Consider the following 56,486-nt stretch of genomic DNA (forward strand, 5'->3'; position numbering starts at 1 on the left):
GATTCGCCTCCGAGCTCGCCGTCGTGCACTCGCGGTACTCGACCAACACGTTCCCGTCGTGGCCGCTCGCGCAGCCGCTGCGGATGCTCGCGCACAACGGCGAGATCAACACCGTCGGCGGCAACCGCAACTGGATGCGGGCACGTCAGTCGCAGCTCGAATCGGAGCTGCTCGGCGACATCCGTCCGCTTCTCCCGATCTGCACCCCCGGTGCGAGCGATTCGGCCTCGTTCGACGAGGTGCTCGAACTGCTTACCCTGACCGGACGCAGCCTGCCGCACGCGATCATGATGATGGTCCCCGAGGCATACGAGAAGCAGACCGACATCGACCCGGAGCTGCGCGCGTTCTACGAGTACCACTCCAATCAGATGGAGCCGTGGGACGGCCCTGCGGCGCTCATCTTCACAGACGGCACGCTCGTCGGTGCGACCCTCGACCGCAACGGGCTTCGCCCTGGACGGTGGACGGAGACCACGGACGGCCTCGTCGTCATCGGCTCGGAGACGGGTGTGCTGGAGTTCGAGCCGGAGCGCATCAAGCGCCGCGGTCGCCTTCAGCCGGGCAAGATGTTCCTCGTCGACACGGCGGCTGGTCGCATCGTGGAGGACGAGGAGATCAAGCAGGATCTCGCGCGCCTGCACCCCTGGCAGGAGTGGCTCGACGACGGCGCCGTGCGCCTGGCGGATCTGCCGGAGCGCGAGCACATCGTGCACCCGCCGGCATCCATCACCCGCCGTCAGCGGACCTTCGGGTACACCGAGGAGGAAGTCCGTCTGCTGCTGACCCCGATGGGGCAGACCGGCGTCGAACCGCTCGGCGCCATGGGCTCCGACACGCCGATCGCGGTGCTCAGCGAGCGCCCGCGGCTGCTGTTCGACTACTTCACGCAGCAGTTCGCCCAGGTGACGAACCCGCCCCTGGACTCCATCCGCGAAGAGGTCGTCACGAGCCTGCGTTCATCGCTGGGCCCTGAGCGGAATCTGCTGGCCTGGGGCCCGGACCACACCCGAACCGTCGCCGTCGATTTCCCCGTGATCGACAACGACGAGCTCGCCAAGATCCGCCACATCGACAAGGCGCTGGCCGGCCGTTCGGCTGTGACGATCAGCGGCCTCTACCACTTCGACGCCGGCGCCCACTCGATGCAGGAGCGCCTCGAAGAGATGTGCGCAGAGGTGGATGCCGCGATCGACGGCGGCGCGGAGTTCATCATCCTGTCCGACCGCGACTCGAACAAGGACCTCGTCCCGATCCCGTCGCTGCTCATGGTCTCGGCCATCCACCACCACCTGATCCGCCGCGAGAACCGCATGAAGGTCGGTCTGCTCGTCGAGGCCGGCGACGTCCGCGAGGTGCACCATGTCGCGACGCTCATCGGCTACGGGGCCTCGGCCGTCAACCCGTACCTCGCGATGGAGACCGTGGAGCACCTCGTTCGCACCGGCTTCATCACGGGCGTCACGCCGGAGAAGGCCGTCCGCAATCTGATCTACGCGCTCGGCAAGGGCGTGCTGAAGATCATGTCGAAGATGGGCATCTCGACGGTGTCCTCCTACGCCGGCGCGCAGGTGTTCGAGGCGATCGGCCTCAGCCAGGAGTTCGTCGACGCGTACTTCACCGGTACGGAGACCAAGCTCGGCGGCATAGGCATCGAGGACGTGTTCGCCGAGAACCAGGCACGGCACGACTTCGCCTACCCGGAGGACGCGGCTGCTCGCGCACATGAGCGGCTATGGACCGGCGGCGAGTACCAGTGGCGCCGCGACGGCTCCCCGCACCTGTTCAACCCGGAGACCGTGTTCCGGCTGCAGCACTCCACGCGCAACCGCCGGTACGACATCTTCCGCGAATACACGAAGCTCGTCGACGATCAGGCTGCTGAGCTGAAGACACTGCGCGGGCTGTTCACGCTGCGCACCGGGGCGCGTCCTGCCGTACCGCTCGACGAGGTCGAGCCGGTCAGCTCGATCGTCAAGCGCTTCTCGACCGGCGCGATGAGCTACGGCTCGATCTCGCGCGAGGCCCACGAGACGCTCGCGATCGCGATGAACCGCATCGGCGGCAAGTCGAACACGGGGGAGGGCGGCGAGGACGTCGACCGTCTCCTCGACCCCGAGCGCCGCAGCGCGATCAAGCAGGTGGCCTCAGGCCGGTTCGGCGTCACGAGCCTGTACCTGACCGAATCCGACGACATCCAGATCAAGCTCGCGCAGGGCGCGAAGCCCGGAGAGGGCGGCCAGCTGCCGCCGACCAAGGTGTATCCCTGGGTCGCGCGGACCCGTCATGCGACGGCTGGCGTCGGTCTCATCTCGCCGCCGCCGCATCACGACATCTATTCGATCGAGGATCTCAAGCAGCTCATCTTCGACCTGAAGCGCGCGAACCCGAACGCCCGTATCCACACGAAGCTGGTCAGCCAGTCCGGCATCGGCGCGGTGTCGGCCGGTGTCGCGAAGGCGCTCAGCGACGTCATCCTCGTCTCGGGACACGACGGCGGCACCGGCGCGAGCCCGATGAACTCGCTCAAGCACGCCGGCACCCCGTGGGAACTCGGCCTGGCCGAGACGCAGCAGACGCTCATGCTCAACGGCATGCGCGACCGCGTCGTCGTCCAGGTCGACGGTCAGCTGAAGACCGGTCGCGACGTGATCATCGGTGCGCTGCTTGGAGCGGAGGAGTTCGGTTTCGCTACCGCTCCGCTGGTGGTCAGCGGCTGCATCATGATGCGCGTCTGCCACCTCGACACCTGCCCCGTCGGCGTCGCGACGCAGAACCCGGCCCTGCGGGAACGGTTCACCGGCAAGCCGGAGTTCGTCGTGAACTTCATGGAGTTCATCGCCGAGGAGGTGCGTGAGATCCTTGCCGAGCTCGGATTCCGATCGCTCGACGAGATCATCGGCCGCGCCGACCTCATCGAGGCGAACGCGGCGATCGAGCACTGGAAGGCCGACGGGCTCGACCTGGCGCCGATCCTCGAGGGTCCGGATTTCCCGGCATCCGAGCCTCGCCGCCACGGCCGCGAACAGGATCACGAGCTCGATGAGCACTTCGACGTGCAGCTCATCTCGATGGCGCAGGACGCGCTGAGGGAGCGGGCTCCCGTCATGATCGAGCTTCCGATCCGCAACACCGAGAGAGCCGTCGGTACAATGCTCGGCCACGAGGTCACCTCGCGCTTCGGCGCCGAGGGGCTCGCGCGAGAGACGATCGATGTCATCCTGCACGGCACGGCCGGGCAGTCCCTCGGGGCCTTCCTGCCCGCGGGCATCATGCTCCGCCTGGAGGGCGACGCGAACGACTACGTCGGCAAGGGGCTCTCCGGCGGTGATATCGTCGTGCGCCCGCACCGCGACTCGCACATGGCCCCGCATGAGAACGTCATCGCCGGCAATGTGATCGGCTACGGCGCCACGTCGGGCTCGATGTTCATCTCCGGTGTCGTCGGCGAGCGGTTCCTCGTGCGCAACTCCGGGGCGACGGCCGTCGTGGAGGGAGTGGGCGATCACGCGCTCGAGTACATGACCGGCGGCCTCGCCGTCATCCTCGGATCGACGGGACGCAACTTCGGAGCCGGCATGTCCGGGGGCATCGCCTACGTCCACGCGCTGTCGGCCGACAAGGTCAACCAGCAGTCCCGCGACAGCGGTGAGCTGCGACTGGAGACGCTGGACCGCGCGGATCTCGAGGTGCTGCGGAGCCTGCTGGCCGAGCACGTCGAGCGAACCGACTCGCCGCTCGCCACGGGCATGCTGGCGGACTTCGACACCGTCGCGGCCGAGTTCGTGAAGGTGCTGCCGCGAGACTTCGCGGCCGTTCAGACCATGCGCCAGGAGGCCGAGGCCTCCGGCATCGACCCGGACGGCGACGCCGTCTGGACCCGCATCCTGGAGGTGACCGGTGGCTGATCCCAAGGGCTTTCTGAAGGTGACCGAGCGCGAGCTGCCGGCTCGCCGCCCCGTCCCCGTCCGCATCATGGACTGGAAAGAGGTCTACGAGCCGGGCGACAAGAACGTGCTGCGCCGACAGGCCGGCCGCTGCATGGACTGCGGCGTGCCGTTCTGTCATCAGGGCTGCCCGCTCGGCAACCTGATCCCGGAGTGGAACGACCTGACCTGGCGCGGCGAAGACCGCTCGGCGATCGAGCGCCTCCATGCCACGAACAACTTCCCCGAGTTCACCGGGCGGCTCTGCCCTGCACCGTGCGAGAGCTCGTGCGTGCTGGGGATCAATCAGCCGGCCGTCACGATCAAGCAGGTCGAGGTGTCGATCATCGACGAGGCCTTCTCCCAGGGATGGGTGGAGGCGCAGCCTCCTGAGCGGCTCACCGGCAAGACCGTCGCCGTCGTCGGATCGGGCCCGGCCGGGCTCGCCGCCGCGCAGCAGCTCACTCGGGCGGGGCACACGGTCGCCGTGTTCGAGCGCGACGACCGGATCGGCGGTCTGCTGCGCTACGGAATCCCTGACTTCAAGATGGAGAAGAGCCACCTCGAGGCGCGCCTGCGTCAGATGCAGGAGGAGGGCACCCGCTTCCGCGCCGGCGTCGAGATCGGCAAGGACATCAGCTGGGCAGATCTGCGCGCACGCTACGACGCGGTCGTCCTCGCCACCGGTTCGACAGTCCCGCGCGACCTGCCGATCCCCGGCCGCCACCTGGACGGCGTGCACTTCGCGATGGAGTACCTCGTCGAATCCAACAAGGCCGTCGCGGGGGACTCCGTCCCGAACCAGATCACCGCACAGGGCAAGCACGTCATCGTGATCGGCGGTGGCGACACCGGAGCGGACTGCATCGGCACCGCGCACCGTCACGGCGCACTGAGCGTCACAAACCTCGCGATCGGCAAGCAGCCTGGCCTCGACCGCCCGGAGCACCAGCCGTGGCCCATGATGCCGACCGTCTTCGAGGTGCAGTCCGCGCACGAAGAGGGCGGGGAGCGCCACTACCTGGCATCCACCGTCGAGTTCCTCGCGAACGAGGCCGGTGAAGTGCGTGCGTTGCGCGTCGCCGAGACCGAGTACGTCGACGGCCGCCGCGTCCCCAAGAGCGGCACGGAGCGTGAGATCCCCGCCGACCTGGTCCTCATCGCCATGGGCTTCACGGGTCCGGAGACCGACAGCTTCGCAGCGGATGTCCGTCCCGAGACCGCTGATCGCGGTGCGTTCCTGCGCGATGACTCGTACGAGTCCACCGTCCCCGGCGTGTTCGTCGCCGGGGATGCCGGACGCGGGCAGTCGCTCATCGTGTGGGCGATCGCGGAGGGCAGGGCGGCCGCAGCGGGCGTCGATCGCTATCTGATGGGGACGACGGTGCTGCCGGCGCCGGTCGCCCCGTCCGATGTCGCAATCGGTCTGCAGCCCGCGTAGGCTGGCGACGGCACTGTCGCCATAAAATTCCCCCACCTCTTACCCTGGAGATTCTGTTGAGACGCGCGAAAATCGTCGCCACCCTGGGCCCGGCAACCTCGAGTTACGAGAACGTCCGAGCCATCATCGAAGCGGGGGTCGACGTCGCTCGACTGAACCTCAGCCACGGTGACTACTCCGTCCACGATGCCAACTACGCGAACGTCCGCCGCGCTGCGGACGACGCGGGGCGTGCGGTCGCCGTGCTCGTCGACCTGCAAGGGCCGAAGATCCGGCTGGGCAAGTTCGAGGCCGGCCCGTACGAACTCGCCGAGGGCGACATCTTCAAGATCACCACCGAGGACATCATCGGCAACCGCGAGATCTGCGGCACGACCTTCAAGGGCCTTCCTCAGGACGTGAAGCCCGGTGACTTCCTGCTGATCGACGACGGCAAGGTCCGCGTCGAGGTCGTCGAGACCGATGGCACCGTCGTGACGACCAAGGTGATCGTCGCCGGCGCCGTGTCCAACAACAAGGGCATCAACCTGCCGGGCGTCGCCGTGAACGTGCCCGCACTGAGCGAGAAGGACGAGTCGGATCTGCGCTGGGGCCTTCGCACCGGTGCCGACATCATCGCGCTGTCGTTCGTGCGCAACGCAGCCGACGTCGATCGCGTCCACGAGATCATGGCCGAAGAAGGTGTCAAGGTCCCCGTCATCGCCAAGATCGAGAAGCCGCAGGCCGTCGACGCGCTCGAGGAGATCGTCGACGCCTTCGATGGCATCATGGTCGCTCGCGGCGACCTCGGCGTCGAACTGCCGCTCGAGGCCGTGCCGATCGTGCAGAAGCGCGCCGTCGAGCTGGCCCGTCGAAACGCCAAGCCGGTCATCGTCGCCACGCAGATGCTCGAATCGATGATCTCCAGCCCGGTCCCGACGCGGGCTGAGACCTCGGACGTCGCCAACGCCGTCCTCGACGGTGCAGACGCCGTGATGCTCTCGGGCGAGACGAGCGTGGGCGACTACCCGATCGTCGTCGTCGAGACGATGGCCAGGATCGTCGAGTCAACGGAGGAGCACGGGCTGGAGCGCATCGCGCCCCTCACCAGCAAGCCGCGCACTCAGGGTGGTGCGATCACGCTCGCCGCTCTCGAGGTCGCGGAGTTCGTCGACGCGAAGTTCCTCTGCGTGTTCACGCAGTCCGGCGACTCCGCTCGCCGCCTGTCGCGCCTGCGCTCGCGCATCCCGATGATCGCGTTCACGCCGGAGCCCAGCATCCGCCGGCGCATGGCGCTGACGTGGGGCATCCGCTCGACCCTCGTCGAGATGGTTCAGCACACCGACCTCATGTACCACCAGGTCGACGAGTACCTGCTCGGCAACGGTCTCGCCGCCGAAGGGGACAAGGTCGTCGTGATCTCCGGTTCCCCTCCCGGAATCGTCGGATCCACGAACGACATCCGCGTCCACAAGGTCGGGGATGCCGTGAACGGAGCGGCGCCGATCTACAAGGCCGGCGCGTAAGAGCTGCCCCCTTACCGAAGAAGGACCGTCCCACCGGGGCGGTCCTTCTTCGTCACATCCACTTCTGGCATTTGAAGATCACATAGAGCACGAGCGCGAACACGATCATCGCGCCGACGGCCAGCGGATAGCCGAAGGCCCAGTGGAGCTCGGGCATGTTGTCGAAGTTCATGCCGTAGATCGCGCCGATCAGCGTCGGGGCGAAGAGGATCGCGGCCCAGCCGGAGATCTTCTTCATGTCCTCGTTCTGACGCTGAGCGACCAGCGTGCCGTTGACGGTGAGGATCTGCGAGAGCGAGTCACGGAGTTCTCCGACCCGCGTGTCCGCTCTGCTGAGATGGTCGGCGACGTCCTGCAGGTACGACTGGAGCGCGTCGGGGATGTCGTAGCGGTGGAAGCCCGCACGGAGCGCCGCCAGCACCTCTGTGAGCCCGGACGTCGCCTGCTGGAGGTCGATGACCTCCTGACTGAGTCGGTAGATGCGCTCGGTCACCGACGCGTCGCCGCTGAACACTTGACGCTCGATCTGCTCCCGGTCGATCTCGAGACCGCGGAGGACGGGGGAGTAGCCGTCGACGATCGCGTCGAGGAGTCGATAGACGATCGCCTCGGGCCCGTGCTGCAGCAGTCGCTCATCGTCGAGGAGCGTCCGATCCCCCGCGGTCCGCGGCGCCGGAGGCGTCATCGGCGTCGACGCCGTCGATCCATCGGCCGTCCTGACAGAAGACCGCGACCGCTCGCGGTCGCACGAGGATGTGGAACTCGGCGAAATCGACGTCCTCAGCGGCATCGACGTACCACGCGGAGCGGACGACGAGGAAGAGAGCGTCGTCGTAGCGTTCGAGTTTCGGGCGCTGACCTGCGTGCAGGAGGTCCTCGACGACGAGCGGATGGAGGTTCCAGGTGCTTGCGAGCTCGGCGATGTCCTCCGGCGACGGCTTGGGATAGAGCAGCAGCGCCGTCCGCCCCTCGCCCGCGTCCGTGAAAGTCATGGTGTCCGCGACGCTCGTGTCGCGCGGCGCCAGCACCAGATGTCCGTCGTCGACGTATCGCGTGCGGCGCGTGGCGCCGAACGCAGTGTCGGACTCCGTCGCCCAGCGGCGGCGGAAGACCCCGCCGCGTCTGGCGTGCACCTCGTCGCGTCCAAGCGGCTGCACCATGGCGGTTCCCTTCCCTATGCGGAAGGGCCGCCCGTTTGCCGGACGGCCCTTCCGCGATGTGCCGGCGGTGGGACTCGAACCCACACGTCCTTTCGGACAAAGCATTTTGAGTGCTCCGCGTCTACCATTCCGCCACGCCGGCGCGGTGGTCGCGCCTTCGACTTTAGCGCAGCGCACCGTGCCCTCCCGTCCACACCTGGGGCGGATGCGGCGGGCTGCGAGCCGCCGTCCCCTAGAATGGAACCTGTGACCGAGCAAGAACTGTCTGAGCAGCCCACGGCATCCGCCCCGCGACGCGTCGTCGTCGCCGAAGACGAATCGCTGATCCGACTCGACATCGTCGAGATCCTGCGCGACAACGGCTTCGACGTGGTCGGCGAAGCAGGTGACGGTGAGACGGCGGTCGCCCTCGCAACCGAACTGCGACCCGACCTCGTCATCATGGACGTCAAGATGCCGCAGCTCGACGGCATCAGCGCCGCTGAGCGCCTGCACAAGGCGAACATCGCACCCGTCGTCCTCCTCACCGCCTTCAGCCAGAAGGAGCTCGTCGAGCGTGCCAGCGAGGCCGGCGCTCTGGCGTACGTCGTGAAGCCCTTCACGCCGAACGACCTGCTGCCCGCCATCGAGATCGCCCTCGCCCGCCACGAGCAGATCATCACGCTCGAGGCCGAGGTCGCCGACATGGTCGAGCGCTTCGAGACGCGCAAGCTCGTCGATCGGGCCAAGGGTCTGCTCAACGAGAAGATGGGACTGTCGGAGCCCGAGGCGTTCCGCTGGATCCAGAAGGCGTCGATGGACCGCCGACTGACGATGCAGGACGTCGCCAAGGCCATCATCGAGCAGCTCGCACCGAAGAAGTCCTGATCGAGTTCGGAACGGACGTCCGGCTCCGTCCGCTCGAAGCGCACGACGGGGAGGCTCTCGCCGCGGCGTTCGCCCGCAACCGCGCGCATCTCGCGCCGTGGGATCCAGAGCGGGACGAGTCGTTCTTCAGCGAGCGCGAGCAGCGGCGACTGATCGTCGCGCTGCTGGCGGATCGGGATGCCGGACGCAGCGACCCGTTCGTCCTCATCCGCGCGGACGACGACGCGATCGTCGGCCGCGTGAACCTCAGCAACATCGTTCGCGGCGCGTTCCACAGCGCCGACCTCGGCTACTGGATCGACTCAGCCCTGGCCGGTCACGGTCTGATGACCAGAGCGGTCGCGGCGGTCGTCGAGCACGCGGCGTCCGCGTTGGAGCTGCACCGCCTGCAGGCCTCGACGCTGCTTCACAACGCCGCATCGCAGCGGGTGCTCGCGGCGAACGGCTTCGAACGCATCGGCATGGCACCTGCGTATCTGCGGATCGCGGGGGAGTGGCAGGACCACTACCTCTTCCAGCGGATCCTCACTCGAGACGGACTCGTCAGGCCGGCAGCGGTCTGATCATGTTCGTGATCCGGATCGTCGAGCAACGCCTGCCCTGATCGTCGCTCACGACGATCTCATGCACCATCATGCTGCGTCCGAGGTGGATCGGTGTGCACACGCCCGTGACGATGCCCGATGTCGCCGAACGGGTGTGCGTGGCGTTGATGTCGACGCCGACGGCGAGCTTCCCCGGGCCGGCGGCGAGGTTCGCCGACATCGAGCCGAGGGACTCGCCCAGCACGACGTACGCGCCGCCGTGCAGCAGCCCGACCGGCTGCGTGTTGCCTTCGACGGGCATCGTGGCGACGCTGCGCTCGATCGAGAACTCCGTGAACTCGATGCCCATCTTCTCGGCAAGGGCCCCCATGCCGCGCTGCGTGGCCCACTCCAGTCCGGTCATCCGGGTCTCGGTCACGGATCCTCCTCAGCGGGTGTCTGCCGTCCTCGTTAGGCTGTCAGAGTGACGGACTCCGCAAAGCCTACCCTCATGGTCGTCGACGGCCATTCGCTCGCATACCGGGCGTTCTTCGCTCTTCCGGTCGAGAATTTCACGACCAAGGACAACCAGCACACGAACGCCATCTACGGGTTCCTGTCGATGCTCGTGAACCTCATCAAGGCAGAGCAGCCGACGCACATGGCGATCGCCTTCGATACGTCACGGCACTCCTTCCGTACCGACGAGTACCCCGAGTACAAGGCGACCCGCTCCGAGACCCCGCAGGAGTTCCGCGGGCAGATCCCGCTGCTGCAGGACTGCCTCGCCGCGATGTCGATCCCGGTGCTGACGAAGGAGGGCATCGAGGCTGACGACATCCTCGCAACGCTCGCCAAGCAGGGGTCGGAGCAGGGTTTCGACGTGCTCGTCGTCTCGGGCGACCGAGACACCATCCAGCTCGTCAACGACGAGGTGACGCTGCTCTACCCGTCCGTGCAGGGCGTCTCGCAGCTGAAGCGCTACGACCCGACGACCGTGCAGGAGCGCTACGGCGTCCGCCCGGAGCAGTATCCGGACATCGCAGCACTGGTCGGCGAGACCAGCGACAACCTTCCCGGCGTTCCGAAGGTGGGTGAGAAGACCGCGGTCAAGTGGCTCACGCAGTTCGGGTCGCTCGATGAGCTGCTCGATCGCGCGGAGGAGATCAAGGGCGTCGTCGGCGGCAACCTCCGCGATCACATGGACGACGTGCGCCGCAACCGCAAGCTCAACCGCCTCCTCACGGACGTCGAGCTGCCCGTCGCCCCGGCTGACCTCGTCGTGGTTCCGGCCGATGTGCAGGCGATCCGCGACATCTTCGCCCGTCTCGAGTTCCGCACCCTCCTCCCACGCGTGTTCGACGCCGTCGGCACCGGCGAGGATCCCGCCGAGTCAGAGCCCGCTGTCGCTCTGCCCAGTCCCGTCGAAGCCGACGTGACCGCCCTCGTCGCCTGGCTGCAGGCACAGCAGGGCGAACTGGCGGTGACCGTCGTCACGAACGGCGGCCTCGCCACTCGGATCGGTGTCGCGAGCCTCTCCGAACTGCGCGAGACGAACTGGTCCGACGACGCAGCCGACGCGCTCCGGCCCTGGCTCGAATCGGATGCCGCGAAGGTGTTCAACGACGCCAAACCGCAGGTGAAGGCACTGCTGCGCGCGGGGATCCGCCTCGGCGGGCTCGCCTACGACACGCTGCTGGCCGGCTGGCTGCTGCGCCCGAGCCTCCCCGACAAGACGCTCTCGCACCTGGTCGAGCGCTATCTCGGCGAGAAGCTCCCGGTCGCAGATCCGACACAGCTCGTCCCCGAGACCGACGGCGCGACGCCGTCGCAGGAGGCGTGGTTCACGCTTCGCACCGCCGCCGCACTCCGCGAGGACGTGCCAGAGTCGGTGGCATCCGTCCTCCTCGACATCGAACTGCCGACACTGCTGACCCTCGCCGACATGGAGATGGCCGGCGTCGCTGTCTCCCACGACGTCCTCTCGACCTTCTCCGGCGAACTCGCGACGCGCACAGATGGCCTCGCGACCGAAGCGTTCGCGCTGGTGGGCCGCGAGTTCAACCTCGGGTCGCCGAAGCAGCTGCAGGAGGTGCTGTTCGAGGATCTGCAACTGCCCAAGACACGCAAGACCAAGACCGGCTACTCGACGGATGCCGCTGTCCTCGCCGACCTGCAGGAGAGCCACCCGCATCCCTTCCTCGACCTGCTTTTGCAGCACCGCGAGGCGACGAAGCTCCGGCAGATCATCGAGACCCTGGACACCGCGATCAAGGATGACAGCCGCATCCACACGACGTACGTGCAGACCGGCAGCCAGACAGGACGCCTGTCCAGCACAGATCCGAACCTGCAGAACATCCCGGTGCGCACCGAGGAGTCGCGTCGCATCCGCAGCGCCTTCGAGGTCGGCGAGGGGTACGAGACTCTGCTGACGGCCGACTACTCGCAGATCGAGATGCGCATCATGGCGCATCTCTCAGGAGATGAGGGGTTGATCGAGGCGTTCAACAGCGGTGAAGACCTGCACCGCTTCGTCGGCGCCCGTGTCTTCGGCGTCGAGCCGGCCGACGTCACATCGGCGATGCGCACCAAGGTCAAGGCCATGTCGTACGGCCTGGTCTACGGGCTGAGCGCATTCGGCCTGTCCAAGCAGCTGCGAATCGAGCAGTCCGAGGCGAAGCAGCTCATGGTCGAGTACTTCGCGCGGTTCGGAGCCGTGCGCGACTATCTGCGCGCTTCGGTGATGAAGGCGAAGGAAGACGGGTACACCGAGACGATCTTCGGTCGTCGTCGGCCGTTCCCCGACCTGTCCAGCCCGAACAGGGTGCTGCGCGAGAACGCCGAGCGCGCCGCGCTCAACGCACCCATCCAGGGCAGCGCGGCCGACGTCATGAAGATCGCCCTGTTCCGCATCCACGCCGACCTGCGCGCCGCGGACATGCGCTCGCGCGCCCTGCTGCAGATCCACGACGAACTCGTCGTGGAGGTCGCACCGGGCGAGTGGGATGCCGCCGAGCAGATCGTCCGGTCTCAGATGGCGGGCGCCGCGGACCTGACCGTCCCGCTCGATGTTCAGGTGGGCCGTGGCCGCGATTGGAACGAGGCGGCCCACTAGACGTTGCGAGCCGGCGCGGCGCTACGCTGAACTTCATGACGCAAACCCCGCGCACACCCACAGCCATCGACAAGGTCGCTGACAAGTGGGTCGACACCCTCGCAGACCTCGACCCGACTCTCGGCACCTATATCGGCCGCGACGAGGGGAACGACCGCTACGGCGACCTCAGCCCCGAAGGGCACGAGCGCTACATCGCCGCCGTGCGGCAGACCCGCGATGAGCTTGCCGCGCTCAACCCGTCCGACCCCATCGACGAGGTCACGAAGACCGATCTGCTGAGCGAGCTCGACCTCGAGCTGGAGTTCGACGACGCGCAATGGCACCTGCGCGATCTGAACGTGATCGCCTCCGCAGCCCAGGACGTCCGTCAGGTCTACGATCTGATGCCCACGGCGACAGCCGATGACTGGGAGACGATCGCCAAGCGCCTCGCGGCGGTCCCTGCTGCTCTGCGCGGCTACGCGGCAACGCTCCGTCAGGGCATCGACAGCGGCGTGGTCCCTGCCCGGCGGCAGGTCGTCGAAGTCGCGGGTCAGATCGTCCGCTACACCGCGGATGACGGATTCTTCGCCTCCTTCGTCGCCGATGCCGCACCGGCCGAGGGCGGGCTTCCCGCATCCCTCGCCCGTGATCTCGCCGACAGCGCGTCGGCCGCCCGCGTCGCCTACGACGAGCTGCGCGACTTCCTCGTCGGAACACTGGCACCAGCGGCATCCGACGTCGACGCGGTAGGTCGCGACGTCTACGCACTGCATTCCCGGCGGTTCCTCGGAGCGAAGATCGACCTCGACGAGACGTACGAGTGGGGTCGAGAAGAGCTCGCACGCATGGTCGCAGAGCAGACCGCGATCGCGAACGAGATTCTGCCCGGATCCACCGTCGAGGAGGCCGTCGCTCATCTGGAGGCCGACCCGTCGCGCAAGCTGCACGGCACCGAGGCGCTCCAGAAGTGGATGCAGGAGACCAGCGACCGGGCCGTCGCCGAGCTCGCAGCGACGCACTTCGACATCCCCGAGAAGATCCGCACGATCGAGTGCATGATCGCTCCCACGCAGGAGGGCGGCATCTACTACACCGGCCCGACAGACGACTTCTCGCGTCCAGGGCGCATGTGGTGGTCCGTGCCGGAGGGCGTGACCGAGTTCGACACCTGGCGCGAGCTGACGACGGTCTATCACGAGGGCGTCCCGGGCCATCACCTGCAGATCGCGCAGGCGGTGTACAACCGTGCGGAGCTCAACTCCTGGCGGCGTCTGCTCGCCGGAACCTCGGGTCACGCAGAGGGCTGGGCCCTGTACGCCGAGCGGCTGATGCAGCAGCTCGGATACCTCGACGACCCGGCGGATCGCCTCGGCATGCTCGACGGCCAGCGCATGCGAGCCGCTCGCGTCGTGCTCGACATCGGCGTTCACCTCGGCAAGGCCCGGCCTGACGGGGACGGCATCTGGGAGGCCGACTACGCTCTCGACTTCATGCGCCAGAACGTGAACATGTCGGATGAGTTCGTGCAGTTCGAGGTCAATCGATACCTCGGCTGGCCCGGACAGGCGCCGTCGTACAAGGTCGGCCAGCGGATCTGGGAGCAGGTCCGCGATGCGTACCAGGCCGAGCAGGGCGACGGATTCGACATCAAGAGCTTCCACAAGCGCGCGCTCGACATGGGCGGTGTCGGGCTGGACACTCTGCGCACGGCTCTGCTGAAGAAGTAGGCATGGACATCGAGTTCGGTCTCGACACGTTCGGCGACATCACCCGTGACGCTGACGGGCAGCTGCTGACGGCCGCGCAGACGATCCGGAACATCGTCGCACAAGCGGAACTGGCGGACAGCGTTGGCGTGGACTTCTTCGGAGTGGGGGAGCACCACCGCACCGAGTTCGCCGTGTCGGCGCCCGAGATGGTCCTCGCCGCGATCGCATCGAAAACGCAGCGCATCCGTCTCGGAACAGCGGTGACGGTGCTCTCCTCGGATGATCCGGTCCGCGTGTTCGAGCGTTTCGCGACGCTGGATGCCGTGTCATCCGGTCGTGCGGAGGTCGTGCTCGGTCGCGGTTCGTTCATCGAGTCCTTCCCGCTGTTCGGATTCGACCTGCGCGACTACGAGGCGTTGTTCGAGGAGAAGCTCGAGCTGTTCGTCGAGCTTCTGAAGGAGCAGCCGGTAATCTGGTCGGGCACGATGCGGCCGAGCTTGGAGGGGGCGGACGTGTTCCCGAAGACCGAGAACGGTCTTCGCACATGGGTGGGTGTGGGCGGCAGTCCGGAGTCGGTCGTCCGCGTGGCCCGGCACGGACTGGGGCTCATGCTCGCGATCATCGGCGGCCCAGCGGCGCGCTTCAAGCCGTTCGTGGATCTCTACCATCGCTCGGTCACGACATTCGGGACGACGGAGCATCCGATCGCCGTCCATTCGCCCGGCCATATCGCTGCAACCGACGAAGAGGCGTGGGAGGCCGCGTACCCGGGGTTCGAGTCGATGAACAGCACCATCGGCAAGGAGCGCGGGTGGCCGCCGTACAGTCGCGCCCGGTTCCAGAACGACGTCGGCGAGGCGGGGGCGATCTACTCCGGTTCGCCCGAGCGCGTCGCGGAGAAGATCGCGGGCACGATCCGCACGCTCGGGATCGGCCGCTTCGACCTCAAGTACGCGACCGGCACACTCGGCCATGATCAGATGATGCGCAGCATCGAGCTGTACGGCACCGAGGTCATCCCGCGCGTGCGAGAGCTGCTCGCATGACCGAGGCCGTGCCGAGCCGGGCGACGCTCGCACACCGGCTCGATGACCTGCCGTTCACCCGCCGCCACCTGCGCCTGCTCACCGGCTCCGGCCTCGGTTGGGCCCTGGACGCCATGGACGTCGGGCTCATCTCGTTCATCCTCGCAGCGCTCGCCCAGCACTGGGACATCACGAAGACCGAAAGCGGCTGGATCGCATCGGTCGGCTTCATCGGCATGGCGCTCGGGGCGAGTCTCGGCGGACTGTTGGCAGACCGGTTCGGGCGTCGTCAGGTGTTCGCGATCACCCTGCTCGTCTATGGCCTCGCGACCGGCGCGAGCGCCCTGGCCGGCGGCGTGGCGATTCTGCTGGTGCTGCGCTTCTTCGTCGGACTGGGCCTCGGCGCCGAGCTGCCCGTCGCATCGACGTACGTAAGCGAGTTCGCACCGGCCAGGATCCGCGGCCGCTTGATCGTGATCCTCGAGGCGTTCTGGGCGGTGGGCTGGACGGCTGCCGCACTGATCGGCTATTTCGTCATCCCGGCATCCGCCGACGGCTGGCGCTGGGCTTTCGCGCTCGGCGCGGTCCCGGCGCTCTACGCTCTGATCGTGCGCTGGGGCCTGCCGGAATCGCCGCGCTGGCTCGCCTCGCGCGGCAAGTTCGCAGAGGCGGAGCGGATCGTCGCGAAGTTCGAGGCCGACGCCGGCGTCGTGGCGAGCCCGGCACCGCGTTCCGGACCGACCAGGGTGATCGCCGCGTCGGCGGCGGCACGGCTCAGCACGCTGTGGTCCACCGAGTTCCGCGTGCGCACGCTGTGCATCTGGCTGGTCTGGTTCTGCGTGAACTTCGCCTACTACGGCGCCTTCATCTGGATCCCGAGCATCCTCGTCGATGCCGGGTACGACCTCGTCCGCTCCTTCGGGTTCACGCTCATCATCACGCTGGCGCAGCTTCCCGGCTACGCGGTCGCGGCCTGGCTCATCGAGGTGTGGGGGAGGCGGGCGACCTTGTCCGTCTTCCTCGTCGGGTCGGCCGTGTCCGCCATCCTCTTCGGAACGGCGAGCGGCGAAGCCGCAATCATCGCCTCCGGCATGGCGCTGTCGTTCTTCAATCTCGGAGCCTGGGGTGCGCTGTACGCTGTGACGCCGGAGATCTATCCGACGTCGCTGCGCGGCACCGGGTCAGGCTGGGCGGCAGGCGTCGGCCGGATCGCGTCGATCGTGGCGCCACTGCTCGTTCCCTCGTTGCTCGTCGCCGGGGGAGCGCCGCTGCTCTTCGTCGTGTTCGCCGCGTTCTTCGTGGTCGCAGCGCTTGCAGCATGGGGACTCGTCGATCGCCGTGGACAGGCGCTCGACGACCGGTGACGCGCGGCCCCCCGAACGGGAATAGGCTGGCTGAGTGAGTGGTGTGAGGTTCGTGGCGATCGGTGATTCGTTCACCGAGGGCGTCGGTGATGAGCTGCCGGATGGTCGCGTACGCGGTTGGGCCGATATCGCAGCCCAGGGCTGGGCGGATGCTGTCGGCCACCCGATCCAGTACGCGAACTTCGCCATCAGAGGCAAGCTCGCCTGGCCCATCGTAGAGGAGCAGCTCGAGCCGGCGCTCGCACTGCGGCCGACGCACCTGTCGTTCAACGGCGGGGGCAATGACATGCTGCGGCCCCGCACGCGTATAGAGCACATCGCCGATACCTTCTCGCGCGTGCTCCGGCGCTGCGACGAGGAGGGCGTCACCCTGATCCTGCTGTCGGGCGCCAACCCGGCGGGCCAGCTTCCGATGGGATCCCTGATCCAGCGTCGTGGCGACGAGCTGTCTGCCGCGGTGCTGCGCAGGGTCGCCGACCGTGACGACGTGATCCGCGCCCTGAACTGGCCCGATCGCGAGCTCTCGACCGGCGCCTACTGGTCGGAGGACCGGCTGCACATGAACGCCAACGGGCACCACCGCGTCGCCGCGCGCGTGCTCCAAGGGCTCGGCTACGAACCGCCGGCGGCGTGGTGGTCCCCGGCGTCGCAGATCGGCGGCGCCTCTGGACTGGCGTACTACCGTCAGCACGTCGGACCCTGGGTCAAGCGCCGGCTCACGCGCACCTCGTCCGGCGACGGACGAACACCCAAGTATCCGACCTGGGTGGAAAGAGCTCCGCAGTGAGCCGCGTGCGCGGCCGTCGGCTCCCTCGTCGGATCGCGCAGCTGCTCATCGGCCTCTTCCTGTACGGCATCGGCATCGCCTTCATGGTTCGCGGCGAGATCGGTGCCGCCCCGTGGGACGTCCTTTCGCAGGGGATCGCGCGCCACGTGCCGTTGACGTTCGGGGTGATCACGATCCTGACGAGCGTCGTCGTGCTGCTGCTGTGGCTGCCGCTGCGGCAGCGGTACGGCATCGGCACGCTGCTGAACGCGCTGCTCGTCGGGCCATCCGCTGACGTGGGCTTGTTCCTCATCCCCACGGGGCAGCCGCTCTGGCTGCGCGTCTGCTTCTTCGTGATCGGCCTGCTCGTCCTCGCCGCTGCGACCGGTCTCTACATCGGGGCTCACTTCGGGCCAGGACCGCGCGACGGCCTCATGACCGGCCTGCACAGGCGCACCGGGTGGCCGATCTGGATCGTGCGCACGAGCCTCGAGATCGTCGTGGTCGCGGTCGGGTGGTCGCTCGGCGGCAATGTGGGGATCGGAACCCTGGCGTTCGCCCTGCTCGTAGGGCCGCTCTGCCAGTACTTCATGCGCGTCTTCGCCGTGCGCGTCCCTGCTCGTACCGAGAGCGGCGCAGCGTGAGCGACTTCGAGATGGCACGCATCCCTGCGGGCACGGTGACATTGCACGATGCGCGCACGAGGACCCGGCGGACCGTCGATCTCGAATCCTTCGAGATCGGGGCGTACGCGGTGACCGAGGAGCAGTTCGCCGAAGTGCTCGGCATTACGGCCCAGCATCCGCGGCGCCCGGCATCCGATCTCAGCTGGCTGCGCGCGATCCGCTTCTGCAACGCGGCATCCGAGTGGGAGGGCCTCGACCGCGCCTACTCGTTCGACGGCGAGCAGGTCACGTGGCACGTCGACAGCGACGGGTACCGACTGCCCACGGAGGCCGAGTGGGAGTACGCCTGCCGGGCGGGCTCGACAGCACCGCACTACGGACCGTTGACCGATATCGCATGGACCTCGGCCGATGGCGTCAGCAGCCCGCAGAATGTCGGTGCGCGGCTACCGAATCTGTTCGGTCTGTTCGACACGCTCGGCAACGTGTGGGAGTGGTGCTGGGACCTGCTGGATCCGGCCCGCTACGACGAGTACCGCGTGTTTCGCGGTGGCGGGTACAGCGACGACGCGTGGAGCGTGCGAGCCTCGGTCCGCCGTGGCGGAGCGCCGCGCATGCACCACGAGGATGTCGGGATGCGTCTCGCGCGTGGCGGCTTCGACACGGTCGATGCCGCACAGGGCTGGTCCGCATCGGTGGATGCTGAGCGCGGAGACACGGACGGTGCGCTGCCCTCGGGGTGGACGCCACGCGGACGATGACGGGTTCGCAGAAGGAGAGAGCATGACGCAGGTGAATGATTCGACACGGAACTTCGGGCTCATCGTCTCGCAGGGTCGCGTCGCCGACCGCACGGACGGTGCGCTGCTCGGAGCGCGAGCTGCGGCGGACGCGTTGGAGGAGTATCTGGGCACGACCGCAGTCGTCACCGGATCGCCGGAGGCGGGCCGCATCGACGACTGGACGGCCGCGCTTCCGGCCGCTCAGGACACGCTGCACGGCCTTCGCGATGCCGTCGCGGATTCATTGGATGCCGGCGACACCCCCGTGCTGCTCACGAACACCTGCGCCGCGAGCCTGGGGACGCTGCCGACCGTGGCTCAGCGTTTTCCGGATGCCGTCGTGCTGTGGATCGACGCGCACGGAGACTTCAACACGCCCGAGACCACGGAGTCCGGATATCTCGGGGGCATGGTGCTGGCTGCGGCGTGCGGCCTGTGGGACAGCGGTCACGGCGCCGGGCTGGATCCTGAGCAGGTCATCGTCGTCGGCGGACGCGATATCGATGAGGCCGAAGGCGAGCTGCTGTCGTCCGCCGGTGTGCGCGTGCTCGCCCCCGCAGAGGTGACGGCGGCGCGCGTCGCCGAACTCGTTGCTGGTCGGGACGTCTGGATCCACGTGGACTGGGACGTTCTCGAGCCGGGGTACATCCCCGCCGCCTACCGCGTGCCGGGCGGCCTCCGCCCTCACCAGATCGCGGATGTCTTCACGGCGCTGCGTGATCAGGTCAGGGGAGTGGAACTCGCGGAGTTCGAGTACGGCGACACGGATGTGCCCTCACCCGTGAGCGTCGAGCTGATCCTCGAGACCTTCCAATCCCTCGTGCGCTGACTGACCTATGCCGTACGTCGCGATACCCTGTCAACCCGTTGCCGCGTGAGCGGTCTTCCTGCCAGTATCGAGGTCTCACAGGGGCGTGGCCCCTGGACGTGTGCCGAAACGCGGCACCGGAAGGGAAGACCATGAGCATCGGTACAGGAATCGTGTTGTTCGTGATCGGCGCCATTCTGGCGTTCGCGATCAACGTCGAGGTGGAATGGGCGAACCTCGACATGATCGGCTACATCCTCATGGGTGCAGGAGCCGTGATCTTCATCATCGGGCTGATCCTGGTCGCCCGGCGTCGGCAGAGCAATTCCATCAGCCAGACGACCGTGGACCCCGCTTCCGGGTCGCAGACGACCCGTCGCACCACCAGCGCGCCCGACGATGCAGCAGGGCTCTGAAGCGGCCTGACCCCTCTACTGGACCCGTGAGCGCCGAGTCCGCTCCGGGTCCAGTCCCATGCGGATCCTGGTGTGCTTGCGTTCGATGAGGATGAACGTCATTCCGAGCAGCCACAGCGGCACCTGCATGAGGAACGCCAGGCGGAACGCGTCAAGCGAGTAGGTGTCGGGGGTTCCGGCCCCCTGCAGGTCGAGCGCTATGCCGATGAGGAAGACCGCGAGCAGCGCCGCGATGAATCCGCCCGCGTTCGTCAGCCCGGTCGCGGTGCTGAGCCGATGCGCAGGGTTGTGCGTGCGGGCATGATCGAAGGCGATCATCGACGCGGGGCCGCCCGACGCGAGCGCGACCGCGAGCACGTAGAGAAGCCACAGCGGCGCCGGCCCTGGGTAGCCGATGACTGCCACCCAGGCGAGCAGCTGAACCGTGACCGTGGGGATCACCAGCGCAAGCGATCGCCGATTCGGAATGCGCCGCGAGAGCTCGCCCAGGATAGGGCCCAAAAGCATGCCGACAGCGACATATACCGAGATCAGGGTCGCTGCTTCAGTGGGGGAGAGCCCTTCGCCGGCGGTGAGGAAAGGCATGCCCCACAACAGGACGAACGCTGTGCCGGCGAACGGTGTCGCGAAGTGCGACCAGAACGCCAAGCGGGTGCCAGGGTGCGCCCAGGCCGCGCGGATTCCGATGCCGGTGTCCACGGCTGATGTGACGACGCGCACGACACCGGTGTCGGTGTTGACGGTGACGTCGGCGGCGGCCTCGGGAGGGCGGTTGCGGATCACGGCGAACACGAGGATCGCGAAGAGGATGCCGAGACCGGCGATGCTGCCGAAGGTGATCGTCCACGTCGTGGCGTGGAGGAGGGCCGCGACCGGGATCAGCGCGACGAGCTGCCCGCTCTGCCCGAGCACGCCGGTGAGCTGCACCATGAGCGGACCGCGCTGCGCCGGGAACCATGTCGCGACCAGACGCAGGACAGCGGGGAACACCATGGCGTCGCCCGCGCCGAGAAGGACCCGAGCGAGGATCGCGATGCCGATGCTGGGGGAGAGCGCCATCGTCAGCTGACCTGCGGCCATGAGGACCATGCCCAGGGTGATGATCGGCCGTGCTCCGTAGCGGTCGAGGGCGACGCCGATCGGGATCTGCATGCCGCCGTAGACGGCGAGCTGCACGACAGCGAATAGCGAGAGCGTCGCAGCATCCGCCTGGAAGCGCTCGGCGGCGTCGACGCCGACCGCCCCGAGCGAGGTCCGGTTCGCGATGGCGAGCACATACGCTGCGACGCCGACCGACCAGATCAGCCAGCTGCGCCACCCGGGTGTGGAGACAGGGGAGCGGGTGACATCGGGCACCCTTCCACGCTACTCGTGCTGGGCGCTGCCCAATCGCAGGCCATACAGACAGAGTTCGGGTGATTCGCCCAGATGCAGCGCTGTCGCGACCTCCGCCCAGCCTTGCCGGACGTAGAACTCTCGCGCTCGGCTGGCTTCGGAGTAGGCGGTCAGAACCGCGGTGGAGTAGGGGAGGCCATGGGTGAGTGCGCGCAGGAGCGATCGTGCGACGCCCGCCCGACGATGCTGCGGCGCGGTCGCGAGCTCGACCACGGCGAACGCCGATTCCCCGAACCAGGTCGCGGCGGTGGCAGGCGGCAACTGCGGGGTGATGCGGTCGCGCCACCAGTCGCCGGCGCTGATCCCGCTGCCGAGCGCGAGTCCGGCGATCTCGTCGTCACGCGTGGCGAGAACCAACCGGAAGTCCGGCTTGGTACGCCCGTACGTGTCGACGCGAGCCAAGAACGACGCACGGCTGGCAGCGGGGTCCTCATCGTACGGCGCCTCGGAGAACACAACGGCGTAAAGCTCGGCGGCCTGTGCGAGCTCGTCGGCATCGCCGGCCCACGTGCGCACGGTGACCTGGTCTGGCTCAAGTGTCATCGGGGGTCCTCCCATACCGCGGTGTACCGCCAGAACAGACGCCGTCGCATCCGGATGCTGGGGAGCAGGCGATGCGCGACCGCTTGGATCTGGTCGAAAGTCTGCCGCGCGTCGACGGTGGGTGCCTGCATGTGCAGGGGAGTGGCCGGCGCGCGTCGCGGGTGTCGGATGAATCCGACCAGCGGATTGAGGACGAGGGATGCTGCGCTTCGGAGCCTGTCGGATCGGGTTTCGCTCGCGACACCGACGATCACGATACGACCTCCTGTGCGCAAGGATGCTCGTGCATCGAGGAGTGCGTCCTCCAGCCGCATGTGGTGCAGGGACGCGACGAACACGATCAGATCGTATGCGCCTTCCGCTTCGCCGCCGAACGGGCGCTGCTGGATGGTGACGGCATCCGTCATCTCGAATCGATGGGCCGCGGCCGCAGCGACGTCGACGTCGAGTTCGATGCCGATCACGTGCGGAAAGATCGCCGAGAGCCGCTCGACGAGATTGCCGGTACCGCATCCGACGTCCAGCGCGCTCACACCGCCGCGCCGTCGAACGGCCTTGGCGTTTCTGAGCACAAAGGCTGCGTACGCATCGTTGTGGGACCAGGGGTGGGCGGCGTTGAAGCGCGCGAGCGAGGTCAGGATCCGCACCAACTCATCCTACGGATGCACGAGGTCGCGCTACCGTCGACTCATGGACGCGATCCCGGATCGTCGGCTAGGGCCGGCTGCGAACGCGCGCAAAGCAGCGGAACTGTTCGGGCGGGACGTCCTCATCGACTGGTGTGAGGCGCTGTTGCGGGGTGACGCACTGGATGACGATCCGCGCTATCCCGACATCGCGTGGCTGTGCGGCACAATCGGCTGGCCGAGTCACTGGGCGCGTGTGTGGGGTGCTCGAGGACTTCTGCATCTCGGTCCGCCCGCGAACTCAGTGTTCTGCACGCGCTGAACGACGAGGCGTGGCGAGTTCGGGAGATGGCGCTCAAAGTGATCATCCGGCATGAACTCGACGATCCGCACGGCGCTGTCGCTGCGCTCGTCGCTGACACGAACGAACGGGTGCGCTTTCAGGCTCTTCGCGCGCTGGGGGTGCCCCCGTCGGACCGCTGTGGCCTGTGATGACGCGCACCAGGGGAGCGGCGCGATGAGACTGGATGGCTCTTCCGAGCCCACGCCGTGAACGCGTCCTGCACCTCATCGAAGAACACCGTCTTCGCGCGGGTGTAGTCGTCGTAGTCGGGCTTTCCCGCGTTCGCCTCTGAGAGTCGGACCTTGAGGTCTTCGTAGCGTTCGCGCTCCTGCGGATGGGCACGCACCCAGTCGCGGAACCAGACGGTGTACCGGCCCCAGGGAGAGTCGGCGCGACGGATGTGCACGATCGCCTGCACATCGTCGTTGGTGAAGATGCTCTTGTCCCAGACCTCGTCCGGTACCGCCTCGTCGCCGCGCGGGACGTCGCGGTAGACACCAGGGGAGTCGGGCCGCGATCCGTGGGCCTGCGCGTAGCCGAGTGGACCCAGCCGGTCAGAGAGCTCCCGAACGTCCGGCATCGCAGCAATCGAACCTGCAGATCGATGAATGGCTTCGCCCGTAGACCGGTACGGATGTCGATCCGATGTGGTCGTAGATCGCGACATCCACGCCGGGGATTGGGCAATCGCTTCCAGCTGCCCGGATGCGCGTGTCAGCCACGCAGAATCGTGCGGGTGCAGCTCTGCGGCATTCTTCGGCATGCGAGGAAGACTACGGGACGGAAGGGAGGGGTGGTCGTTCTCGTGTACTGACATAATGTGCATTATCGGCGTTACCGCGATCAAGCGGGCACTCGTTACGGAACGCGACCGATCGCCAACAGGTGGGCGCTCATGTCTCTCACACCGGCGTGCTCGGACGCAGCATCCGCCAGACGCGCCGCGGCACTCTGCAGCTCCGGATCGACGTCCACTGGCAACTGCTCCATGAACACGCCGGCCGGTCCTTCGACGCCATGGACATGCACGTCGACGACGCCCGCCTCCAGCAGCTCCCGCTCCAGCGACTCCGCCGTGTGGAAATGTCCGGCCGGAAATCGCAGTCGCCTCGACGGAGCACCATCTCGCAGCAGAGCGACCCATTCCTCGACGTCCGCTTCAGCGGGATCCCGCGTCAGAAAGATCTGACCAAACGCGACATATCGTGAAATCGCCCCCGCGAAGATCCACCCACCGGAGTCGGTCACACGGCGCGCTTCCTCGATCGCGCGACGCCGGTCGGATGCGGCGCGCAGGTGGTACAAGGGCCCCAGCATCAGAGTCGCGGCGAACGAAGCATCCTCGAAGGGAAGATCACGCGCGTCGCCCACCTGAGCGTCGAGACCCGCTTCCCCGGCGACGGACACGTGCTGCGCAACAGGATCGATGAGCGACACGGCGTACCCACGACCCTGAAGGGTGATCGCATGCGCGCCGGTGCCGCCGCCGATGTCGAGGATGCGCGCACCGGCTGCGACGCGGTCGCAGACGAGCTCCTGCACCCGCCGATGCTCCAGTCGTCCTTGCGCCGAGCGGGAACGAAGCCTGGCGTGCTCATCGAACGCGCCGCCGTAGTACGCCTGGATCCGATCGTCGAGATCCTGTTGATCTGCCACTGTGTCCTCCGCCTCTGCTCGCTCAGGCGCCGACATATTCCGCGAGGTGCTCCCCCGTCAGCGTCTGCTTCGTAGCGACGAGCTCGGCCGGCGTGCCCTCGAACACCACACGACCGCCGGCGTGGCCCGCGCCGGGGCCGACGTCGATGATCCAGTCCCCGTGGGCCATGACCGCCTGGTGATGCTCGATCACGATGACCGTCTTGCCCGCATCCACCAGTCTGTCGAGCAGCCCGAGGATCTTGTCGACGTCCGCGAGATGCAGGCCGGAGGTCGGCTCGTCGAGAACGTAGACATCGCCCTGACCGCCCATCTGGATGGCCAGTTTGACGCGCTGACGCTCGCCGCCGGACAGCGTCGACAGCGGCTGCCCGAGCGACAGATACCCGAGCCCGACATCGTCGAGGCGTTCCAGAATCGCCACGGCAGCCGGGATCTTCGAGTCCGGCTGCGAGAAGAACTCGCGCGCCTCGGCGACAGACAGGTCCAGCACCTCGGTGATGTCCTTGCCGCCGAGCTTGTATTCGAGGACCGCCGCTTGGAACCGCTTGCCGCCGCAGTCCTCGCACGGCGTCTCGATCGTGTCCATGAAGCCGAGCTCGGTGATGATGACGCCGGAGCCCTTGCACGACGGGCACGCACCCTCGGAGTTCGCGCTGAACAGCGCCGGCTTGACCGAGTTCGCCTTGGCGAACGCCTTGCGGATCGGCTCCAGCATCCCGGTGTAGGTCGCCGGATTGCTGCGACGCGAGCCCTTGATGGCGCTCTGGTCGATCGACACGACGCCATCGCGCTTGGACACCGACCCATGGATCAGCGAGCTCTTACCGGAACCGGCGACCCCGGTGACGACCGTGAGCACACCGGTCGGGATGTCGACGTCGACGTCCTGCAGGTTGTTCGTGGACGCGCCGCGCACCTCGATGGCACCTCTCCCCTGCCGGACCGTCGTCTTCACCGTCGCCCGATCGTCCAGATGGCGTCCCGTGATCGTCTCGCTCGCACGCAGACCGTCGACGGTCCCCTCGAAGCAGATCTCCCCTCCCCTGCTTCCCGCGGCGGGACCGAGGTCGACGACGTGGTCGCCGACCGCGATGGTCTCCGGCTTGTGCTCGACCACGAGCACGGTGTTGCCCTTGTCGCGCAGCTTCAGCAGCAGCGAGTTCATCCGCTGGATGTCGTGCGGATGCAACCCGATGGTCGGCTCGTCGAAGACGTAGGTGACATCGGTCAGAGACGAACCGAGGTGGCGCAGCATCTTGATCCGCTGCGCCTCTCCCCCGCTGAGCGTGCCGGACGGTCGCTCGAGGCTGAGGTATCCGAGTCCCAGCGTCACGAACGCGTCCAGGTTGGCCTTCAAGGCGTCCAGGAGCGGACCGGCTCCCGGCAGATCGAGTCCGTTGACCCAGGCAGCGAGATCGGTCACCTGCATCCGGCAAGCCTCGGCGATGCTGATCCCATCGATCTTGGACGACCGCGCGCCTTCCGTCAGGCGCGTCCCGTCGCACTCGGGGCAGGTGGTGAAGGATGCCACGCGCTCCACGAACGCGCGGATGTGCGGCTGGAGGGCGTCGAGGTCCTTCGACAGCATCGCCTTGGTTATCTTCGGGATCAGACCTTCATAGGTCATGTTGATGCCGCTGATCTTGACCTTGGTGACCTCGCCGTAGAGGAAGAGATGGCGCTGCTTGTCGCTGAACTCGCTGATCGGCTTGTCTGCCGGGTAGAAGCCGGATGCCGAGAAGCCCTTCACCATCCAGCCGTCCGCGGTGTAACCCGGCACCATGATGGCGCCCTCGTCGAGGGACTTCGACTCGTCCACGATCTGGGCGAGGTCGAGATCCGATACCGCTCCCCTGCCTTCGCACCGCGGGCACATACCGCCGAGGTAGATCGCATCCTTCACGATCTTCTTCTCGCCGCCCGGGCCCGTCATCACCCCGCTCGCCCGCTGCGTCGGGATGTTGAACGAGAAGGCGGTCGGGCCGCCGATGTACGGCTGACCGAGTTTCGAGAACAGGATGCGAAGCATCGCATTGGCATCCGTCACAGTGCCGACCGTCGAGCGAGGGTTCGCACCCAGCCGCTCCTGGTCGACGATGATCGCGGTGGTGAGCCCTTCGAGCACATCCACGTCGGGCCGCGGCACCGAGGGCATGAACCCCTGCACGAAGGCGCTGTAGGTCTCATCGATCATGCGACGCGACTCAGCTGCGATCGTGTCGAAGACGAGCGAGCTCTTGCCGGAGCCCGAGACGCCGGTGAAGACCGTGAGCCTTCTCTTGGGGATGTCGACACTGACGTCCTTGAGATTGTTCTCCCTCGCTCCCCTGACGCGGATCAGATCGTGCGAGTCGGCGGGGCGTGGCGCGTCGGTCATGAGGAAGATCCTGCCACGCACCTCCCCCATCCAGAACCTTCAGCGCGCTACGCTGAGCACATCCTCCGCAGGATCGTCAGAGAGAGGCGTTTCTCATGTCTGAATCGCTCACGGAAGCGAAGTCGCTGTTCAAGTCCATTCGGGTCACGCTGGCGGTCTCGGGCGCGATCGCTCTCATCGCCGGAATCGTGGTGCTCGCCTGGCCGCTGAAGACCGCATTCATCGTCACCGGGATCATCGCGTCATACCTGGTCATCGCCGGCCTCGTCTACATCGGCCTGGGGATCTTCTCGGGCAAGAAGGGCGGGTGGGCCCGCATCGGCCACATCGTCCTCGGTCTGCTCTACATCGTCGCCGGCGTGGTCGCGTTCACCAATCTCGCTGCAGCCACGGTCACACTCGCCGTCGTCACCGCCGTCTTCCTCGGCGTCAGCTGGATCTTCGACGGAATCGTCGCCCTGACGCTGCTGAACAAGGACGGATCGAAGGCGTGGACGATCCTGTACGCGATCCTGAGCATCGCAGCCGGCGTCATCGTACTGTTCGCTCCGCTGCTGGCCGCCGCAGCGCTCTGGTGGGTCCTCGGCATCGCGATGGTCGTGCTCGGCATCATGCAGATCGTTCGAGCCATCACGCTGGGCCGTGACGAGGCCGCGGTGGCTGCTGCGGCCCCGGCAGCCTGACGGACCGACTACTCCGCGACGAAGCCGCTGGTGTCGCCGACAAGACGGGTGTTGTCGGCGGGAACCGCGTCGAGTGCGGCCTTGGCGACCTCGGCCGCGAACTCCGACACGTTGTAGAGGCGCCCGGCGTCCTCACGCCGAGCGGAGATGGCGCCGGGGTTGGCGCGCTCGAGCAGCGTCGCCGTGATCGTGCCTTCGATCATGTCTCCCGAGACGACCGTGAAGCCGATCCCCTCCTCCTCGAGCGACGGGATCAGCTCCCGCAGGGCATCCTCGCCAGCGCGCTTGGACAGCGCGACCGGCTCGTACTCGGGCATGGTGGGCGTGGTGCGGATGAAGTGCGCCTGGTGGCTCGTGACGAACACGACCCGCGATCCGTCGGCGAGAAGCGGGCGGGCCGCATTCAGCACGTTCAGCTGCGCGTCGCGGTTCAGCGTCAGCGCGTAGTCCTCGGCCATGCCGGACTCCATGCCGCCCGATGCGTTCAGCACGAGGATGTCGAGACGGCCGAACTCGGCACTGACCTGCTCGAACATCGATCCGACCGAGGCCGGGTCGGTGAGGTCGGCGCCGACGACGAGCGCACGCACTCCGTGCTCGCGCAGCTGCGACGCGAGCTTCTCGGCACGCGGAGCCTTGTTGCGGAAGTTGATGACGACGTCTGCACCGGCCTCGGCGAAATAGCGGACGGTGTCCGCGCCGATGCCACGGGACGAGCCGGTTACGAGCGCGACCTTTCCGGCCAGGGAACCTGCGGGCAGAACGTCGGTCACGGTGACTCCTCATGCGGTGGTGAACGCCGCGGAAAGCACGGCCCGTTCACTTTACCAACCGCCCGACACGGGCCGTCTGCGCGTCACTGCTGCGTGATAGGTTGACCGCAAAGGAGGGCGCCATGAACGACGCATCCGTCTTCATCGAGCTGGTCACGGAGTGGGCGTGGATCGGCTGGCTGGTTCTCATCGCGGTATTCCTCGTGATCGAGATGCTCACTCTCGACTTCACCTTCCTCATGCTCGCCCTCGGCAGCGCGGTCGGCCTCATCATGGGCCTCATCGGCCTGCCCCTCTGGGCGCAGCTGATCATCGCCGCAGCCGCCGCCGCGCTGTTCATCCTGATCATCCGGCCGCCGCTGCTGCGGCGTCTGCATCGCGGCGAAGACCCGACCAAATCCAACGTCGACGCTCTCATCGGCCTCCGTGGCACCGCCCTCGCAGACGTGACCAACGTCTCAGGGCAGGTGAAGGTGAGCAACGGCGACACGTGGACGGCACGTGCTGACGGGAGCGTGACCATCCCGGTCGGCGCACCCGTTCTCATCACCGCGATCAACGGGGCGACGGCGATCGTCCGCCCCGCCAACGACTAGCACCATCGACGACTAGGAGAAGCAGTGGACGACTCATCGTTCATCCCGACAGCGATCGGATGGATCCTCGCGATCGCCGTCATCATCTTCGTGGTGGTGACGGTCGCGCGATCGATCCGCATCATCCCTCAGGCCACGGCGGGCGTCGTCGAGCGCCTCGGGCGCTATCACAAGACCCTCACGCCCGGTCTGAACATCCTGGTGCCCTTCATCGATCGTCTGCGGCCCCTGATCGACATGCGCGAGCAGGTCGTCTCGTTTCCGCCGCAGCCGGTGATCACCGAGGACAACCTCGTCGTCTCGATCGACACGGTCGTCTACTTCCAGGTCACAGACGCCCGCGCCGCCACGTATGAGATCGCAAACTACCTCGGCGCCGTCGAGCAGCTGACGACCACCACGCTCCGCAACGTCGTCGGTGGCCTCAACCTCGAAGAGGCGCTCACGAGCCGCGACAACATCAACGGCCAGCTGCGCGTCGTGCTCGATGAGGCGACCGGCAAGTGGGGCATCCGCGTCGGACGCGTCGAGCTGAAGGCGATCGACCCGCCCCTGTCCATCCAGGACTCGATGGAGAAGCAGATGCGTGCCGAGCGCGACCGTCGCGCAGCGATCCTGACCGCCGAGGGGACCAAGCAGTCCGCGATCCTGGAGGCAGAGGGTGCGCGTCAGGCTGAAATCCTTCGCGCAGAGGGTGACAAGCAGGCAGCCGTCCTCCGCGCTCAGGGTGAGGCGGAGGCGATCCAGAACGTGTTCGCCTCGATCCACCAGGGCGCGCCGGACGACAAGCTCCTCGCGTACCAGTACCTGCAGATGCTCCCCAAGATCGCCGACAGCGAGTCGAGCAAGCTGTGGATCATCCCCAGCGAGCTCACCGAGGCGCTCAAGGGCATCGGCGGGGCGTTCACTCCGCGCCCGGGCGGCCAGCCGCCGGCTGGTACGACGGGCGCGTGACGCACCCGTACTTCGCGAAGGCACGGCATCCGCGGGTTCTCGCACACCGCGGACTGGTATCGCTCGAGGGCACAGGGCCCGTCGTCTGGGAGAACACCGCCGGTGCGTTCGCTACTGCACACGCGGCCGGTGCGGAGTACGTCGAGACGGATTGTCAGGTCACCGCCGACGGCGACATCATCCTCTTCCACGATGACGATCTCGAGCGCCTGGTCGGCGACGCCCGCCGGATCGATCAGGTGCGCACCGCCGAACTCGTGGAGATCTTCGCACCGCACGGTGGCCTGCTGACCGTGGCCGAACTCCTCGAGACGTTCCCGGAGACGCGATTCAACATCGATGTGAAGACGGATGCCGCTGCCGCTCCCCTGGGCCGCATCGTCGCTCCGCACGCGCACCGCGTGCTGCTGACCAGTTTCTCGGACGCGAGGCGCAGGCGGGCGGTCGACGCCGTGATGGATGCCGGTGCGAGCGTGCGACCGGCGACGTCGGCCGGCCGGTCGAGCATGATGCGGGTCAGGCTGCTGACGGCGCTGCGCCTCTCCCCCGCTCGTGTGCTGCGCGAGATCGATGCGCTGCAGATCCCCGAGCGGTACGGGCCCGTACGAGTCCTCACGCCGTCTCTGCTGCGCGCGGCGCATCGGCACGACGTCGAGGTCCACGTGTGGACGGTCAACGATCCGCAGGACATGCGCCGGCTCGTCGACACGGGGATCGACGGCATCGTCACCGACCGCGCCGACGTGGCCATCGAGACCGTCAACTGACGCCCTACCCTCTAGGGCTGGGATTCGACTGTGAATACCCGCGCGATCATTGGTGCGTTGAGCGCGCGCACAGGCGAGAGCGGTATACCTGAGGTCGACGAGAGGACCACAAAATGGCAGATCGCAGCCTGCGCGGCATCCGACTCGGCGCCCAGAGCCTACAGAGCGAAGAGGGCGTCGTTTTCATGGAACGCCGCGAGACCACCTACAAGTGCGACACGTGCGGAAGCACCAGTACCCTGATGTTCGCCGCTGACGCAGAGCCGCCGCAGAAGTGGGAGTGCCGCACGTGCGGTGCCGAAGCCGTGCTCAGCGTCGACGGCAAGACCATCACGCCGGACGCGACGGACGAGAAGATCGCCCGCACCCACTGGGACATGCTGATGGAGCGCCGCACGCGCGCCGAGCTCGAAGAGCTGCTCGAGGAGCGCCTCGCGTTCATCCGCGCACGCCGCGGAGCGGGTGAAGACCCCACTCGGGAGAAGATCGGCGCCTAACGGCCCTGGTCACTTCCCACCACGGGCGCGCCACCACCCGAACAGGAGCGCGCCCAATCCGCCCCACATCAGCACCTGCTGAATCCAGGGGCCGAGGATCACACCAGCGGTGAGGCCGGAGCGAAGCTCGACATCGTCGAGCAGGGCTCCGGCCTCATCTGCGTCCAACGAGGCGATCGTCCGGCCCTCAGGGGTGATCATCTGGCTCGTGCCGACCGTGGAGATGTTGACGACGCTGCGTCCGGTCTCGATGGCGCGCATGCGGGCGAAGGCGAGCTGCTGCAGATTCTCGTCGGTGCCGCGGAAGTCGGCGTTGTTCGTCTGGAACACCAGCACCTGAGCTCCGCCGGTGACGCCCTCGGCGATGACCTGGTCGTAGATCACGTCGAAGCAGATGGCGAGGCCGATCTTCACACCGTCGACATCCATCACGGGTGCGTTGGTTCCGTGAGAGTACTCGCGCCCGATCAACCCGATGAGGTCGGGGACGATCGCGTAGTAGAAATCACGATCGGGCACGTACTCCCCGAAGGGAACGGGGAAGCGCTTGTCGTGCGTCTGCTCCGCGATGCCGGAGGGCTCCCAGAGCATCGACGTGTTGAAGAACTCGTCGCCGCGCGCCGTGGCGGCGTTCGCGAGCAGCGGCGCATCCACCCGGTTGGCGACCAGGGTCATCCGGCGAGCCAGCGCACTGTCCTGGAACGGGTCGCCGCCGAGCCCGCCCTCCGGCCACACGAGCAGATCCATATCCTCGCCGTACAGGGGCTCCGTGGCGTCCGTCTGCGCCTGGACGACCGCGTAGGGCTCCCGATGATCGAAGTACCCCGTGGGGCCGTTGCCCTGCACGGCGCCGATGCGCATGGTGCCGGCATCCGTCGTGGGGAACGCCGGGGTCACGAACAGCAGAGCGATGATCACCACGGGTGCGACGAGTCGCAGCGGACGGCGCCAGAGGCGAAGCCTCACGCTCTCGATCAGCATCGCGACCGCGAACACCATCAGGAAGCTCAGGCCGCTCACGCCGACCCAGGAGGACAGCGTCGCGAGAGGACTCTCGGACTGCGTCATCCCCAGGCGCGCCCAGGGGAACCCGGTGTACGGCCACGAACCGAGGAGCAGCTCTCTGAGCACCCAGAGCGCTCCGACGACGGCAGGGAGCAGCACCAGGCGGCCGGCCGTGCCGGGGAACGCGCGCGGCAGCCAGCGATAGGCCAGCGCGATGAGCGTGACCGCGACAGCCGTGAGCGCGGCCTCGAGTGAGGCGAGCGCCGCCCAGGGGATCACGCCCAGATAGCGCGACGTCCACGACACCAGCAGGAAGAAGAACACGCCTCCGTAGACGAGTCCGACCAGCGCTGCGGCCCAGAACTGTCGCCCGGTCAGAGCCAGAAGCAGGAGCGCGACGGCGGGGAACGCCAGGATCCACGCGTTCGCCGACGGGTATGCGAGATCCATCAGCCACCCGGACAGCGCCGCAGACGCAACGGCGAGCCACAGCGGCAGCAGCGGACGGGGCCGACGCGAGGGCTCGGCAGAGGGCGATGGCATCCGTCTCATTCTCACATCGTCGAATACGCGACGATGCCGCGGCGCACGCCGTCGAGCGCCTGCCTCGCCGTACGAGCCACGGTGAGATCCTCGGCCACGATCGACAGTTGATCGAGCAGGTCGATCGTCTGCTTCGCCCACCGAACGAAGTCGCCGGCCGCCATGTCAGCGTCGACGAGCACACGATCGAGCAGGGCGCCACGAGCCCAGGCGTGCATGGCGCCGGCGAGACCGGCCGCGAGCGGCTCGGACCCTGGCAGGCTGTGCGCCTGCTCCAGGTCATCCAGCTCGGCCCACAGGGCGGTGGTCTTCTCGAACGCCGCACGGAAAGCGCCGCGCGGGAGCCCCCGCTCCCCCGAGTTCGCCTCGTCGCGGCGCGGTTCGTACACGAGGCAGCATGCCATCGCGGCGAGAGAAGGGGCGTCCAACCCCGTCCACAGGCCCTGGCGCAGCGACTCCGCCACGAGCAGGTCGCGCTCGCCGTAGATGCGCCGCATCGTGCGGCCGTCCTCCGTGAGGGCGGTGTCGTCGCCGGTTCCCGTGACGTAGTCGAGCGTGGCGAGCACGTCGACGATCCGGTCGAACACACGAGCCACCGTGCCCGTTCGGTTCTCGATCTGCCGACGGGTGCGATCGGTCTCGCGCTTGAGCTTCCAGTACCGCTCGGCCCAGCGGGCGTGCGCCTCGCGGTCGGGGCACCGATGGCATCCGTGGCGCTGCATCCGGGTGCGCAGGGACTGGATCTTCTTGAGGCGCTTGTCACTGGCGGCCCGCGGCCCGTGGGAGTCCTGCTTGTTCTTCTTCTCGAGATCGCTCAGCTCACGTCGGATGCCGGCGTAATCGAGGAAGTCCCCGTGATCGCAGGTCATCGCCTTGACGTATCCGTTCAGCGACTCCTCCGCCTCGCGGACCTGTCTGGCCAGGCCGACGACCGCGCGGTCGGCTTGGAACTGGGCGAACGACGATTCCAGGACCTGCCTGGCCCTCGGCCGACCGAACATGTCGATGAGGTTCACGGCCATGTTGTACGTCGGACGGAAGCTGGAGTTCAGCGGATACGTGCGCCGGGAGGCGAGAGCGGCGACGGCCTGAGGGTCCATGCCCTCCGTCCACTGCACGACCGCGTGGCCCTCGACGTCGATCCCCCGACGCCCTGCGCGACCCGTCAGCTGGGTGTACTCCCCCGAGGTGATGGCCACGCGCGCTTCGCCGTTGAACTTCTCCATCTTCTCCAGGACCACGGTGCGCGCTGGCATGTTGATGCCGAGCGCCAGAGTCTCGGTGGCGAAGACCACTTTGACGAGCTTGCGACGGTACAGCTCCTCGACGACCTCCTTGAAGGCGGGCAGAAGGCCGGCGTGATGGGATGCCACGCCCCGCTCGAGGTTGTCCACCCATTCGAAGTAGCCGAGGACGCCGAGATCCTCATCCTGCAGGGTGCGCGTGCGCTCCTCGACGAACTCTCGGATCTCGCGCCGTTCCTCCTGCGAAGTCAGGCGGATGCCGGAGCGTCGCACTTGCTGCACAGCTGCGTCGCACCCGACGCGGCTGAAGATGAAGAAGATCGCCGGCAGCAGGTTCGTGCGCTCGAGCAGCTGGATGACGTCCGGGCGGTCCATCCGCTCGATGCGCTGAGCGTTCGATGCACGCACGGGGCGGCGTCCGCCGCGCTGCGGGCGGGGGCTCTGCCTGCCGGCGTGCCGTGAGCTGACGTACGACTGCGCGCGCTTGTTGTTGTCGTACCGTGACCCGGTGAACGACCGGATGCGCATGAGCTCCTGGTTGACGGTCGCCGTGGCGATACCCGCCCGGTCGTCGAACAGCGGCAGCAGATCGTCGCGCACCAGGACGTGCTGCTCGAGCGGCACCGGCCGGATCTCGGAGACGATGACCTCGGTGTCGCCCCGGACGGTGTCGAGCCAGTCGCCGAACTCCTCGGCGTTCGAGACGGTCGCGCTGAGCGAGACGAGCCGCACCGCGGAGGGCAGGTGGATGATGACCTCTTCCCACACGGCGCCGCGGAACCGATCGGCGAGGTAGTGGACCTCGTCCATGATGACGAAGCGGAGGTCGGTGAGAGCCGAGGAGCCGGCGTAGATCATGTTCCGCAGCACCTCGGTCGTCATCACGACGATCCGGGCGTTGCCGTTGATGTTCGTGTCCCCGGTGAGCAGTCCGACGTTCTCCGCGCCGTAGACCTCGACGAGCTCGCGGAACTTCTGGTTCGACAGCGCCTTCATCGGCGTCGTGTAGAACGCCTTGTCACCCGGCGTCTGCATCGCGAGGTGGATCGCGAACTCGCCGACGATGGTCTTGCCTGCGCCGGTGGGTGCGGCGACGAGGACGCTGCGCCCGCGCTCGAGTGCGTGACATCCCTCCACCTGGAAGGGGTCGAGATCGAACTTCTGACGTGCGGCGAACGCGGCGGTGTGCGGGTGCGCAGCGCTGTCTCGAGCGGCGGCGTAGCGCTCGGCCGGTGAGCTCATGCGTCCGCGTCCGGGAGCAGCCCTTCGGCCGCCATCTGCTTCTTCTTGCGACGGTCGAACAGCATCGACAGCCCGGCGGCCGCGAAGAACAGGACCACCAGGATGCCGGCCAGCAGCAGCATGCTGACCACGTCCGCCGCGGGCGTCGCGAGGGCTGCGAACACCGAGGCGATGAGTACGGCGACGCGCCACCCCTTCAGGATCGCGCGACCGGTCATGACGCCGGACAGGTTGAGGGCGACGAGGAAGACCGGCAGGACGAACGAGACGCCCACCACGAGCATGAGCTTGAGGATGAAGTCGAAGTAGAGCTTTCCCTCGTAGAGGTTGTTGGCGCCCTCGGGCGTGAACTCCGCCATGAGCTCGATCACGTGCGGCACGACGAGCGAGCCGACGTAGCAGCCGGCGAAGAAGAGCGGGATGGCTGCGGCCACGAAGCCGATCGTGTACTTGATCTCTTTGCGCGTCAGCCCTGGCATGATGTAGGCCCAGATCTGCCACAGCCAGATGGGAGCCGCGAGGAAGATGCCGATCGAGAACGCCATTCGCATGCGCAGATCGAACGGTGCCGTCACGGAGGAGAACGTGAGGCCGACGATCACCTCAGGATGACGGTCGGCTATCGCCTCCACCGGGGCTGTGATGAAGTCGATGATCGGGTCGGTGACGAAGAACGCCACGATCATCGTGACGACGAGCGCCGCGGCGCAGATCATCAGCCGTCGACGCAGCTCCACGAGGTGGGCGCCGAGCGACATACGGCGTTCATTGCGTGGTCTGTCACTCGCGGCCGACTTCTTGTCGATCGCGGTCACCGTCGTCAGCTGGTCGGGCTGCTGGGGGCGCTGCCGTCTGCCCGCTGCGAAGTGGTGCTGGGCTCAGCAACCGTGGATGCGGCGGTGGTGTCGCCGGCATTCTGCTGCGGTGTGCCGTCCTCTTCCTTCATCGCCTTCATCTCGCCCTTGAAGACACGGGCGGACTGGCCCATGCTCTTCGCGAGTGCCGGCAGCTTCGCCGCACCGAACAGGAGCAGGATGATGAGGACGAGGACGAGCAGGTGCCAACCGGTCAATCCAGCCATGATTCCCTCCCGGGGTTGAAGTCTTCGTGCAGTCTACCCGGGCATCCTTTGTCAGGGGTTCGCGTAGAGCGCGAGTCCGGCTGCAGCCCATTCCCGGGTCGCGGTGCGCGCGATGTCCGGGTCGACGACCTGGAGCTGACCTCCGAACCGAGCCGCGACGCGCTTGATCGCTCGGGAGTCGGACAGCCGGATTCGAACGACGACATCATCGCCGTCCTCCCGTGCGTTGTCTGCTCGGACGTAGTCGCCGAGAAGAGGCACGAGGCGGTGCGGCAGCCGCACGGTGACCTCCGGGTCGTCGCCCTCTCCCCCGAAACCCTCTGGTACGGGCGCATCGGCATGCGTGATCGGAATGTCGGTCAGAACCGGCTCGCTGACCCTGTCGAGGTGGAAGGTGCGCATCGCCTTCCGCAGATGGCACCAGCCCTGCAGATACCACTGACCGTTCGTGATCAGCACCTGAACAGGGTCGACGGTGCGGGTCGTGGGCGCGGCATCCGGCGCCTGATAGCGGAACGACACGGCCACACCGTCGCGGAGCGCGTCCGCGACGGCGTCGCGCACCTCGTCGACCGCGCTCGGAGCGATGACGACATCAGCCGGGGCATTCGCCGCAGCGCGCGCGAGCTTCGCGAGCAGGCCGGCCACCAGCCCCGAGTCGGAGACTGCGGGAACGGATGCCACGAGCTGCAGGCCTGCGAGCAGTGCGGCCGCCTCGCGCGCGGTGAAGCGCGGCACGCGGCGGAGTCCGACGTCGTTCGTGATCTCGATGACGTCCTCTTCATCGAGGAGATCCCAGTTGATGTCGAAGAGCTCGTGCGGCTGCTGCCAGTACCCGCTGTCACCGGGCAGCCCGATGACCGTGAGCTTCTCGACCATGCCCCGCATCTCGGCGGTCGACACGTCGAACTCCCTGGCGGCCTCCTCCAGCGAGACCTGCCCACGCTCAAGCAGGTACGGCACCAGCGTCAGGTAGGCGCGCACCCGATCGGCCGCGAGCGGTGTCTTGGGCTTGTCCGCCATCACTCCCCCGCTCCGTGTGCCGCGACGATGGCAGCGAGTCGCTCGATCACGGCATCCCGCAGCACCGCGGGCTCGACGACACGAACCTCCGGCCCGTACGAGGCCAGCTCGTCGGCGAAGATGTGCAGATCCACGAAGGGCACGCTGAACCCCTGCTTCTCGGCCCGCGCGCGGCGGCCCAGACGCAGGGCCGCCTCCGTGCCCGGCGTGATCTCGACCAGCGCGGAGTTTCGCGCGGCGACCGCGTTGAGACCGGCGAGAGCACGCTCGCCCGCTCCGTCACGGAGCCCGGGGGCGAAGGACGTGCGCGTCACGGTGACATCGCCGACGATGCGGCTGAGCAGGAACGTGCGCTCGTCGTCGGCATCCTGGTCGATTCCATAGACGTGCCAACGGGCTTCGAAGTCCAGCAGGGCCAGGGGTTCGAAGGTCCGCCGGCGCGGCATCGCCTCCCCCGGCTTCAGATAGTCGAACGCGACCACGCGGCAATCCTCGATCGCGGACTGGAGCGGCGCGAAGCTGTTCTCGCGCGGCGTGATCCGCGGGGCGAATCCGATGATCGGCTCGTCGCCGTCGATGCCGAGCGCGCGGATCTTGCGTACGCCGGCCTGTGCGTCGGCTGAGGCGGATTCCGCGCTCCACACGCTGCCGGCGAGCTGCAGGACGGCGAGCTCCGCCGGGCTGAACGAGATGTCCTCCGGGAGGTCGTACTCGGCCTTCGGGATGCGATACCGAGCCTCACGAAGATCGTTCGGGTCGCTGGAGTCACCGATCGTCTCGATCGGGACGCCCAGCGCGCGCAGCTCGTCCTTGTCGCGCTCGAACATCTTCTCGAGCGCGTCCATCCTGACGCCGGTCTCCGCGCGCTGGCGGTAGCCGGACACACTGTCGAGGATCTGCTGCTTGGTGAGCCCGATCTCCGTGGCCATCAGCGCCACGACGAGATTCGTCTGACGCTCCTCCGGGGGGATTCGGGCTGCCATCACTGCTGCGCTGAGGCCGGAGGATCGATGCCGAGGATGTCGACCACGAACACGAGGTCCGCGTTCGGCGGGACGGCTCCGCTGCCCTGTTCGCCGTAGGCGAGCTCGGAGGGAATGACCATGAGCACCTGAGAGCCGACGGTCTGGCCAGCCAGCCCCTGCGTGAAGCCGGGGATGACCGCGGTCATGTCGAACGTCGCAGCGGTTCCGCGGTCCCACGACGAGTCGAAGACGGTGCGGTCGTCCCACGTGACTCCGGTGTAGTTGACGAGGATGCTGTCGTCGTCGGCGACCTTCGCCCCGTCGCCCTTGATGAGGGTCTGCACGGTCAGATCCTTCGGCGCAGCGCTGTCGGGGACGATGATGCCCGGGCGCCCGTCCGGCGCACGGACCACCGTCGGCATGCCGGCGGCGTCGTTGTACTGCAGCGCGCCCTCTGCTCGACTCGGGTAGACCTTGACGACATCGAAGACGGCGACCACCGACTCATCCTCGGCCAGGCCGAAGCCGGTGAGGTTCTGAGGGCCGAAGTCCTCCGGCGTGACGGCGGCTACGACTCGTGAGCCCTCGGTCGCGCACTCGAGCGCCGTGCCGAACGCGGGAACGGTCTGCGCCCAGTAGCCGACGCTCGCGAGCTGCGCCTTCTCGGCGTCGTAGGCCGTGCTGGCGATCGGGTCGCCGGTCTCGCCCGAGAAGAGCGAGAACTCGATGACGGCGCTCTGCCCCGGCGACGTGAGTGCGCGTCCATCGCCGACCACGGCGTCGCCGAACGCGCTGGTGTCCCCGCCGACGGGCGTGAACAGCTCGACGTCGGGCTTCGTGCCGACCTTGCCGGAGAGGTTGGCGAGGTCCTCGATGCCGCTGCCGGCCCCTGCTCGATCGCAGGCGACGCCGTCGTACGCGGGCCCTGCCGTGCAGCCCGTCAGGGCGAGGGCGGCGAGGGCGAGAGTGGCCAGAGCGGCTGAGGTTTTACGCACGCGCTCCAGTCTATTCCGATCGGTGATCGACGTCGCGCGACGCGGCGGCGCGACGTGCACCCTCGGCGGCCTTGGCGGCCTCTCTGGCGCGCTTGCGCAGGTTCTTGTCCGTGATGTCCCGGTCGCCGACGGCGCCGGGGGTCCACAGCTCGACATCCTCGTCGCCGTAGCTCGACTTCGACGCACGACGCTTCACCTCGGGGGCGATCGTCCCCGGAGCGAGCCGCCGCGCCGTGAGCAGGAAGCCGGTGTGCGCGACCATGCGGTGATCGGGGCGCACGGCCAGCCCCTCGACGTGCCAGCCTCTGACCATGGTCTCCGACGCGTCAGGGGCGGTGAAGAGTCCGGTGCCGCGGATGTACTCCGCGACCCGCGAGAGCTGCGTCGCGGTGGCGACGTAGCAGAGCACCACTCCCCCCGGCGTCAGCGCCTCAGCGACGGCATCCATGACCTCCCACGGGGCGAGCATGTCGAGCACGACGCGGTCGACGCTGCCGGCCGGCATGGTCTCCGGAAGAGCGTGCAGCAGGTCGCCGACGACGACTTCCCAGGTGTCGGGCGCCCCGCCGAAGAAGGTCTCGATGTTCGAACGCGCGACCTCGGCGAAGTCATCACGTCGCTCGAATGAGACCAGACGCCCCGCCGGGCCGATGGCGCGCAGCAGCGACAGCGACAGCGCACCGGACCCGACGCCGGCTTCGACGACGGTGGCACCGGGGAATATGTCGGCCTGCATGACGATCTGCGCGGCATCCTTCGGGTAGACGATCGCCGCGCCGCGCGGCATCGACATCGCGAAATCGCGAAGCAGCGGGCGCAGCGCCAGGTACTCGTGCCCTGAGCTGTTCGTCACGACGGACCCGTCGGCCAGGCCGATGAGGTCGCGGTGGAACAGGACGCCGTGATGCGTGTGCATCTCGCCGTCTGCAGCGAGCGTGATCGTGTGCAGCCTGTTCTTGGGCCCGGTCAGCTGCACGCGATCGCCCTCGCGGAAGGGGCCGCTCGGCCGTGCCGTGGTGCTCATCGTCCGACCTCCACGCTCGTGACGGCCGCGTACAGATCGACGATGTCGCCGGCCGTGCGGCCCTCGAGCGTCGGCCAGAGGGCGTGCGCGCCCAGACCGTCCAGCGGGACGATGTGCGGCACGCCGAGGGTCACGGCCCCCGAGGCGATGCCGGCTCGCAGACCGGTGGGCGAGTCCTCGATGACGAGAGCGTCGGCGATGTCGATGTCGAGAAGCCTCGAAGCCTTCAGATACGGCTCGGGGTGCGGCTTGGGATAGTCGACCTCATCACCGGGGACGACGACGTCGAACGCGGGGAAATCGATGAGATCGATGACGCTGCGGGCCATGCGGCCGAGCGACATCGTCACCAGTGCGCTGGGAATCCCCGCGACCTGCAGATCGCGCAGCAGTTCGCGCGCACCAGGGCGGAACGGCACGCCCTGCGTCTCGAGAAGCTCGCGCACGGCGTCCGTGAGGTGCGAGACGATCGCGTCGGCATCCATGTCGACCCCGGCGGCCCGCAGGATCTCGGCGCTCTCGTGAAGCCCGCTTCCGACCAGCTGCAGAGCCTGCTCGTGGCTCCAGGTGCCGCCGAAGGATTCGACCAGCGCCGTCTCCGCTGCCATCCAGTACGGCTCGGTGTCGACCAGTGTTCCATCCATGTCCCAGAGGACTGCCTGCGGCTTGTGAGTCACCTGACCATCGTATCCGGGGCGGTACGCCGCGTCGGCCGAGCGCGGACTAGCCTGGAGGGATAGCCGAAGTCCGTCGTCGAAGGGAGAACCGCATGGATGCACTCGGAGACCGCATCGTCGTGGTGGCCTTCGACGGGTGGAACGACGCCGGCGAGGCCGCCAGTGGCGCGATCGAAGCGCTGCGCGAGAGCGGAGACTACGAGGTCGTCCATTCCGTCGATCCTGAGCTGTACTTCGACTACCAGTACACGCGCCCCTCATCCAAGATGGATGCCTCCGGCAAGCGCGACCTGCGCTGGCCCGAGGCGTCCCTGTGGCGCCCGCGCGGTGACGCAGAGGACGGCGCACCGGAGTTCTGGCTCCTCACCGGCGTCGAACCGGCCAGAACCTGGCAGGCGTTCGCGAACGAGTTCATCGATGTCGCGCTTCGCGATGACATCACCGGGTTCATCTTCCTCGGCGCGATGCTCTCGGATGTGCCGCATACCCGCCCGATCTCGATCTTCGCCGCGAGCTCGAACGAGCAGGTGCGAGAGGCTCTCGGGCTGGAGCGCTCGCTCTACGAGGGGCCGGTCGGCATCCTGAGCGTCATCGAGCACTTCGCGGAGGGAGCGGGCATCCCGACGGCCACACTGTGGGCGAGCGTCCCGCACTACGTCGCCTCGGCGGCTCCGTCTCCGAAGGCCACGCTCGCACTCCTCGACCGGCTCGAAGAGCTCACCGGCGTCGACATGCCCCGCGAGGGGCTCCGAACGGATGCCGCCACGTGGGAGGCCTCTATCGACGCCGCCGCGGCGGACGACGAGGAGATGACCGAGTACATCCACCAGCTGGAGCGCACGCGCGACACCTGGGACTCCCCCGAGGCATCCGGCGACGCCATCGCGCAGGCGTTCGAACGCTACCTGCGTCGCCGCGACGACGGGCCGGGCGACCGCAAACGCTAGCCCGACCTACCCCGCGATCACTCCGGTGCCGAGCAGGATCAGCAGCGTGACGCCGAGCAGGATCCGGTAGATCACGAACGGCAGGAAGCTGTGCTTCGAGATCCAGTTCATGAAGAACGCGATCACGCCGAGAGCGACGACGAATGCGATGCCGGTCGCTGCGACCGTCTCGCCCATCGTGAAGTACTGGTCGGGAGCGTCCCAGCTCTTGAACACCTGGAAGAAACCGCTGCCGAACACGGCCGGGATGGCCAGGAGGAACGCGTAGCGGGCCGCCGCGGCGCGCTCGTAGCCGAGGAAGAGCCCCATGGTGATCGTGCCGCCGGAGCGCGAGACGCCGGGGATCAGGGCCAGCGCCTGCGCGAACCCGTACAGGATGCCGTGCGGGTAGGTGATCTGGTCGAGTCTGCGGCGCTTGGCACCCACGTAGTCGGCGACGCCGAGCAGGATGCCGAACGCGATGAGCATGATCGCGACGATCCACATCGAGCGCAGCACGGTCTCGATCTGATCCTGGAACAGCAGCCCCAGGACGACGATCGGGATGCTGCCGATGATGATCAGCCAGCCCATGCGCGCATCCGGGTCGTTGCGCGGCAGCTTGCCGACGAGCGAGCGGAACCAGTGCCCGATGATCCGGGCGATGTCGCGCCAGAAGAAGACTACGACGGCGGCCTCGGTGCCGATCTGCGTGATCGCGGTGAAGGCCGCCCCCGGGTCCTCTCCGGAGCCGGTGAACGTTCCGACGATCCGCAGATGTGCGCTGGACGAGATGGGGAGGAACTCGGTCAGTCCCTGGATGATGCCGAGGAACAGCGCTTCGAGCAGGTGCATGGAGGGGCCTTCTGAGTAGAGCGAGATGCGTCAGTACGTGCGCAGCAGATCGGTCAGAACGTGCTGACCGAAGACAAGCGATTCTACGGGGACGCGCTCGTCGACCCCGTGGAACATCCCCGTGAAGTCCAGATCCGACGGCAGACGGAGTGGCGCGAAGCCGTAGCCGGTGATGCCGAGCGTCGTGAGAGCCTTGTTGTCGGTGCCCGCTCCGAGCAGGTACGGGATCACGGGCACGCCGGGGTCGTGGCGGCCGAGAGACGCGACCATGGCTTCGACGAGCTCACCCTCGAAGGGCGTCTCCATGCCGATGTCGCGCACGACGGTCTCGATGGCGATGTCGTCGCCGACGATGCGCTGCAGCTCGTCCAGCACGTCGTCCTCCGTCCCGGGGATCACGCGGACGTCGATGAGCGCCTCCGCGCGTTCGGGGATGACGTTGTGCTTGTATCCGGCTGTGAGGACGGTCGGGTTGGTCGTGGTGCGGAACGTCGAGCGCAGGAAGGCCTCAGCAGGGCCGGATGCTGCCGCCAGGGCATCCGGATCGTCGAGCGGGCGTCCGGTGAGGTCGCTCAGCCCCTGCAGCAGTGCGGTCGTCGTGGGGGTGAGCCGGATCGGCCACCGCGTGCGCCCGATGGCGGCGACGGCTTCGGCGAGCTTGATGATCGCGTTGTCCTCGTGCAGGCGGCTGCCGTGGCCGGCGCGCCCCTTGGCGACGAGGCGGATCCAGATGAGCGCCTTCTCCCCCACCTGCAGCAGGTAGGCGCGACGATCGTCGACGGTGATCGAGTAGCCGCCGACCTCGCTGATCGCCTCCGTGGCACCGGCGAACCACTCAGGGCGTTCCTTCACGACCAGAGAGGAGCCCTCCACACCCCCGTTCTCCTCATCGGCGAAGAACGCCAGGACGAGGTCGCGCTCCGGCTGCTCACCCGCGCGCAGGATCTCCGCGACGGACGTGAGGATCATGGCATCCATGTTCTTCATGTCGACGGCGCCGCGGCCCCACAGCATCCCGTCGCGCACGATGCCGGCGAAGGGATCGACACTCCAGTCCTCGGCCATCGCGGGGACGACGTCGAGGTGGCCGTGCACGACCAGTGCCGGCTTGCGGGAATCGCGACCGGGCACTCGGGCCATCACATTCGTGCGCCGAGGGATCGGCTCGTAGTACTCGGTCTGCAGCCCGAGGCTCTCGAGGTGGGCCCCGACGTACTCCGCGGCCTCCCGCTCCCCCTTCGCGTTCCCACCGCCGAAGTTCGACGTGTCGATGCGGATCAGGTCCTGCGCGAGGCGCACGACCTCCGGAAGCTGAGGCTCGGACATGACTCCAGGCTATCGAAGCGCGTGCGGCACGCCCGAGCGGTGCCCTGGTTCGTCCGCTGTCGCGAAACCTGGTAACGTTTCTCTTCGGTCGGCAACGACCTTCACCACCTGCGCGGGTGGCGGAATGGTAGACGCGCTACGTTGAGGTCGTAGTGCCCGTAAGGGCGTGGGGGTTCAAGTCCCCCTCCGCGCACAAACAGAAAAGCCCCCTGATGGGGGCTTTTCTTGTATCCGCTTCGGCTCGTGTCACACGGCGCCCACGCCGAACACCAGGCCGAGGACGTAGGTGACCGCCGCGGCCCCGAAGCCGATCGCCAGCTGACGGATGGCCCGTCGCAGCGGCGGCCCGCCCGAGAGGATGCCGACGGTCGCACCAGTGGCCAGCAGCGCGACGCCGACCAGCAGCAGCGCGACGAGGATCGCCGTGAGCCCCTGCAGCCCGAAGATCCACGGCAGCACCGGAATGATCGCACCGGACGAGAACAGGAAGAAGCTGGACAGGGCAGCTGTCCAGTCGCTTCCCACGATGTCGTGGTCGTTGCCGGCGCCGTGCGCGTGGACGGGCCCAGTAGCGGTGCGTCGCACTCCCTCGTGGGCTGCCGCGATGACCCGACGCGAGCGGGTGAGCGCCTCGGCCTGATCCATGCCTCGCGCCCGATAGACGAGGGCGAGCTCGTTCTCGTCGATATCGAGGTCTCCGGCTGACTGCGCGGCATCCTCGTTGGCCTCGGTCGACGCCAGCAGCTCCCGCTGCGAGCGGACGGAGACGAACTCCCCCGCCCCCATCGAGAGCGCTCCTGCGAGGAGCCCGGCGATGCCGCTGAACAGTACGAAACTCGACGAGACGCCGGTCGCGCCGATGCCGAGGACGAGCGCCAGGTTGCTGACGAGACCGTCGTTGGCACCGAAGACCGCTGCGCGGAATGACCCGGACAGGCGCCGGCGGCCGCGTGCCGCGAGACCGCGGACGACCTCGTAGTGGATCTTCTCGTCTGCGCGCATCGCGGGTGTCGCATACAGCTCGGTGTCGTAGGGCGATCGTGCCTCGGCGCTCTGCGCGAGCACCAGCACGAAGATGGATCCGAATCGGCCGGCCATCCAGCCCAGCAGGCGGGATCGCATACCGGCGCGGGGCAGGCGCTGCGGCTCCTCACCGAGCAGATCGAGCCAGTGCTGCTCGTGACGCCGCTCGGCATCGGCGAGGCTCTGCAGGATCTCCTTCTCCTCGCCTTCCTTGCTGTCGGCGAGCTTCTGGTAGACGAGGCCCTCGGCGCGTTCCTCGACCAGGTAGCGTGCCCAGCGTCTGCGGTCCGCTGCGGTCGGCTCTGCGTGAGCAGGCGCACTCATGAGTCCTCCAAGTCGGGGTGGCGTAGGTGCCGTCGGGCGACATCCACGCTATCTGCGGCGGCACGGCGACCTGCTCGAAAAGCCCGGATTGCCAGCATTTCGGGGCTCCTAAGGGGCTCGAGATTCGCCGGTGCCGGCTGCGCTACGAGCGGACGCGCTTGCGGAGCAGATCGATCCGCTGCTGCAACTGGGCGACTGTCGCCTGTGCGACCGCTGGACCGCCGCACAGGCGGCGGAGTTCGGCATGGACGGCACCGTGCGGCTCGCCCGCCTGCCGTGCGTAAAGGCCGACGAGGCTGTTGAGGAGCTGGCGCTGCTCGCGCAGAGTGCGGTGCAGGGGCTGCGGCAGCGTCGTGACCGCCTCCGGCCCGGTCTGCGCCTCTCTGGCCTCGCGGAGTCTGGACTGGCGCGACTGCCGCTGCATGAGAAGCTCGTGCACGTGCTCGGGCTCGAGAAGCCCGGGAATGCCGATGAACTCCTCCTCCTCCGGCGTCCCCGGTTCTGCGAGCTGCCCGAACTCCTGCCCTTCGAACACGACCCTGTCGAAGTGCGCGAGCGAGGAGATCGCCTGATAGGTGAACTCCTGCGTGAGCGCGTCGGACGCCTCCTCCTCGCGATTCGCGCTCTCCAACAGCGAGTCCTCGAGTCCGTCGTCGTCCTTGCTCTGCCGGTCGAGCGCGTGATCGCGCTGCTTCTCCAGCTCGTTCGCGAGGCCCATCAGCACGGGGACGTTCGGCAGGAACACGCTCGCCGCCTCACCTCGGCGTCTGGCACGCACGAAACGGCCGATCGCCTGAGCGAAGAACAGCGGCGTGGACGACGACGTCGCGTACACGCCGACCGCGAGACGCGGGACGTCGACGCCCTCCGACACCATGCGCACCGCGACCATCCAGCGCGAATCGTTCGCGCTGAACTTCTCGATGCGCTCGGATGCCGTGGCGTCGTCGGAGAGGACGATCGTAGGTTGCTGACCGGTGATGCTGTGCAGGATCTTCGCGTACGCGCGTGCGACCGTCTGATCGGTGGCGAGCACCAGTCCCCCGGCATCCGGGACGTGGTTGCGGATCTCGGTGAGACGGCGGTCCGCAGCCGACAGCACCGCCGGCATCCACTCGCCCTCCGGATCCAGAGCCGTGCGCCAGGCCTGCGAGGTGACGTCCTTCGTGTTGTCCTGCCCGAGGTGCGCCTCGAGCTCGTCGCCGGCGCTCGTGCGCCACCGCATCTTCCCGGAGTACATGTGGAACAGGACGGGCCGCACCACGCCGTCCGCAAGGGCACGGCCGTATCCGTACGCGTAGTCGGTCGTCGAGATGCGCGCGCCCGACTCGTCGGGCGCGTAGGTCACGAACGGGATCGGAGCGGTATCGCTGCGGAACGGCGTTCCGGACAGCGACAGCCGTCGTTTCGCCGGCCCGTAGGCGTCGCGGATGCCGTCGCCCCAGCTGAGCGCGTCGCCGCCGTGGTGCACCTCGTCGAGGATCACGAGCGTCTGCGCGTCCTCCGTCAGGTGCCGGTGCACCGAGGGCTTCGCCGCCACCTGCGCGTACGTGACGACGACGCCGTGGTACTGACGCGATGGCGCCCAGTGGCTGTTGCGGAATCGGGGATCCAGCCGGATGTGCACGCGGGCGGCTGCATCGGCCCACTGGGTCTTCAGGTGCTCTGTCGGTGCGACCACGATGACGCGGTTGATCTCGCCCATGCGCAGCAGCTCGACGGCGAGCGTGAGGGCGAACGTCGTCTTTCCTGCGCCAGGGGTCGCGGCGACGAGGAAGTCCCGCTGATCACGCGCGAAATAGAGGTCGAGAGCCTCCCGCTGCCAGGCGCGGAGCTTGTCCGCCGTCCCCCATGGGGCGCGCTGGGGGAAGGACGGAGAGAGCATCGACTCAAGGGTAATCCCAGTCGCAGACATCGCTCGCCGCCCACCGGTGGCGTCTGCGGCGCGGAGTAGGCTCGATCTCTGCGCGACCACGACTCCTGGCCGCGCAGACGTCGAAGGAGAGCCTGATGACCGATCCAGAAACCTCCAGGACCCCGTACATCGCCAACGAGGGATCGCACCCGTGGCGCCGGTTCGTGGCTGTCGGCGACTCCTTCACCGAAGGGATCGGCGACCCGGATCCGAATGCTCCTGGTGGCAACCGTGGATGGGCTGACCGCGTCGCAGAGGTGCTCGCCGCCCAGGTCGATGACTTCGCCTACGCCAACCTCGCCGTCCGCGGCAAGCTCATCGCTCAGATCGTCGCCGATCAGGTCGAACCGGCGGTCGCTCTGCGCCCTGATCTCATCTCGATCTGCGCCGGCGGCAACGATGTGATCCGTCCAGGAACCGACCCGGACGACATCGCATCCCAGCTCGACGACGCGGTCTCGCGTCTGGCGTCCACCGGCGCCGCGATCATCCTCTTCACCGGCATCGACACGGGCTTCACTCCGGTGTTCCGCCGGGTCCGCGGCAAGGTGGCCATCTACAACGAGAACGTGCGTGCGATCGCCGACCGACACGACTGCATCGTCGCCGACCAGTGGGCGTTGAAGACCGTCCAGGACACGCGCTTCTTCGACGACGACCGCCTGCACTACAACGCGCTCGGCCACCACGAGGTCGCCCGGATGGTGCTGCGCGCCCTGAACGTGCCCAACAGCCTGCAGGCGATGCAGCCGGACCCGCTGCCGATGCGCACGTGGCGCGCAGCGCGCGCCGAGGATCTCGGATGGGCTCGCGAGCACCTCGTCCCCTGGGTGCTGCGGCGGCTGCGGCACCAGTCGTCGGGTGACCTCATCACCGCGAAGCGGCCGGAGCCGTCGCCGGTGCTCCTCGTCGCGGACGACAAGTGATCAGCGCGTGCTGCTCGTGAGCGCCCACAGGGCCACGGCCGCAGCCGAGGCGACATTGAGCGAGTCCACTCCCCCGCGCATCGGGATCGTCACGATCGCATCCGCTGCCTCCAGTGCCGCGTGCGAGAGCCCGTCGCCCTCGGTGCCCAACAGAAGCGCGACCTTCTCGGGTCGGTCCGCCGCATAGGCGTCCAACGGCACCGCGTCGTCGCTGAGAGCCAGCGCCGCGATCGCGAAACCTGCCGAACGCAGCTCCGCGAGACCAGCGCTCGTCTCGTCGATGCGCGTCCACGGCACCTGGAACACCGTGCCCATGCTCACCTTGACGCTGCGGCGGTACAACGGGTCGGCGCAGCGCGACGTCACGATCACGGCATCCGCACCGAGTCCGGCCGCCGCCCGAAAAGCGGCGCCGACGTTCTGGTGCTCGATGAGGTCTTCGAGCACCAGGACGACCCGTGCATCGCGCAGCACCTCGCTCAGCCGCGGGAGGGCAGGGCGATGCATCGACGCGAGTGCGCCGCGGTGCACGGCGAATCCGGTGACCTGCTCGGCGACGTCATCCGGGACGAGGTAGACCGGGACGTCGACGTCTGCGAGCAACGCCTTGAGGCCCGTCACCCATCGCTCCTGCGTGAGCACCGAGCGCGGCATGTGATTGGCCTCGATCGCGCGCTCGATGACCTTCGCGGACTCAGCGATGTACAGGCCGCCCTCCGGTTCCTGCACGCGTCGCAGGACGGTGTCGGTGAGGTTCCGGTAGTCGGCGAGCCGCGGGTCGGCGGCGTCCTCGACGGGCTCGATGCGCATGCCTCAACTCTGCCAGCACGCCCCGGCCTGCGACGCCGCACCGTAGACTCGTCGGGGAGGTCCTGTGAGCGCGACGATCACTGCCGAGCTGTCAGCCGGCATCGAGAGGTCCGCCGAACTCCTCCGCGGCCGCCGCATCGCCGTTCTCACCGGTGCCGGCATCTCCACCGATTCCGGCATCCCCGCCTACCGCGGCGAGGGCGCACGCACCCGCGCCGACCCGATGACGGGCCAGCGCTACCTCGCCGATGAGGCGGCCAGACGCCGCTACTGGATCGGCGGGCACCTGGGCTGGCGCGCGTTCGCGTCCGCCCAGCCGAACTCCGGGCACATCGCGCTCGCAGAGATGGAGCGCGACGGCGTCGTCTCCGGCATCGTCACGCAGAACGTCGACGGTCTGCACCTGCGCGCGGGGAGCACCAGAGTGGTCGAGGTGCACGGCACGATGCGTCGAGTCCTGTGCCTGCACTGCGGTCAGGTCTTCGACCGCCGGGACATCGCGGAACAGATCGAAGACCTCAACCCCTGGATCACTGTTCCCGAGAACATCGCGCTCAACCCCGACGGCGATGTCGCGCCGGAGAGCAGCGACGGCTTCATCGTGCCCGTCTGCACGGTCTGCGGCGGGATGCTGAAGCCCGACGTGGTCTTCTTCGGCGAGTTCGTACCGGCCGATCGCTTCCGCTCGGCGGAGTCGCTGCTGCGCGGGAGCGATGCCCTGATCGTCGCCGGTTCCTCCCTGGTCGTGAACTCAGGGGTGCGGCTGGTCGAACGAGCCCGGAGACGCGGCATCCCCCTCATCATCGTCAACCGCGAGCCGACCCGCGCCGATCCGTGGGCGCACGCCGTGCTGGCCGGCGGAACAGGCGACGTGCTTCCGGCCCTCAAGGAGCTGCTCACGTGACTCTCATCACACTCGTCCGGCACGGTCAGACCGATTGGAACCTCGCGCGACGCATCCAGGGGTCGACCGACATCCCGCTGAACGAGACCGGCCGCGCCGATGCGCTCGCCGCCGCCGAACTGCTCGGCGAGGTGACGCATCACGCCATCTATGCGAGCCCTCTGGTGCGCGCTCACGAGACGGCGCGGATCATCGCGGGACACCTCGGCCTCGACGCTCCGGGGCTGGCCGACGACCTGCGTGAGCGCGAGTTCGGCGAGGGCGAGGGGATGCTCGTCGAGGAGTACCTCGAGCGGTTCGAGAACTGGCACTCCGCGCCCTCAGGCGCCGAGAGCCTCGACGTCGTCCGCGACCGTGCACTGGGAGCACTCGACGTGATCGCCCGGGGGTCCAGGCGTCGTTCGGCGCCGACTGCGGAGTCGATCATCGTCGTCACGCACGGCGGTGTGATCCGCTCGTTGCTCGGCCACGCATCGGGCGGCACGCTGCCGCGCGAGGGGGACGTGCTGCGCAACGGCTCCCTGCACCGGTTCGAGGCGGGGCCGGGGCTGTTGCGGCTGCTGGACCCTGTCGCGATCTAGCCGCCGGAGGGACTAGACCCCGCGCGCCGCGACGGAACGTGCGTGTCGCAGCAACGGCTCGTCGATCATCCGTCCGCGGAAGCGGAACACGCCGCGCTCCCCCTCGGCCGCTGCCAGCACGTCGCGCGCCCAGGCCAGGGTTTCGGCATCCGGCGCGTAGGCCTCCCGAATGGTCGCGACCTGACCCGGGTGGATGCACGCCGTCGCGCGGAAACCGGAGGCCGCGGCATCCACCGCCTCTGCCGCGAGTCCTGCGGCGTCGTCGATGTCGATGTGCACGGCGTCGATCGCCGCCTTGCCGTGAGCGCCTGCTTCCATCAGGACGCGAGCTCTGGCGTACCGGGCGACGTCGCGGTAGCGCCCGTCGCTGTACCGGCTCGAGGTGCCTCCGAGCGAGGCGACGAGGTCCTCGGCGCCCCACATCAGAGCGATCACTCGATCGTGGGCGGCAATGCGGTCGGCCGCACTGACACCGCGCGCTGTCTCGCACAGCGCGATGACCGAGTACGTCGCGTCGAAGACATCGAGCGCGGCCGGGTCCTCCGTCTTCGCGACCATCACCGTACGGAACGGAGAGCCGGCGAGCATCGCGAGGTCTGCGACGAAGTCCGCCGTGTCCGGCGCATTGACGCGCACGATGACGCGTGCCGGGTCGAGATCGGATGCCGCGACGAACGCCCGGGCGTCGGCCTTCGCATCCGCTGACACGGCGTCCTCCAGATCGAGGATCACGGCGTCCGCGCGTTCAGCGGCCTTCGCGAAGCGTTCCGGTCGGTCGCCGGGGCAGAACAGCAGGGCGGGCCCGGCGTCGAAAGTCATCCGTCCTCCTGCGGTGTGCAGTGGATGAGCGTCGTACGCGTGGCCGTGGCGACGACGACGCCGTCCTGGTTGCGCCCGGTGTGGGCGATCGTGACGATGCCCTGCCCCTGACGCGACTTCGACAGCCGCTTCTCCGTGATGACGCTCTCGGTGTACAGCGTGTCACCGGCGAAAAGGGGGTGCGGGAAGGCGATCTCCCCGAGCCCGAGCTGGGCGACGAGCGTACCCTGGGTGAGCTGGGCGACGGATGATCCGACCATGGTCGACAGCGTCCACATCGAGTTCATCAGACGCTGACCGAACTCCTGCGACGCCGAGAACGCGGCGTCCAGGTGCAGCGCCTGTGTGTTCATCGTGAGCGTGGTGAACAGAACGTTGTCGGCCTCGGTGGCCGTGCGACCAGGACGATGCAGGTATCGCGCACCGAGTTCGAACTCCTCGAAGTACAGGCCGCGCTGGAGGATCTCTTTTGAACCCGTGTCGGTCACATGAGCCCCAATCCGCGTGCGATCACCAGCAGCTGCACCTCTGTCGTCCCCTCGCCGATCTCGAGGATCTTCGAGTCACGATAGTGCCGACCGACGGAGAATTCGTTCATGAAGCCGTTGCCGCCGAAGATCTGGGTGGCGTCGCGTGCGTTGTCCATCGCGGCGTCGCCGGCGACGAGTTTGGCGATCGCAGCGGCTTCGGCGAACGACTTGCCCGCGTCGCGCAGTCGTGCGGCGTGGTGCCAGGCGAGCCGGGCCGTGTGCACCCGTGCGCGCATCCGGGCGAGCGTGAACTGCGCGTTCTGCCGCGTGCTGAGTGCGGCGCCGAAGACCGTGCGGCTCTTGGCGTACTCGACGGCGGCCTCCAGGCATCCCTCGGCGGCGCCCGTCGAGAGCGCGGCGATGGCGATGCGCCCCTCGTCGAGGATGCTGAGGAAGTTCTTGAACCCGGAACCGCGCTCTCCGACGAGGTTGCCCGCCGGCACCCGGACGCCGTCGAACGTGAGCGGGTGCGTGTCGGAGGCGTGCCATCCGACCTTGTCGTACGCCGGCTCAACCGTGAAGCCGGGCGTGCCGTTCGGGATGATGATCGTGGAGATCTCCTTGCGGCCGTCGTGCACACCGGTGACGGCGGTGACCGTGACGAAGCGCGTGATCGGGGTTCCGGAGTTCGTGATGAACTGCTTGGAGCCGTCGACGACCCACTCGTCGCCGTCCAAGCGCGCGGTGGTCCGGGTGGCACCGGCATCGCTGCCGGCCTCGGGCTCGGTGAGGCCGAAACCGGCCATCGCCCGGCCGGCGAGCAGGTCGGGCAGGTGCTCCTCGCGCTGGGCGTCGTTTCCGAAGCGGAAGATCGGCATCGCGCCGAGGCTGACACCCGCCTCGAGCGTGATCGCGATGGACTGGTCCACCCGGCCGAGACCCTCGATCGCAAGACACAGTGCCATGTAGTCGCCGCCCTGACCGCCGACCTCCTCGGGGAACGGGAGCCCGAAGAGTCCCAGCTCGCCCATCTGGCCGACGACATCCATCGACAGCGTGTGCGTGCGGTCGGCCTCGTACGCCTGCGGGGCGACGACGGTGTCGGCGAACTCGCGCACCATCGCGCTGAGCTCGAGCTCCTCCTCCGTGAGATCGATGGTCATGATGCTCCTTCGCTGTCTGCGGGTCCTGAGTGTTCTGTCACGGTCGCGACGACCTGGTCGCGCCGTGCCTGATCGCCGACGGCGACCATGAGGTGCACTGTGCCGTCGTGCGGCGCGAGCACCGGATGCTCCATCTTCATCGCCTCGATCGAGACGAGGGGTTCGCCCTTCGCCACGGCCGCCCCCTCGTCCACATGCACGGCGACGACGTTGCCCGGCATCGGAGCCCGAGCCTCTGGACTCGTCTCGGCGTCGGTCGGCCCGGCGGCCGCGAGTCGATGCTTCATGCGTGCCCGACGATCCAGCGGGCGCAGCCGGACGGATCGCCCGCCTTCGCTGACCCACACCGCCCCGTCCGCGTCGATCGCCGCCGGGACGCGGGCCGCAGCGATGCCGGCGGCATCCGCTTCGGCAGAGGTCCCGGTCTCAGCATCCGCCCGTCCGTCCAACAGTTCACCCGCGTCCGTCAAGAACGCGACCTCCCGCGCCCCCGCATCCGTCAGCGCCGCCCACACGTCGCCCGCCCGTGAACTGCCTTGCGCGACGAGACTTGCGCTGGCAACAGCATCCTCACCCCGCAAAGCAAGTCTCGCAGCGTCGACCATGCGGGGCGAGACAACCGCGGGGGCGACAGGCAGCAGCGTCTCGATCAGCCCGGTGTCGAGGTCTCCTGCCACCACGCGCTCGTTCGTCACGAGCATGCGCAAGAACTCGACGCTCGTCTCGACGCCGAGGATGACGACATCGGCCAGCGCCGCGTCGAGCTGCTCCAGCGCCGAGCGCCGGTCCGTCCCGTGGGCGACGACCTTCGCGATCATCGGGTCGTAGAAGGCGCTGACCTCGCTGCCCGTCTCGATCGCGGCATCCACGCGCACCCCGGAGGGCGCGTCGAAGCGCAGAACTCGACCTGTCGAGGGGAGGAACCCGGTCGAGGGCGACTCCGCGTAGACGCGCGCCTCGACAGCGTGCCCGGTGACCGGCGGCACAGCCGGCAGGGCGTCTCCTGCCGCGACCGCGAGCTGCAGCGCGACGAGGTCGAGTCCCGTGACGGCTTCGGTGACCGGATGCTCCACCTGGAGCCGCGTGTTCATCTCGATGAAGAAGAACTCCTGGGGGGCATCCGCGTCGACGAGGAACTCGACTGTCCCCGCACCCACGTAGGACACGCTCTCCGCCGCACGTACTGCCGTGTCGAACAGCCGCTCGCGCACTCCGTCCGGCAGACCGGCCGACGGCGCCTCCTCGATGACCTTCTGATGTCTGCGCTGTAGAGTGCACTCGCGCTCGCCGAGAGCGACGACTGTGCCGTAGGAGTCGCCGAACACCTGCACCTCGATGTGCCGAGGACGGGAGATCAGGCGCTCCAGCAGCAGCGCGTCGTCCGAGAACGCCGCCTTCGCGACGCGACGAGCGGAGGCGAGGGCGGCAGCCAGATGCGCCTCATCCGCGACGACCTCCATGCCCTTGCCGCCGCCGCCTGCGCTGGGCTTGACGAGCAGCGGGTAGCCCACCTCGGCAGCGCGGACCGCGATCTGCCCGTCCGTCAGGCCGGTCGCGTCGAAGCCGGGGACGACGGGGACATCGCGCGCTGCGACCTGCTCTCGCGCCGTGGCCTTGTCGCCCATGATCTGCAGCGCCTGCGTGGACGGGCCGATGAAGACCACGCCGGCATCGGCGCAGGCCCGAGCGAGGGCCACGCTCTCGGACAGGAAGCCGTAGCCGGGGTGGATTGCCTGGGCGCCGGTCTCGCGGGCTGCGCGCATGACCGCGTCCACGTCCAGGTAGGACTCGGCTGCCGGCGCGGGGCCGATCCGTACGGCGACATCGGCCTCGCGGACGTGCGGGGCGTCGGCGTCGGCGTCGCTGTATACCGCGACGCTGCGCAGGCCCTGCTGCCGAAGGGTGCGGATGATCCGTCTGGCGATCTCGCCGCGGTTGGCGACGAGGACGGTGTCGAAGGTCGTCATGGGTCTCACATCCGGAAGACGCCGAAGCGCGGTTCGGGCAGCGGGCTGCGGGCGATGACGTCGAGTGCGAGCCCGAGGCGGTCGCGGGTCTCGTCCGGATCGATGATGCCATCGTCCCAGAGCCTCGCCGTGGCGTAGTAGGGCTCACCCTGGTTCTCGTACTGGGCGCGGATCGGCTCTTCGAAGGCGGTACGCTCGTCGGCGCTCCACGAGTCGCCACGGGCGGTCAGCTGGTCCTCCTTGACGGTGGCCAGTACGGACGCCGCCTGGTTCCCGCCCATCACCGAGATGCGACTCGCCGGCCACGTCCAGAGGAAGCGCGGCGAGTACGCACGGCCGCACATCGAGTAGTTGCCCGCACCGAACGAGCCCCCGATGATCACCGTGAGCTTGGGGACGCGTGTTGTGGCGACGGCGGTGACCATCTTGGCGCCGTCCTTCGCGATGCCGCCGGCCTCGGCATCGGATCCGACCATGAAGCCGGTGATGTTCTGCAGGAACAGCAGGGGGATGCCGCGCTGGTCGCACAGCTCGATGAAATGCGCGCCCTTGAGTGCGGACTCGCTGAAGAGCACGCCGTTGTTGGCGATGATGCCGACCGGATGCCCGTGCAGGCGCGCGAATCCCGTGACGAGCGTCGTGCCGTACTCGGCCTTGAACTCGCGGAACGAGTCGCCGTCGACGAGCCGGCTGATGACCTCGTGCACGTCATAGGCGGCGTTCACGTCGACGGGGACCACGTCGTACAGACTGGATTCGTCGTCAGGTGCCCTGGATGCCGTCACCTCCCAGGCCGGTTGAGCAGGGGCCGGCAGCGTCTGCACGATATCGCGGAGGATCTCGAGGGCGTGCTCGTCATCCTCGGCGAGATGGTCGACGACGCCGGAGCGTCGAGCGTGCAGCTCTCCCCCGCCCAGTTCCTCGGCCGTGACGACCTCGCCGATCGCGGCCTTCACGAGCGGCGGGCCGCCGAGGAAGATCGTTCCCTGATTGCGGACGATCACCGTCTCGTCGCTCATCGCCGGCACGTAGGCGCCACCAGCGGTGCACGATCCGAGGACGGCCGCGAGCTGCGGGATCCCCTCGGCGCTCATGCGCGCCTGGTTGAAGAAGATGCGTCCGAAGTGGTCCCGATCCGGGAACACCTCGTCCTGCTTGGGGAGGAAGGCTCCCCCGGAGTCGACGAGGTACAGGCACGGGAGACGGTTCTCGATCGCGATCTCCTGTGCGCGCAGATGCTTCTTCACGGTCATCGGCAGGTAGCTGCCGCCCTTGACCGTCGCATCGTTGCACAGCACCATGACGTGCCGCCCGTGGACGAGCCCGATGCCGGCGATCACGCCGGCTGCCGGCACCTCGCCACCGTACAGGCCGTCAGCGGCGAGCGGAGCGACCTCGAGGAACGGACTCCCCTCGTCGAGGACTCTTGTGATGCGCTCGCGT

The 56,486-nt window shown here is 68.0% G+C and carries 53 protein-coding genes and 2 tRNA genes (2 of these 55 cut by a window edge); 25 read left to right on the forward strand and 30 right to left on the reverse strand.

All coding sequences use genetic code 11. The features are described from left to right. The 3 genes in view from gltB to pyk are tightly spaced (at most 56 nt apart) and all read left to right on the forward strand, a layout consistent with a single transcriptional unit that may run on beyond the window. On the forward strand, window positions 1-3,908 hold the 3' portion of the coding sequence (gene gltB / locus LQZ87_RS09520) for a glutamate synthase large subunit (RefSeq protein ID WP_230103232.1). It extends 658 nt beyond the left edge of the window; 3,908 of the gene's 4,566 nt are visible here — the last part of the coding sequence; its start codon lies off the left edge, out of view; its stop codon occupies window positions 3,906-3,908. Beyond that, window positions 3,901-5,367: a glutamate synthase subunit beta gene (locus LQZ87_RS09525; protein ID WP_230103233.1), complete on the forward strand. Its 1,467-nt coding sequence runs from the start codon at window positions 3,901-3,903 to the stop codon at window positions 5,365-5,367. Before gltB ends, LQZ87_RS09525 begins: the two co-directional genes overlap by 8 nt. 56 nt (window positions 5,368-5,423) lie before the next feature. After that, window positions 5,424-6,872, forward strand: coding sequence for a pyruvate kinase (gene pyk, locus LQZ87_RS09530; protein ID WP_230103234.1), 1,449 nt, complete (start codon window positions 5,424-5,426; stop codon window positions 6,870-6,872). A 52-nt stretch (window positions 6,873-6,924) separates the two neighbouring features. On the opposite strand, the gene LQZ87_RS09535 is transcribed toward pyk, so the two are convergent. The 3 genes from LQZ87_RS09535 to LQZ87_RS09540 form a co-directional block, all read right to left on the reverse strand. Next, on the reverse strand, window positions 6,925-7,557 hold the full coding sequence (locus LQZ87_RS09535) for a magnesium and cobalt transport protein CorA (protein WP_253073009.1): 633 nt from the start codon (window positions 7,555-7,557) through the stop codon (window positions 6,925-6,927). After that, on the reverse strand, window positions 7,505-8,032 hold the full coding sequence (locus LQZ87_RS15210; RefSeq protein ID WP_253073010.1) for a CorA family divalent cation transporter: 528 nt from the start codon (window positions 8,030-8,032) through the stop codon (window positions 7,505-7,507). Before LQZ87_RS15210 ends, LQZ87_RS09535 begins: the two co-directional genes overlap by 53 nt. A 59-nt stretch (window positions 8,033-8,091) precedes the next feature. After that, window positions 8,092-8,174 (reverse strand) — tRNA-Leu (locus LQZ87_RS09540). Between the two features lie 104 nt (window positions 8,175-8,278). Between LQZ87_RS09540 and LQZ87_RS09545 the strand changes: the two genes are divergently transcribed. Beyond that, window positions 8,279-8,899 carry a response regulator gene (locus tag LQZ87_RS09545; RefSeq protein WP_230103235.1) on the forward strand — a complete coding sequence of 207 codons (621 nt, stop codon included), beginning with the start codon at window positions 8,279-8,281 and terminating at the stop codon, window positions 8,897-8,899. Next, the gene (locus tag LQZ87_RS09550) at window positions 8,899-9,462 is read left to right on the forward strand and encodes a GNAT family N-acetyltransferase (RefSeq protein WP_337458392.1); all 564 of its coding nucleotides are present in this window, start codon (window positions 8,899-8,901) and stop codon (window positions 9,460-9,462) included. Before LQZ87_RS09545 ends, LQZ87_RS09550 begins: the two co-directional genes overlap by 1 nt. Here LQZ87_RS09550 and LQZ87_RS09555 read toward each other — a convergent pair. Then, complete coding sequence (locus LQZ87_RS09555; RefSeq protein WP_230103447.1) at window positions 9,443-9,847, reverse strand: hotdog fold thioesterase; 405 nt, start codon at window positions 9,845-9,847, stop codon at window positions 9,443-9,445. The genes LQZ87_RS09550 and LQZ87_RS09555 overlap by 20 nt on opposite strands. 60 nt (window positions 9,848-9,907) lie before the next feature. Between LQZ87_RS09555 and polA the strand changes: the two genes are divergently transcribed. From polA to LQZ87_RS09600, 9 genes are all read left to right on the forward strand, one after another. Next, on the forward strand, window positions 9,908-12,541 hold the full coding sequence (gene polA, locus LQZ87_RS09560) for a DNA polymerase I (RefSeq protein ID WP_230103236.1): 2,634 nt from the start codon (window positions 9,908-9,910) through the stop codon (window positions 12,539-12,541). Between the two features lie 35 nt (window positions 12,542-12,576). Further along, window positions 12,577-14,253 carry a DUF885 domain-containing protein gene (locus LQZ87_RS09565; protein ID WP_230103237.1) on the forward strand — a complete coding sequence of 559 codons (1,677 nt, stop codon included), beginning with the start codon at window positions 12,577-12,579 and terminating at the stop codon, window positions 14,251-14,253. Between the two features lie 2 nt (window positions 14,254-14,255). Further along, on the forward strand, window positions 14,256-15,281 hold the full coding sequence (locus tag LQZ87_RS09570; protein WP_230103238.1) for an LLM class flavin-dependent oxidoreductase: 1,026 nt from the start codon (window positions 14,256-14,258) through the stop codon (window positions 15,279-15,281). Further along, window positions 15,278-16,624: an MFS transporter gene (locus tag LQZ87_RS09575; RefSeq protein WP_230103239.1), complete on the forward strand. Its 1,347-nt coding sequence runs from the start codon at window positions 15,278-15,280 to the stop codon at window positions 16,622-16,624. The genes LQZ87_RS09570 and LQZ87_RS09575 overlap by 4 nt, the downstream gene beginning before the upstream one ends. 34 nt (window positions 16,625-16,658) lie before the next feature. Beyond that, window positions 16,659-17,411: an SGNH/GDSL hydrolase family protein gene (locus LQZ87_RS09580; RefSeq protein WP_230103240.1), complete on the forward strand. Its 753-nt coding sequence runs from the start codon at window positions 16,659-16,661 to the stop codon at window positions 17,409-17,411. After that, window positions 17,408-18,034: a hypothetical protein gene (locus tag LQZ87_RS09585; protein WP_230103241.1), complete on the forward strand. Its 627-nt coding sequence runs from the start codon at window positions 17,408-17,410 to the stop codon at window positions 18,032-18,034. The genes LQZ87_RS09580 and LQZ87_RS09585 overlap by 4 nt, the downstream gene beginning before the upstream one ends. After that, window positions 18,031-18,777, forward strand: a complete 747-nt coding sequence (locus LQZ87_RS09590) for an SUMF1/EgtB/PvdO family nonheme iron enzyme (RefSeq protein WP_230103242.1) — start codon at window positions 18,031-18,033, stop codon at window positions 18,775-18,777. The genes LQZ87_RS09585 and LQZ87_RS09590 overlap by 4 nt, the downstream gene beginning before the upstream one ends. Before the next feature lie 22 nt (window positions 18,778-18,799). Continuing rightward, complete coding sequence (locus LQZ87_RS09595; protein ID WP_230103243.1) at window positions 18,800-19,627, forward strand: arginase family protein; 828 nt, start codon at window positions 18,800-18,802, stop codon at window positions 19,625-19,627. 131 nt (window positions 19,628-19,758) lie between these two features. After that, window positions 19,759-20,022 (forward strand): DUF6458 family protein, encoded by a 264-nt coding sequence (locus LQZ87_RS09600; protein ID WP_230103244.1) that lies wholly within the window; start codon window positions 19,759-19,761, stop codon window positions 20,020-20,022. 15 nt (window positions 20,023-20,037) lie between these two features. On the opposite strand, the gene LQZ87_RS09605 is transcribed toward LQZ87_RS09600, so the two are convergent. The 3 genes from LQZ87_RS09605 to LQZ87_RS09615 are packed head-to-tail and all read right to left on the reverse strand — an operon-like array spanning window position 20,038 to window position 22,607. Then, window positions 20,038-21,378 carry an MFS transporter gene (locus LQZ87_RS09605; protein ID WP_230103245.1) on the reverse strand — a complete coding sequence of 447 codons (1,341 nt, stop codon included), beginning with the start codon at window positions 21,376-21,378 and terminating at the stop codon, window positions 20,038-20,040. Between the two features lie 9 nt (window positions 21,379-21,387). Then, complete coding sequence (locus LQZ87_RS09610; protein ID WP_230103246.1) at window positions 21,388-21,960, reverse strand: GNAT family N-acetyltransferase; 573 nt, start codon at window positions 21,958-21,960, stop codon at window positions 21,388-21,390. Further along, the gene (locus LQZ87_RS09615; RefSeq protein WP_230103247.1) at window positions 21,957-22,607 is read right to left on the reverse strand and encodes a class I SAM-dependent methyltransferase; all 651 of its coding nucleotides are present in this window, start codon (window positions 22,605-22,607) and stop codon (window positions 21,957-21,959) included. Before LQZ87_RS09615 ends, LQZ87_RS09610 begins: the two co-directional genes overlap by 4 nt. Window positions 22,608-22,650: 43 nt before the next feature. Between LQZ87_RS09615 and LQZ87_RS09620 the strand changes: the two genes are divergently transcribed. After that, window positions 22,651-22,908: a hypothetical protein gene (locus LQZ87_RS09620; protein WP_230103248.1), complete on the forward strand. Its 258-nt coding sequence runs from the start codon at window positions 22,651-22,653 to the stop codon at window positions 22,906-22,908. Between the two features lie 118 nt (window positions 22,909-23,026). On the opposite strand, the gene LQZ87_RS09625 is transcribed toward LQZ87_RS09620, so the two are convergent. The 3 genes from LQZ87_RS09625 to LQZ87_RS09635 form a co-directional block, all read right to left on the reverse strand. Next, window positions 23,027-23,509, reverse strand: a complete 483-nt coding sequence (locus tag LQZ87_RS09625) for a GrpB family protein (protein ID WP_230103249.1) — start codon at window positions 23,507-23,509, stop codon at window positions 23,027-23,029. Window positions 23,510-23,787: 278 nt separating this feature from the next. Beyond that, window positions 23,788-24,585 carry a class I SAM-dependent methyltransferase gene (locus LQZ87_RS09630; RefSeq protein WP_230103250.1) on the reverse strand — a complete coding sequence of 266 codons (798 nt, stop codon included), beginning with the start codon at window positions 24,583-24,585 and terminating at the stop codon, window positions 23,788-23,790. Between the two features lie 22 nt (window positions 24,586-24,607). Further along, complete coding sequence (locus LQZ87_RS09635) at window positions 24,608-26,965, reverse strand: excinuclease ABC subunit UvrA (RefSeq protein WP_230103251.1); 2,358 nt, start codon at window positions 26,963-26,965, stop codon at window positions 24,608-24,610. 95 nt (window positions 26,966-27,060) lie between these two features. On the opposite strand from LQZ87_RS09635, the gene LQZ87_RS09640 reads away from it, so the two are divergent. Further along, window positions 27,061-27,648, forward strand: coding sequence for a DUF308 domain-containing protein (locus LQZ87_RS09640; protein WP_230103252.1), 588 nt, complete (start codon window positions 27,061-27,063; stop codon window positions 27,646-27,648). 8 nt (window positions 27,649-27,656) lie between these two features. On the opposite strand, the gene LQZ87_RS09645 is transcribed toward LQZ87_RS09640, so the two are convergent. Next, entirely contained in the window at window positions 27,657-28,421 is a 765-nt protein-coding gene (locus LQZ87_RS09645; protein WP_230103253.1) for an SDR family oxidoreductase, read from the reverse strand. A 122-nt stretch (window positions 28,422-28,543) separates the two neighbouring features. Here LQZ87_RS09645 and LQZ87_RS09650 point away from each other — a divergent pair, with 122 nt between their 5' ends. The 4 genes from LQZ87_RS09650 (at window position 28,544) to LQZ87_RS09665 (ending at window position 31,235) form a co-directional block, all read left to right on the forward strand. Then, window positions 28,544-29,017, forward strand: a complete 474-nt coding sequence (locus LQZ87_RS09650; RefSeq protein WP_230103254.1) for an NfeD family protein — start codon at window positions 28,544-28,546, stop codon at window positions 29,015-29,017. Window positions 29,018-29,041: 24 nt separating this feature from the next. Next, entirely contained in the window at window positions 29,042-29,971 is a 930-nt protein-coding gene (locus LQZ87_RS09655) for an SPFH domain-containing protein (RefSeq protein ID WP_230103255.1), read from the forward strand. Next, a complete protein-coding gene (locus tag LQZ87_RS09660; RefSeq protein WP_230103256.1) occupies window positions 29,968-30,738 on the forward strand; it encodes a glycerophosphodiester phosphodiesterase family protein in 771 nt (256 codons plus the stop codon). Before LQZ87_RS09655 ends, LQZ87_RS09660 begins: the two co-directional genes overlap by 4 nt. Window positions 30,739-30,851: 113 nt before the next feature. After that, entirely contained in the window at window positions 30,852-31,235 is a 384-nt protein-coding gene (locus LQZ87_RS09665) for an RNA polymerase-binding protein RbpA (RefSeq protein ID WP_230103257.1), read from the forward strand. 9 nt (window positions 31,236-31,244) lie between these two features. Here LQZ87_RS09665 and lnt read toward each other — a convergent pair whose 3' ends face one another. From lnt to LQZ87_RS09710, 9 genes are all read right to left on the reverse strand, one after another. After that, the gene (gene lnt / locus LQZ87_RS09670; protein WP_230103258.1) at window positions 31,245-32,783 is read right to left on the reverse strand and encodes an apolipoprotein N-acyltransferase; all 1,539 of its coding nucleotides are present in this window, start codon (window positions 32,781-32,783) and stop codon (window positions 31,245-31,247) included. 11 nt (window positions 32,784-32,794) lie between these two features. Further along, the gene (locus tag LQZ87_RS09675; protein WP_230103259.1) at window positions 32,795-35,269 is read right to left on the reverse strand and encodes a DEAD/DEAH box helicase; all 2,475 of its coding nucleotides are present in this window, start codon (window positions 35,267-35,269) and stop codon (window positions 32,795-32,797) included. Further along, window positions 35,266-36,027 carry a twin-arginine translocase subunit TatC gene (tatC, locus tag LQZ87_RS09680; RefSeq protein WP_230103260.1) on the reverse strand — a complete coding sequence of 254 codons (762 nt, stop codon included), beginning with the start codon at window positions 36,025-36,027 and terminating at the stop codon, window positions 35,266-35,268. The genes LQZ87_RS09675 and tatC overlap by 4 nt, the downstream gene beginning before the upstream one ends. Before the next feature lie 62 nt (window positions 36,028-36,089). After that, window positions 36,090-36,353: a Sec-independent protein translocase subunit TatA gene (tatA, locus tag LQZ87_RS09685; RefSeq protein ID WP_230103448.1), complete on the reverse strand. Its 264-nt coding sequence runs from the start codon at window positions 36,351-36,353 to the stop codon at window positions 36,090-36,092. Between the two features lie 48 nt (window positions 36,354-36,401). Next, on the reverse strand, window positions 36,402-37,373 hold the full coding sequence (locus LQZ87_RS09690) for a WYL domain-containing protein (RefSeq protein ID WP_230103261.1): 972 nt from the start codon (window positions 37,371-37,373) through the stop codon (window positions 36,402-36,404). Next, a complete protein-coding gene (locus tag LQZ87_RS09695) occupies window positions 37,373-38,356 on the reverse strand; it encodes a WYL domain-containing protein (protein ID WP_230103262.1) in 984 nt (327 codons plus the stop codon). The genes LQZ87_RS09690 and LQZ87_RS09695 overlap by 1 nt, the downstream gene beginning before the upstream one ends. Then, window positions 38,356-39,333 (reverse strand): FKBP-type peptidyl-prolyl cis-trans isomerase, encoded by a 978-nt coding sequence (locus LQZ87_RS09700; protein ID WP_230103263.1) that lies wholly within the window; start codon window positions 39,331-39,333, stop codon window positions 38,356-38,358. Before LQZ87_RS09700 ends, LQZ87_RS09695 begins: the two co-directional genes overlap by 1 nt. 10 nt (window positions 39,334-39,343) lie before the next feature. Beyond that, the gene (locus LQZ87_RS09705) at window positions 39,344-40,357 is read right to left on the reverse strand and encodes a tRNA (adenine-N1)-methyltransferase (protein WP_230103264.1); all 1,014 of its coding nucleotides are present in this window, start codon (window positions 40,355-40,357) and stop codon (window positions 39,344-39,346) included. Then, window positions 40,354-41,034: an HAD family phosphatase gene (locus LQZ87_RS09710; protein WP_290368261.1), complete on the reverse strand. Its 681-nt coding sequence runs from the start codon at window positions 41,032-41,034 to the stop codon at window positions 40,354-40,356. The genes LQZ87_RS09705 and LQZ87_RS09710 overlap by 4 nt, the downstream gene beginning before the upstream one ends. Before the next feature lie 92 nt (window positions 41,035-41,126). On the opposite strand from LQZ87_RS09710, the gene LQZ87_RS09715 reads away from it, so the two are divergent. Further along, entirely contained in the window at window positions 41,127-41,981 is an 855-nt protein-coding gene (locus LQZ87_RS09715) for a PAC2 family protein (RefSeq protein ID WP_230103265.1), read from the forward strand. Between the two features lie 6 nt (window positions 41,982-41,987). Here the strand turns inward: LQZ87_RS09715 and LQZ87_RS09720 are convergent, their stop codons facing one another. Beyond that, the gene (locus LQZ87_RS09720; protein ID WP_230103266.1) at window positions 41,988-42,815 is read right to left on the reverse strand and encodes an undecaprenyl-diphosphate phosphatase; all 828 of its coding nucleotides are present in this window, start codon (window positions 42,813-42,815) and stop codon (window positions 41,988-41,990) included. 30 nt (window positions 42,816-42,845) lie between these two features. Further along, window positions 42,846-44,141, reverse strand: coding sequence for a M20/M25/M40 family metallo-hydrolase (locus LQZ87_RS09725; RefSeq protein ID WP_230103267.1), 1,296 nt, complete (start codon window positions 44,139-44,141; stop codon window positions 42,846-42,848). A 110-nt stretch (window positions 44,142-44,251) separates the two neighbouring features. Between LQZ87_RS09725 and LQZ87_RS09730 the strand changes: the two genes are divergently transcribed. Continuing rightward, window positions 44,252-44,334: transfer RNA gene (locus LQZ87_RS09730), tRNA-Leu, on the forward strand. A gap of 53 nt (window positions 44,335-44,387) precedes the next feature. On the opposite strand, the gene LQZ87_RS09735 is transcribed toward LQZ87_RS09730, so the two are convergent. Continuing rightward, the gene (locus tag LQZ87_RS09735) at window positions 44,388-45,488 is read right to left on the reverse strand and encodes a VIT1/CCC1 family protein (protein ID WP_230103268.1); all 1,101 of its coding nucleotides are present in this window, start codon (window positions 45,486-45,488) and stop codon (window positions 44,388-44,390) included. Window positions 45,489-45,630: 142 nt separating this feature from the next. Beyond that, the gene (locus LQZ87_RS09740) at window positions 45,631-47,373 is read right to left on the reverse strand and encodes a DEAD/DEAH box helicase (protein ID WP_230103269.1); all 1,743 of its coding nucleotides are present in this window, start codon (window positions 47,371-47,373) and stop codon (window positions 45,631-45,633) included. Between the two features lie 125 nt (window positions 47,374-47,498). Here LQZ87_RS09740 and LQZ87_RS09745 point away from each other — a divergent pair, with 125 nt between their 5' ends. Next, the gene (locus LQZ87_RS09745; protein WP_230103270.1) at window positions 47,499-48,329 is read left to right on the forward strand and encodes an SGNH/GDSL hydrolase family protein; all 831 of its coding nucleotides are present in this window, start codon (window positions 47,499-47,501) and stop codon (window positions 48,327-48,329) included. On the opposite strand, the gene LQZ87_RS09750 is transcribed toward LQZ87_RS09745, so the two are convergent. Further along, entirely contained in the window at window positions 48,330-49,139 is an 810-nt protein-coding gene (locus tag LQZ87_RS09750; RefSeq protein ID WP_230103271.1) for an RNA methyltransferase, read from the reverse strand. It lies immediately after the preceding gene. A gap of 64 nt (window positions 49,140-49,203) precedes the next feature. Between LQZ87_RS09750 and LQZ87_RS09755 the strand changes: the two genes are divergently transcribed. Together LQZ87_RS09755 and LQZ87_RS09760 are read left to right on the forward strand one after the other, a co-directional pair. Continuing rightward, window positions 49,204-50,043: a Sir2 family NAD-dependent protein deacetylase gene (locus tag LQZ87_RS09755; protein ID WP_230103272.1), complete on the forward strand. Its 840-nt coding sequence runs from the start codon at window positions 49,204-49,206 to the stop codon at window positions 50,041-50,043. Further along, window positions 50,040-50,624: a histidine phosphatase family protein gene (locus LQZ87_RS09760; protein WP_230103273.1), complete on the forward strand. Its 585-nt coding sequence runs from the start codon at window positions 50,040-50,042 to the stop codon at window positions 50,622-50,624. The genes LQZ87_RS09755 and LQZ87_RS09760 overlap by 4 nt, the downstream gene beginning before the upstream one ends. A gap of 12 nt (window positions 50,625-50,636) precedes the next feature. Here LQZ87_RS09760 and LQZ87_RS09765 read toward each other — a convergent pair whose 3' ends face one another. The 5 genes in view from LQZ87_RS09765 to LQZ87_RS09785 are tightly spaced (at most 5 nt apart) and all read right to left on the reverse strand, a layout consistent with a single transcriptional unit that may run on beyond the window. After that, the gene (locus tag LQZ87_RS09765) at window positions 50,637-51,443 is read right to left on the reverse strand and encodes a CoA ester lyase (protein WP_230103274.1); all 807 of its coding nucleotides are present in this window, start codon (window positions 51,441-51,443) and stop codon (window positions 50,637-50,639) included. Beyond that, window positions 51,440-51,931, reverse strand: coding sequence for a MaoC family dehydratase (locus LQZ87_RS09770; RefSeq protein ID WP_230103275.1), 492 nt, complete (start codon window positions 51,929-51,931; stop codon window positions 51,440-51,442). The genes LQZ87_RS09765 and LQZ87_RS09770 overlap by 4 nt, the downstream gene beginning before the upstream one ends. Next, complete coding sequence (locus LQZ87_RS09775; protein ID WP_230103276.1) at window positions 51,928-53,076, reverse strand: acyl-CoA dehydrogenase family protein; 1,149 nt, start codon at window positions 53,074-53,076, stop codon at window positions 51,928-51,930. The genes LQZ87_RS09770 and LQZ87_RS09775 overlap by 4 nt, the downstream gene beginning before the upstream one ends. Beyond that, the gene (locus tag LQZ87_RS09780) at window positions 53,073-55,043 is read right to left on the reverse strand and encodes a biotin carboxylase N-terminal domain-containing protein (RefSeq protein WP_230103277.1); all 1,971 of its coding nucleotides are present in this window, start codon (window positions 55,041-55,043) and stop codon (window positions 53,073-53,075) included. Before LQZ87_RS09780 ends, LQZ87_RS09775 begins: the two co-directional genes overlap by 4 nt. A gap of 5 nt (window positions 55,044-55,048) precedes the next feature. Then, a protein-coding gene (locus tag LQZ87_RS09785; RefSeq protein WP_230103278.1) for a carboxyl transferase domain-containing protein crosses the window boundary here: on the reverse strand, window positions 55,049-56,486 show its 3' portion. It continues 116 nt past the right edge of the window; the window shows 1,438 of its 1,554 coding nt (coding positions 117-1,554); its start codon lies beyond the right edge, outside the window; the stop codon is at window positions 55,049-55,051.

Source organism: Microbacterium sp. Bi121 (genome assembly GCF_918698005.1).
Classification (GTDB): domain Bacteria; phylum Actinomycetota; class Actinomycetes; order Actinomycetales; family Microbacteriaceae; genus Microbacterium.

Bases quoted from the DNA above. Each gene is read 5' to 3' on its own strand.
- LQZ87_RS09570 (WP_230103238.1), top strand. From the start codon at position 14,256: ATGGACATCGAGTTCGGTCTCGACACGTTCGGCGACATCACCCGTGAC.
- LQZ87_RS09575 (WP_230103239.1), top strand. From the start codon at position 15,278: ATGACCGAGGCCGTGCCGAGCCGGGCGACGCTCGCACACCGGCTCGAT.
- LQZ87_RS09600 (WP_230103244.1), top strand. From the start codon at position 19,759: ATGAGCATCGGTACAGGAATCGTGTTGTTCGTGATCGGCGCCATTCTG.
- LQZ87_RS09705 (WP_230103264.1), bottom strand. From the start codon at position 40,357: ATGAGCACCACGGCACGGCCGAGCGGCCCCTTCCGCGAGGGCGATCGC.
- LQZ87_RS09740 (WP_230103269.1), bottom strand. From the start codon at position 47,373: ATGCTCTCTCCGTCCTTCCCCCAGCGCGCCCCATGGGGGACGGCGGAC.
- LQZ87_RS15210 (WP_253073010.1), bottom strand. From the start codon at position 8,032: ATGGTGCAGCCGCTTGGACGCGACGAGGTGCACGCCAGACGCGGCGGG.
- LQZ87_RS09665 (WP_230103257.1), top strand. From the start codon at position 30,852: ATGGCAGATCGCAGCCTGCGCGGCATCCGACTCGGCGCCCAGAGCCTA.
- LQZ87_RS09765 (WP_230103274.1), bottom strand. From the start codon at position 51,443: ATGACTTTCGACGCCGGGCCCGCCCTGCTGTTCTGCCCCGGCGACCGA.
- LQZ87_RS09535 (WP_253073009.1), bottom strand. From the start codon at position 7,557: ATGACGCCTCCGGCGCCGCGGACCGCGGGGGATCGGACGCTCCTCGAC.
- LQZ87_RS09635 (WP_230103251.1), bottom strand. From the start codon at position 26,965: ATGACCGACGCGCCACGCCCCGCCGACTCGCACGATCTGATCCGCGTC.
- LQZ87_RS09720 (WP_230103266.1), bottom strand. From the start codon at position 42,815: ATGCACCTGCTCGAAGCGCTGTTCCTCGGCATCATCCAGGGACTGACC.
- LQZ87_RS09690 (WP_230103261.1), bottom strand. From the start codon at position 37,373: ATGGCGGACAAGCCCAAGACACCGCTCGCGGCCGATCGGGTGCGCGCC.
- LQZ87_RS09650 (WP_230103254.1), top strand. From the start codon at position 28,544: ATGAACGACGCATCCGTCTTCATCGAGCTGGTCACGGAGTGGGCGTGG.
- tatC (WP_230103260.1), bottom strand. From the start codon at position 36,027: ATGTCGCTCGGCGCCCACCTCGTGGAGCTGCGTCGACGGCTGATGATC.
- LQZ87_RS09640 (WP_230103252.1), top strand. From the start codon at position 27,061: ATGTCTGAATCGCTCACGGAAGCGAAGTCGCTGTTCAAGTCCATTCGG.
- LQZ87_RS09620 (WP_230103248.1), top strand. From the start codon at position 22,651: ATGGACGCGATCCCGGATCGTCGGCTAGGGCCGGCTGCGAACGCGCGC.
- LQZ87_RS09715 (WP_230103265.1), top strand. From the start codon at position 41,127: ATGGATGCACTCGGAGACCGCATCGTCGTGGTGGCCTTCGACGGGTGG.
- LQZ87_RS09745 (WP_230103270.1), top strand. From the start codon at position 47,499: ATGACCGATCCAGAAACCTCCAGGACCCCGTACATCGCCAACGAGGGA.
- lnt (WP_230103258.1), bottom strand. From the start codon at position 32,783: ATGCCATCGCCCTCTGCCGAGCCCTCGCGTCGGCCCCGTCCGCTGCTG.
- LQZ87_RS09695 (WP_230103262.1), bottom strand. From the start codon at position 38,356: ATGGCAGCCCGAATCCCCCCGGAGGAGCGTCAGACGAATCTCGTCGTG.
- LQZ87_RS09775 (WP_230103276.1), bottom strand. From the start codon at position 53,076: ATGACCATCGATCTCACGGAGGAGGAGCTCGAGCTCAGCGCGATGGTG.
- LQZ87_RS09735 (WP_230103268.1), bottom strand. From the start codon at position 45,488: ATGAGTGCGCCTGCTCACGCAGAGCCGACCGCAGCGGACCGCAGACGC.
- LQZ87_RS09675 (WP_230103259.1), bottom strand. From the start codon at position 35,269: ATGAGCTCACCGGCCGAGCGCTACGCCGCCGCTCGAGACAGCGCTGCG.
- LQZ87_RS09780 (WP_230103277.1), bottom strand. From the start codon at position 55,043: ATGACGACCTTCGACACCGTCCTCGTCGCCAACCGCGGCGAGATCGCC.
- LQZ87_RS09610 (WP_230103246.1), bottom strand. From the start codon at position 21,960: ATGACACTTGAGCCAGACCAGGTCACCGTGCGCACGTGGGCCGGCGAT.
- LQZ87_RS09750 (WP_230103271.1), bottom strand. From the start codon at position 49,139: ATGCGCATCGAGCCCGTCGAGGACGCCGCCGACCCGCGGCTCGCCGAC.
- LQZ87_RS09725 (WP_230103267.1), bottom strand. From the start codon at position 44,141: ATGTCCGAGCCTCAGCTTCCGGAGGTCGTGCGCCTCGCGCAGGACCTG.
- LQZ87_RS09595 (WP_230103243.1), top strand. From the start codon at position 18,800: ATGACGCAGGTGAATGATTCGACACGGAACTTCGGGCTCATCGTCTCG.
- LQZ87_RS09625 (WP_230103249.1), bottom strand. From the start codon at position 23,509: ATGCCGGACGTTCGGGAGCTCTCTGACCGGCTGGGTCCACTCGGCTAC.
- LQZ87_RS09555 (WP_230103447.1), bottom strand. From the start codon at position 9,847: ATGACCGGACTGGAGTGGGCCACGCAGCGCGGCATGGGGGCCCTTGCC.
- LQZ87_RS09565 (WP_230103237.1), top strand. From the start codon at position 12,577: ATGACGCAAACCCCGCGCACACCCACAGCCATCGACAAGGTCGCTGAC.